This window comes from Methylobacterium sp. AC433, assembly GCF_979253015.1.
Window position 1 is genome coordinate 1 of the sequence record NZ_CEEDBN010000014.1, and the last position, 55,096, is coordinate 55,096.

A 55,096-nucleotide genomic window follows, 5' to 3' on the forward strand; every position below is an offset into this window, starting at 1 on the left:
GGTCCGCTCCATCCCTCGTGTGAGCCACACTGCAAACCTAGCAGTGAAGCCCAGTGAGGGGCGGGCCATCCATAAAGGGGGGCCTGCCACCGGCCCGAACCCGACGGACCGGGGCAAGCCGGGCACGAAGCGCCACCTCGTCACCGATGCGCGGGGCACGCCACTCGGCTTCTGCCTGAACGGGGCCAACCGGCACGACAGTGTCATGATGGCGGAGGCACTCGATGCCATCCCGCCCCTGCGCAACGGTCGGCGCGGGCGACCGCGACGCCGTCCAGACAAGCTGCATGCCGACAAGGCCTACGATGCCAGACCCCGCCGTCAGGAGTGCCGGACACGGGGGATCGTCCCGCGCATCGCGCGTTGGGGCATCGAGAACAGCGAGACACTCGGTCGTCACCGTTGGGTCGTGGAGCGCACCCACGCCTGGTTCAACCAAGTCCGGCGATTGCCCATCCGCTACGAACGACGCACCGACATCTACGAGGCCTTCACAAGCCTCGCGGCCAGCCTCATCACACTCAACCAGATCAAACGGTTCTGTTAGGCGCTCTAAGTACCCAAAGGTAGGCGCTCTTACCCTGTGCCTGCGAGAACTCTTAATCAGCGGGTCCAAGGTTCGAGCCTTTGTGCACCCACCAAACATCTCAATGACTTAGAAGCCTTCGTGGCTCGATCGTCTGGCGCTCGAGCCGCATGTGAGCGGCTTGCCACAATGCCCTCTACTCGCTGCATTCATCTGCTCCGATGTATTTGTCTGATTCTCTGCAATTCACGATCCCGTCCTGAAGGTCGCTGATATCCCTGTGATTGGATCGCTGGGCAGTCCGTGACGAGTATGACCGTGATCCAACAATCCGGATCGCCGATTGACCTTCCGGCCAAGCCGGGCACACGCCCTTCGCGAAAGAACCCCGCCCTTGCGGGCGGGGCCGGGTTCGATCTCGGCTCCGGAGCGGGATCAGGCGGCGCGGACCGTGGCGAGGAAGCGGTCGACCTCGGTGGACAGGTGCTCGGATTGGCGCGACAACGCGGAGGCTGAGGCCAGGACCTGACTGGCCGCCGCGCCCGTTTCCTCCGCTGCGCTCGCAACGCCCGCGATGTTGGCCGTCACTTCACCGGTCCCGACCGCTGCCTGCCCGACATTGCGCACGATCTCCTGCGTGGCGGCGCCCTGCTCTTCCACCGCCGCGGCGATGGAGGCGGCCATCGTGCTGATTTCGCGGATGCGCACGCTGATCGTGCCGATCGCGGTGACCGCCTGACCGGTCGCCCCCTGAACCTGGCCGATCTGCCGGCCGATCTCTTCCGTGGCCCGGGCCGTCTGCGAGGCCAGCTCCTTCACCTCGGCTGCCACCACCGCAAAGCCACGCCCCACTTCGCCCGCTCGCGCCGCCTCGATGGTGGCGTTGAGGGCCAGCAGGTTCGTCTGTGAGGCGATCCCCGAGATCATCACCACCACTTCGCCGATCTTCGAGACCGTGGTGGTGAGTTCATGGACGAGTGCTGCGGTCTGGTCGGCTTCGCCGACCGCGATCCGGGCCAGATCGGCCGATCCCGAGACCTGCCGCCCGATCTCGAGAACGGACGCCCCCAGCTGTTCGGCCGCGGCCGCCACCGTGTTGACGTTCGATGCCGCCTCTTCCGCTGCCGCTGCAACGGCCGTGGACTGACCCGCCGTCTGGCTGGCCGTCGCCGTCATCGTCTGTGCCGTGCCCTGCAGCTCGCCCGCGGACGACGACACCTCGCCGACGATTCCGCCGATCGCCGCCTCGAACGCGTTCGCCAACTGACGCATGCCCGCCTTGCGCTGCTCCTCGGCCGCCAACCGCGCCTGAGCGGTCTCGATCTCCAGAGCCTGCATCCGGATCATGCCGTCCTTGAAGACCTGAACCGCGTCGGCGATCTTGCCAAACTCCGTCGGACGCCCGCGTTCCGCCACCTCGGTCGAGAGGTTGCCGCCGGCCAGAGCCTGCATCGGGCCGATGATCGCTGCGCAGCTGCGCCCGACGCTCCACACAATCAGGCTGCCGACGAGAATCGATGCGAGCAACGCGACGATGGAGGCGCCGATGGCGACGTTGCGGGTACGATCGTAGGTTGCGGCCGCCACCTCGGCGGAGTTTGTCGCCGCCACCTTGGCGAAATTGCTGAGCTGCTTGGCGTCGTCCAAGGCACGCTTGCGATGCGGGGTCACGTCCGTGTCGATCATCTTGCGGGCGACGTCGATGTCGCCCGTGCGTGCCACTGCCAGAAGCGGTGGCATCGACCCGACATAACTAGCCCAATTCTTCTTGAAACTTTCGAAGACCTTGGCTTCTTCGGGGGATTTCTCGAATTGCTCGTAGCGTGCAGCCAGTTTCCCGACTTCTCCGATCCGCGCGGTGATCTCGCCATCGACGTCCTTGACCGTCTTCGCATCAGTTCCATTCAGGGTGTAGCGGAAGAGGCTGATCGTCAGGCGTCCGGCCCAATCGTTGAGCTCTCCGATCGTCTGTGTCTTCGGAAGATCCTTCGACTCTGTCTCCAGCAGAAGGTCGTTGATCGTTGCCGCGCTTCGCGCCCCCAGAAAGCCGAGGATGAGCACAAAGCATGTGAGAAAGCCGAATGCTGCAATGAGCTTGGCGCGGAGGGTGATGTCGCGTAGCACGAGATGGCTCCTGAGGGAGGTTCCAAGACTTAGCATTTGAAGATTAACAAATATCTAGGACAAGAGATTGTCAGGATAAATTCTCTGCAAAGCTGGTTAGATGCGTACAACGCTGAGCGATGCAAGTGCGGGCATCGGCGGAGATTGAGGTTCGCGCGCCCAGACATTGTGCGCTGTAGGAAGCCGAGGCGCGCGATCCGCCTTCCGGCCCGTCCGCTCTCGAGGGCGGCGTCAGGGCAGGCCGCGCGGCAACTCCGTCCTGACTCATATCGGCAGCAAGGCTCTGAGCCCTGCGGACGAGGCGGCTTCCTGCTTCCGCTCGGCCCCCCATCCGCGCCCACTCGCTTTCCCCGTGGAACACGCTCGGCCACCTGCGGGAGACCATGGCCGGGATCGAGGCCGGCCTGAACGTGCTTAACCTCGCGCCAGGCACGGCCCGCGCGAGCGCGGTGACCGGTGCCATCGCTTGTGGGCCGAACTCCGCCGAAGGGACGGGTCCTGCGGCCAGCGAGGTGCTCGGGGCACCCTCCGAGCTATCTCCCCAGTCCGCGCCCCTCAACGCCGAGCTCACCGACTGTCTCGCGATATCAAGCGCCGCTCAACAACGGCGATCCTTTGATGCGGACCCGGCTGCATCGTCGAAGGTATTTCATAGATCTTCTTCGGAAGATCGAACCGCCATGCGGAAATTCGATCTTACTTCCTGGGAATGACGGTCTCGCAGTGGACCCCTTTGAGCTGCGTCGCGTTTTCCTCGGGCGTACCGGGCGTGGCACCGCACAGGCGAATGACTGAGCCGAATTTTCTATTGGCTCAATAACCATCGCAAAGAGAGAAGTTAACCCTTTTCGATGGACATTTTCAAATTCTGATTTGTTTAATGTATCTGGGTTAGCCTGACTGAGTGAATAATGCCGATCAGCGACACCCCTCATGACCAAAAGTCCGGCCATGTCCGCTCTCTTCGAACAGCAGACCGCTCTCCTGCAGCAGCATCTGGTCTCGATCTCGGAGGCGATCGTGAAGACGCGCCGGGAGATCGCCGACCTGCGTCAGGAGCAGGAGGCCGGCCGCACCCGCGACGAGCTTCACGCGGTCGTCCAGAGCACTGAGCGGGCCACCGACACCATCCTGACCGCAGCGGAGACCGTCGACACCCTCGCCCGCGGCATCGCCGGCCGAACGGAGGACGCGGCGACCCGGGCGGATGCCGAGGCGATCCAGGCGCAGATGCAGACCGTCTTCGAGGCCTGCAACTTCCAGGACCTGACCGGCCAGCGCATCTCCAAGGTGGTGCGCACCGTGGTCCTGGTCGAGGAGCGCGTGGCCGAGATGCTGCGCCTATGGGCCGGTTCGGGCGAGGCGCCCGCGGTCGCCAAGCCCGTCGCGACGCCCGTCGCGAAGCGGCCGGCCGCGCCTGGGGCCGAGACGCATCGGCGCGGCGAGGAGGACGGGCTCCTGAACGGACCCGCCCTTCCGGGTACGGCGGCTGTCTCACAGGATGCCGTCGACGCGATGTTCGGCTGAGGCTGCGCAGGTGGTCATGCAGAGGGGCTGCATGCTCGTGATCACGGACGACACCGGACGCAGTGCCGGTCTGGCGCAGGACCTGGCCGCCGGTGCGCCGTTCGCGCTGCTCGACCTCTACGACCCGTCGATCCCGGCCGAACCCGCCTCCACCCTCCTCGTGGATGTCCTCGATCTGCGCCCGGACACGGCTGCCCGCCTCCGGCATGTTCTCACGCAGACGCCACGCGGCGCGCCCCTGGTCGTCCTGCTGCACAAGGACGATCCGCGCGGGCGCATGCTGGCCCTGGCGCTCGGGGCGACCCGGACTCTGTGCCCGCCCTTCGACATTCCCCGCCTGCGCGCGTCCCTGGCACGGCCGGCGCTCGCCCCGGACGCCGACCCCGTACCCTGGTGCGCCCTCCAGGTGGCCTACCAGGCGCGCAACTTCCTCACGACCGTGTTCGTGCCGGACCGACCGCTCACCCCGGCCGTCGTCGACACCGGCAGCGCCTTCATCGAGCAGGCGATCCAAGACACCGGCATCCGCGATTGGATCCGGGCTGTGCGCCGCTTCGACGACATCACCCACCAGCACTGCCTGCTGGTCGCCGGCCTCGCCGCCGCATTCGGACAGGCAATCGGTCTCGGCGAACAGGAATGCCACCGCCTGACCAGGGCCGCCCTCCTCCACGATGTCGGCAAGATCCACGTCCCCACCGCGATCCTGAACAAGCCGTGCAAGCTCGACGCCAACGAGATGGCGGTGATGAAGCGTCATCCGGAGATGGGCCACGCCATGCTGGCCGGCCAGAGCTTCCAGCCGGAGATGCTGCAGGTCGTGCGCTCCCATCACGAGATGCTCGACGGCTCCGGCTACCCCGACAAGCTCAAGGCGGCCGAGATCCCCGACCTCGTGCGGGTGCTGACCGTCTGCGACATCTATGCAGCGCTGATCGAGCGGCGGCCCTACAAGGCGCCGATGGCGAGCGGGAAGGCCTTCGCGATCCTGGAGAGCATGACGGGGCGGCTCGACGCCACCATCGTCGATGCCTTCCGGCCGGTCGCCGCCGCCTTCGTCCCGCACTTCCCGCAGGATGCATGAGCGTGTTCGCGGGTCATTTTCATCGCTGGATCCGCTCGCCCCGCACCTGGATCGGGCTCGGCATTCTCGTACCGGTCGGCATGGTCGCGGCCTGCTCGGTGATGCTGCTGCAACTGCGCCAGGATGCCTGGGACAAGGCCGAGCAGACCGCGAAGAACCTGCTCACGGTGATCGAGCGCGACATCGACCGCAACATCGAGATCATCGACCGGGCCCTGGAGAGCCTCGTCGAGAACCTCAAGATGTACGATCTCGAAGAACTCAGCCCGAAGTTCCGCCAGCGCATCCTGTTCGACGGCGCCATCAATGCCAGGGATCTCAACGCGTTGCTGGTCCTCGACCAGTACGGCAATTGCATCTACGACGCGGCCGGCTGGCCGGCGCGATCGTTCAACAACGCCGATCGTGCCTACTTCAAGGCGCATCAGGCCGATCCCGATCTCGGGCTTGGCATCAGTCAACCCATGATGTCCCGGTCCGTGGGAAAGCCGGTCATCGTCCTCAGCCGCCGCACGGGCCTGCCCGGGGGCTCGTTCAGCGGGATCGTCCTCGGCAGCCTGTCCCTGTCCTACTTCGATCGGCTGTTCGCGCATCTCGAGCTTGGGCAAGCCGGCACGATCAACCTCTTCCTCGGCGACGGCACCCGGATCGTGCGCTATCCCGAGCCCGATCCTGGACAAGCGCCCAACTTCGCGAACGCGCCGAACTTCCTGCGCTTCCAGCGCGAGGGCCGCGGCAGCTTCGTCGCCGCAACCCAGTCCGACGGCATCGAGCGCCTCTACAGCTTCACCCGGGTCGGCAATCTGCCGCTCATCCTCAACGTCGCGCTCTCGACCCGCGAAATCGAGGCGGAGTGGCGGTTCAGGGCCTTGGTGATCGGCACACTCGTGCTGGCTCTGTGCGGAATCACGGTCGGGCTCTCGCTCCTCGTCGCCTGGGAGCTCAAGCGGCGCAATGCGGCCGAGGCCGAACTGGCGGGCCAGTCGCGCACCGATGCCCTGACCGGCCTGCCCAACCGGCGCGCCTTCGAGGAGGCGTTCGAGCGTGCCTGGGCCGACGCACGCCGGCGTAGCGCACCGCTCGCCCTCCTCGTCATCGATGCCGACCACTTCAAGAGCTACAACGACCGGCACGGTCATGCCGGCGGCGACCGCGTGCTTCAGGCGCTCGCCGGCGCGTTCTCCACGTGCGTCCAACGGCCGGGCGACCTCGTCGCCCGTGTCGGCGGCGAGGAGTTCATCCACCTCCTCGCCGACATCGACCCCGAGGACGCGGCTCACCTCGCCGAGCAGGTACACGCGGCCGTCGCCCGCCTGATCGTCGCGGCGAACGGCACCGATGTCGGCCGGATCACGGTCAGCATCGGGCTCGCCTTCGCCCTGCCTCGCCTGGGCGGGGGCCCGGCCGATCTCTTCCAGCTGGCCGACGCCGCCCTCTACTCAGCCAAGGCGATGGGCCGGAACCGGACCTGCTATGCGGTGATGGGCGTGGACGGGGCCGAGGTCTTACGGCCAAGTCCGCCGCTCGAGATCGAACCTGTCCCGACCAGCGTGCCCCCGGCCGTCATGCCCCTCGTCGCCTGAAGGGTTCACCGGCACGCCGCCCCGATCGGTCCGAGCCGCCCCGTCCTGGGTCACCATCCTGGTGGTGTCTTCAGCGTGCGACGAGCGGCGACTCGCCGAGGTCTTCCGCGTGAGCGGGTCGTGGAGGCCGCCGGGGCGACTTCGCGTCTGCGAGCGGCCGCGCGCTTTGGGCAGGGCTCGCCGCGCCGATCCACCGAAAGGCCGCCCTCATGACGAGCGGGACGGTGGCCCCTCTACTTCGGGGCGCGGCACGACTGCACGGTGCGGCCGGACATCCTGTGGAGCTTCCACGACGCACGATCTCGGTTTTCAAGAAGACGGTCCATGCGAGGGAGCGGAACCGCCCGGACGTGAAGGTGACCCGCGAGGGCCGGTTGCGTGGGTACTCTCCCCGCGGCGAGCGGTTGCGCTCATCCGTGCTGTCTGGCCACTGGAAGAGTTCTTCTTATTGAAGGCCTGTGATCGGATGTATACCACCGGTGGCTTCGGCGCCTGAGGGCGCCGCGCTTCCCCGTCCGAGGCCGTGATCGACAAGCTGGATCTACTCCTCGCCCTGTCGCGCGAGCAGCACTTCGGACGCGCCGCGGAGGCGTGCGGGGTGACGCAGCAGACCCTGTCGGCCGGCGTGAAGAGTCTGGAGAACCAGCTTGGGATCAGGCTGGTGCAGCGCGGCTCTCGATTTCAAGGCTTCACCCCCGAGGGAGAGCGGGTGCTGACCTGGGCACGGCGGATCGTCGCCGACACCCGCGCGATGCGCGAGGACGTCGCGACCCTGCGGCGGGGGCCGGCGGGGCATCTGCGGATCGCCGCGATCCCGACCGTCCTGCCGATGGTCGCGGCGCTAACCACGCCCTATCACCTCCGCTACCCGGATGTCCGCCTCAGCGTCCTGTCGGCGACTTCGGCGAGCCTCCTCGACCTCATCGAGAACCTGGAGGCGGATGCGGGCCTCACCTATCTCGACAACGAGCCCCTCAGCCGGGTCACCGCGATTCCGCTGTTCCAGGAGCGCTACCAGCTGCTGACGGCGATCGGCGGTCGCCACGATGACCGCGCCAGCATCACCTGGGCCGAGGTGAGCCGGACGCCGCTCTGCCTGCTCACGCCCGACATGCAGAACCGGCGCATCATCGACCAGCAGCTCCGGGCCTCGGGAAGCGAACCCGCGCCGACCCTCGAGTCGAACTCGATGATCGTGCTGATGAGCCATGTCCGCACCCTGCACTGGGCCAGCATCATGCCGGCCGTCCTGGCCGACGCCCTGGGGCCGATGCCGGGCTTGCGGGCCATCCCCATCGTCGAGCCCGACATCCGGCACACGATCGGCCTCGTGGTGCCGCAGCGCGAGCCCGCGACCCCGATGGTGGCCGCCCTGGTGGGCATCGGCCGCCAGGTGGCCCGGACCCTCGGGGGCGACGAAACCGCGCCGATGGCGAGCGCCTGCGCGGTCGAGGCCCGCCGGGCGGGCGTCCCATGAGGCCGCGCGGACAGCCTGTCGGGCGCGGCGCCTCGCGCCGTCCCACGCGATCCACGTCGCATCGTCTCCGTCACGACCAAACCCTGACGGCACACCCTTCGGAACCCCGCGAGTTCTGAGCATGATCAAGTCCGGACTGATCGCCCGCGTCTCGGAGCTGCATCCCCGTCTAGACGTCGCTGAGGTGGACGCCGTGGTGAACGCCATCCTGACGCGGATCGGCGACGCCCTGGCGGTGAACGACCGGGTCGAGCTTCGGGGGCTCGGGGTGTTCTCGGCCGTGTCCCGAGCGCCGCGCCCCGGGCGGAACCTGTCGTCGGGGGAGGTGGTGCAGGTCGGCGAGAAGCGCATCGTCTCGTTCAAGGCGGACCGGACGATCAAGGCGCAGCTCGGTCGGCCTGGCGCCCCGGAGCCAGTCCGGCGGTCGGTGCCCGCGGTGACCCTCGGCCACCGGCCGCGCCGCATTCCGGAAACCGTGTCCGCGACCCGGAGCGCGTCGCCATGACCGCGCCGACGCGGTCGCTCGGACCCACCACTCCATAGGCGCGCTGGGCCGGACCGTTTAGACTGGCCTCGCGTGGCGCGCGCGCCGGGGCCGGCTCGGCTGGGGATCGCTCTTTGACTGTGAACACGGCATCGTTCCCGCGCCGCGGCCTTCGGCTCCGATCCATCCTCCGCCGCGTCGCCGTGGTCCTGCCCTTGGGGCTTGCGCTCGCCCTGCCCGTCGCGGCACGGCCCTTCACCGACGCCGCCGGCCGCACCGTCGAGGTGCCCGAGCGCCCGACCCGCATCCTGGCCGCCGGGCCGCCGGCCTCCGTCCTGCTCTACACCCTGGCGCCGGACCGGATGATCGGCTGGATCCGCAGCCCGACTCCGGCGGAGAAGCCCTATCTCGCCCCCGCGGCCCGGGACCTGCCCGCCACGGGACGTCTCACGGGGCGCGGCGGGACCGCCAATGTCGAGGCGGTCCTCGGCCTCAGGCCGGACCTGATCATCGATGTCGGCAGCACCGCAGCGACCTACGTCTCGCTGGCCGACCGGGTCCAGGCCCAGACCGGCATTCCCTACGTGCTCCTCGACGGGCATTTCGAGCGGACGACGGAGACCTACCGGCGCCTCGGCGCTCTCCTCGGCCTGGAGGCGGCGGCCGCAGACCTCGCGGGCGCGGCCGAGGCCGCGGTGGCGGACGTGGCGCGGGTGGTCGCGACCGTGCCGGACGAGCGGCGCCCGCGCGTCTACTATGCCCGCGGGCCGAAGGGGCTCGAGACCGGCCTCGGCGGGTCGATCAACGTCGAGCTCCTCGGCGTGGTCGGGGCCCGCAACGTCGCGGCCGCGGCCGGCCCCGGTGGGATCGCCACCGTCTCGCCGGAGCAGGTGCTGGCCTGGGACCCGGACGTGATCCTCACCCAGGACGCCGGCTTCCGACAGGGGATCGGCCAGGATCCGCTCTGGTCCGGCCTCCGGGCCGTGCGGGCGGGACGGGTCTACCAGGTGCCGGCGCTGCCCTTCGGCTGGTTCGATGCCCCGCCCGGCGCCAATCGCCTGATCGGCGTCCGCTGGCTGGCGCAGGTGCTCTACCCGGACCTGTTCCCGACCGCCCTGGAGGCGGCGACGCGGGACTTCTACCGGCGCTTCTACCATGTCGAGCTCGATGACGGGCAGGTGGCGACGCTCCTCTCCGGCGCGGCGGCCGGTCCGAAGCCTTGACCCCCGAGACCGAGGCCCTCGCCCCGCCGCAGGCCGTACGCCGCCGGCCCTGGGCGCGGATCTGGCCCGTCCTCCTGCCGGGGCTGGGGCTCCTCGCCCTGGTGGTGCTGGCGCTGGCCACCGGGCGCTTCGCCGTTCCCCTCGGCGACGTGGTCGAGATCCTCGGCGCCCGGCTCCTCGGCCTGCCCGCGCGGGCCGACCCGGCGATGCAGACCGTCATCCTCCAGGTCCGCCTGCCGCGCGTCCTCGCCGCCCTGGTGGTGGGGGCGAGCCTCGCGGCGGCCGGGGCGACCTACCAGGGCCTCTTCCGCAATCCCCTGGTCTCGCCGGACATCCTCGGGGTCTCCGCCGGGGCGAGCCTCGGCGCCGTGCTCGGCATCTTCCTGTCCCTGCCGGTGGCGGCGATCCAGGGGCTGGCCTTCGCCGGCGGCCTCGGCGCGGTCGCGGCCGTCTTTGCCGTCGGCGCGGCGGTGCGCCGGCACGATCCGGTCCTGACCCTGGTGCTGGCCGGGGTCGCCATCGGGGCGGTGCTCGGCTCGGCGATCTCGCTCCTGAAGGTGCTGGCGGACCCCTACAATCAGCTGCCCGCCATCACCTACTGGCTCCTCGGCAGCCTCGCCTCGACGACCCTGGCGGATCTCGGCGCGATCCTGCCGGCGATCGGCCTCGGCCTCGTGCCCCTGGTGCTCCTGCGCTGGCGCATGAACCTGATGAGCCTCGGCGAGGAGGAGGCCCGCGCCCTTGGGGTGGAGACCCGCCTCCTGCGCCCGGTCCTCATCGCCGCCGCGACCCTGGTCACCGCCGCCTCGGTCTCGGTGACGGGGGTGATCGGTTGGATCGGCCTCCTGGTGCCGCACGTGGCCCGGCTCCTCGTGGGCCCGGATTTCCGGCGCCTGCTGCCGGCCTCCCTCGTTCTGGGCGCCGGCTACCTCCTCGCCGTCGACCTCGTGGCCCGCACCATCGCCCCCATCGAGGTGCCGCTGGGCATCCTGACCGCGCTCATCGGCGCGCCGTTCTTCCTCTGGCTCCTCGCCAGCGGCCGGCGAGGCTGGGCCTGATGCTCAGCGTCGAGAACCTCGCCTTCGGCTACGGACGCCGCCCCGTCGGCTCCGGCCTCGACTTCACGGTGGAGCCCGGCGAGGTGCTGTGCCTGCTGGGGCCGAATGGCGGCGGCAAGACCACGCTGTTCAAGACGCTGCTGGGTCTGCTGCCGCCCCTGGGTGGACGCATTCGCCTCGACGGCGCCGAGATCGCGCGCTGGCCCCGTCGCCGGCTCGCCGCCAGCCTCGGCTACGTGCCCCAGGCGCAAGGCGCGTACTTCCCGTTCCGGGTGCGCGACGTGGTGCTGATGGGGCGCGCGAGCCGGCTCGGCACCTTCGCGAGCCCTGGCCCGGCCGACCACGCCGTGGCGGAGCGGGTGCTCGCGACCCTGGAGATCGGGCACCTGGCGGAGCGGACCTATACCGAGATCAGCGGCGGCGAGCGCCAGATGGTGCTCATCGCCCGGGCGCTGGCCGGCGAGCCCCGGATCGTCGTGATGGACGAACCGACCGCGAGCCTCGATTTCGGCAATCAGGCCCGCGTGCTCGGCCAGATCCGGCGCCTGTCGCGGGCCGGCATCGCGGTCATCCTCTCGACCCACGACCCGGACCACGCCTTCCTCTGCGCCGACCGCGTGGCCCTGCTGCACGAGTGCAGCCTGATCGCCCTCGGCACGCCCGCCGCCACGATCACCTCGGCGACCCTGGCGCGGATCTACGGCGTCGCCGTCGCGGTGGTGCCGCTGCCGGGCCACGCCCACGCGGTCTGTGCGCCGATCCTGCCGGATCAGCCCGCGTCCTTCGGGGCGGCGGGCCGGTAGCCCGGGGTCCGGCCCGCGCGCTCGGCCAGGGCCTCGGCGAGGGCATCGAAGGCCGCGTCTGCGAGCGAACTGGACGTGGCGAGGTAGTAGCGCTCCCAGCCCACGGAGAGAAAATCGAGGCCGAAGCGGTCGGCCGCTGCCCGTGCGCCGAGGCCGGCATCGGCGGCCCCGTAGGCGATCACGGCGGCGACGGCCTGATGGGTGAACTCCTCGGTGGCGTAGCCGCGGATGCGTTCGGCCGGGATCTCGTGCTCGGCCAGGAGACGGTCGAACCAGACCCGGGTGCCCGACCCCTTCTGCCGGTTGACGTAGCGGGCGTCGCGCGCGGCGAGGTCGGCCACATCCGTGATCGCACGGGGATTGCCGGCCGCGAGCATCAGCCCCTGTTCACGCTCGAACAGTGGCGTGACGCGGAAGCCCGGATCGGCCGCGAGCGCCGCGACGGCTGGGCCGGCGGCGGCCCAGTCGAGGGCACCGCAGTGGAACCCCGCCCCATCGGCGCGGGCCTCGGTCAGGCGCGCCACCGCGTCCTCGCTGCCCGCGACCGTCAGGGTGATGCCGGGCCAGGCCGCGGCGACTTCCATGAGGAGGAGGTCGTGGCTCGCGACCAGCGTGAGGGGGCGCTGGTCCTCGGACAGGACCGGCCCCAGGCGCGCGCGGAGGGCGCGCGCCTCGCGGGCCATCGGCTCGGCGAGGCTGCCGGCGGCAGCCCTCAGGGCCTTCCGCAGGAGCTGGCCCGTCGGCGTCAACGCGCTGCCGTGCCCGCGCGTCTTCTGGACGAGCTGATGTCCGAGCCCGGCCTCGAGGGCACGAAGCCGCTCCCAGGCGGCCCGGTAGGACAGCCCGAGCGCGGTGGCGATGCCCTGTACCGACCCGGTTGCGGCGATCGCCTCGAGAACGATCACCGCCTCGGAGACCGAGATTCGGTGCGACCCGACGGTGATCGTGCCGCCGAGGCCGAGGTCGATGTGCAGGGACGATGTATCGGATGCTTGCGTCATATTGATGGGGTCATAACATCTTTCTACGAGTTTGCGTCACGCGGGCGTCGCGACCGGCCGGACGGGTGGCACGAACCAGGGACTCGACCCGATGAGACGCGACCATAACGCCCGGCGGGCCGCCGGACCGGGGTGCGGCGCCGCGCCTCCCCTCCAACTGCCCTTCCCGCCCTCGGAGATCGCGCGTCTCGCGTCGGGCTACCGCCTCGACGCGAAGGAACGGGCGGCCTTCGCGGCCGGTGCCCGCATCCGGAACGGAGACTGCACCCGCGAAAACCTCGCCCCGATCCTGACGTGGAAGGTGAGCGATCGCGGCCGGAGCCGCCCGCAACGCAACAGCGACGAGGAGGTCGCCGACGCCCTGCGCATCGCGCTCCTGGCCGCGACCCCGCGCGTGGCCGTCTCGGTCCTGACCGGTCTCTCCGGCGTCGCGGTGCCCGTCGCCTCGGCGATCCTCGCGGCGATCCGGCCCGAGCACTACACCGTCATCGATCCCCGCGGCCTCAAGGCCCTCGGCTGCGGCCCCCTGCAGATCGGCGCGAAGGCGTCCCTGCCCCTCGACCTCTACCTTCACTACCTCGGATTCTGCCGCGACATCGCTCTCCGCTGCGGCGTCACCCTGCAGATCCTGGAGCGCGCGCTGTGGGAATGGGCGCGGCTGAGCGACGACGGCTGGATGCCCCCACCCCGTCCCGAGGCTCGGGTTCCCGGCAGGCACCCGGCCGCTGGCGCGATCGATGGGGTTCGCGTTCCCATCCTGCCTTCTCGTCAAGACTTGCCGTTGCCGGCGATTTGACCGGGCCGAGTGGGAGGCTGCCGCGTGGCGGTGACCATGGGATAGCCGGAACGCCAGATCCGAGATGGGATCGGGCGCGGAATGCCCGAAGCCGCGAAGAACCGGATTAGGATACGCGATCGTGACCCGCACGGCATGGAGGGTGGGCAGGGCCAGGTTTCGAGACGCGCTTCGGGCAGGCCTATGCCAGGGACTGTCTCAGATTGCCGAGACGCACCGAAGCAGGTCGGAGGCGCGAGCCTCAACATCATGCGATCAGCGCGGAAGACTAGGCGGCCAGCCAAGTCCCGGTGAAGGAGACGACCGCGGAGTAAATGGCCCGGCCCGTCTCGTCACGCACCGTCAAACTGAACTGTTGGATATCGCCGCCCCCGGGCGCTTCCTCCGAGGCGACGAGGGGCAGGAACTTCTTGGCCTCTTCCACGGCCTCTGATGGCCCGGGAAAGTCCATTCCTTCTTCATCACGCATCGAGATGGTATCAGTGATGTCAAAGAAAAATCGAGGCATTCAACTCTGCGGACCCATGAAGCTTAAATTTTTACATTTAAAGATGTGTTCAAATCACCGTTTGGACCCTGCCATGAATCAGGATTGCGCGGATTTGTCAAATCAGATTTTCTTGTACGATATATATTTATATTGCAAAGAGATCTTCTGGTCTTACGGGCATAAATCACGCTCGTGAATATGAAATATTCAAGTAATTAGAATTGAAGCCGGCATAGTTTTGTAGAGCCTGCGGATCTGGGATCGATACTCGCTTGCTCCTGATTTCGATCAAGCCGGTCCCGCGAAGTTTCTGAAGTGTGCGATTTACATGGACTCCCGACAGGCCAAGTGTATCCGCAAAATCCGCTTGCGTGATTGGCCAGTCGAAACTGTTTCTCGATGTTAGTCCGACCAAGCCGAGACGAGCCAGTAACTCACAGAAGAGATGAGCAGCCTGCTTCTCTGCTGAGGGGCGACGCTTGCGTACGACCCATTCACGTAGGATCGCTTCGTCGAGGGACTCAGCCCAGCGTAAGGCGCGACCCAGGGTCGGATGGGTCGCGATGCAATCGTCGAGGACTTCCCGGCGAACGATCGCGACCTCGCAGGCTCCGAACGTGCTGATGGAATGATCGATGCCGCCGAACACCGGCATGCCGAGGTCGCAGATGTCGCCCGGGATCAGATAGGCGAAGATCGCCCGCGTGCCGTCGGGGAGGATCTTATAGCGGCAGGCGATGCCTCTCTGAATGATGTGAACGTTTTCCGAAACAGACGCTTCGAGGATCAGTGTCGCGCGCGGTTCGATGGTGCGTGTGTTGGATGTGAGGCTGACGAGCGCAGTCTTATCGCTGTCGGCGAGCGCAAAACGGCTTTCGATCTTTTGGATGAGATGATTTGCCATATCCGTCGGACTGCTGACGCCACACAGATTTCGAATCTTAACGTAAGTTACCAAGTTCTATCAATTTATCATCTTTTTTTTCAAGATAAATATTCAAATGTTATAAAAATAGCATTCATAGCTGTGGATTTCTTCGAAAAGTAGGAAAACTACCTCATGTTGTGACCATGGAATCCGAGATTCGACTTTTGAACACTACGTACTCGGCCGCACGAATCTTTGTGGCGGCTGGCTTCGACCCGCAAAATCGCATTCCATGATCCGATAGGAGGCGAGCGCCGGGACGACGGTGTGAGAGCGGTCGACCTCGGCGACGTGACGGCCGGCAGGAGGCATCCCGTGTCCAGCCCGAACCATCGGTCGGGCGTCTCCGTCGTCGCGATGAGGAGCAAACGAGAGGGGATCGCCGATCGCGGCGGCATTCATCATCCTATGAGACTGCGCCGATTCACGGCGCCGCCGCAGCGCTGCAGGGAGGCGGCGTGCGAGGAGCGCGTTCGGCGCAGCCGGGGGGGCGAGAGCCTGGACGCCCCACTGCCGCTCGCGCCCGCCGCCGTCTCGGATCTCGCCTCCGGCGACCGATGGCTGCCCAGGCGCGGGAGCCTCTCGATCGGCCCCGTCCGTGATCTCGGTCCCGTCACTCACGTCGGACGCGATGCGCCCGCAGCCGATGACGGCGACTGTTCCGGCCTGAACATCCTCCTGATTCCGGTCTTCATGACGGATGCCATTCTGTAGGACCACCCTGTCGCCGATCTGCGGGAATTGGGTGAAGGCGCGCATGGTGACCTCACCTGGAAGGCGAGCATCGAGTACAAGGCAGACCCCGTCGTTCGCGCGGTTCGCTCAGGGCGGGTTTTCGATGGAATACGACGTCACCCGCGAGCTCGCGTGCCTTGCGCCGGCGCGGGTATGAGCTCTGGTGCTCGTGGCGATGTCGGCCCGCGCCGACGCCCCGGCCCTGTCGCGACGGAAGGCGTTCGCTGCACGGAACCTCGACCCCGACCGGCTCCACGTCCTGAGCCGCGGCGCGTGCCGAGCGTGCTCCATCCGGATCGCGCGAACGTTGCGGACATGATCGAGCGCGTGTGGGCGATGAACGAGCGTGATCGCCTTACTTGCTCTTGCCGCCCTTCTTGCCGAGCTCTGCCTGGGCGGACGAGGAGGTGCGCGGGTTCGACTTGCCTTCGTGACTGGCCTTCGCATTCGCCTTCCTGGCGGTCTCGCTGCCGTGACCCTTCTTCTCGGTCATGATCCTCTCCAGTGTGACGCGCCGAGGACTTCGTGCCTGAGGGTGCAACGGTTAAGCCTGCGCCGACGTTCCTGGTCGCGGCCCGCAACTTCCGAGGGCCATGGGAGCAGATCATGCTGGTACGTTTTGGGTTGAGCTTCGTCCTCGCGGCCGCTGCGGCCAGCGCTGCCATGGCGGCACCGATGAGCGACGAGGACAAGGCCGCCCTGCAGCAGCAATGCGCCGGCGACTTCACGACCTTCTGCGCCGGCCTGCCGCCCGAGGATGGCCCCGAGACGCAGGCTTGCTTCCAGAAGAACATGTCGAAGCTCTCGCCGGGCTGCCAGAACGCGATCCAGGCCTACAAGAAGAAGGGCTGACGCCAGACGGGGCGGTGTTCGCGGGCTTCCAAGCCCGGAGAGGCCGGGCCTTGGAACTCGCATGTCGGACGGTTGGATCCGGCCGATGGTCGTCTTGCCGGAACCGATCCGCTTAAGGTGTTGGCGATCGTCTCGGGGATTTCGATCGATCGTTCCGTCATGACGACATCGCAGATGGCCGATGCCGTCCTTCTCGACCAGCCGCCACCACAGGGGGCGCGTTGCTCGTCTCGGTGCTGGTCTGGATGGCGGGGTGCCCCGCCATCCAAGTCGATCACCTCGCGTCCGGTCGTCTTGGCGGACCTCGGTCTCCTCATGCTCCTGATGGGGCGGTCTCGCGTGAGGTCGTGACCGGCCGTCGGTGACGCGCCACCCCGACATGGCCGGTCGGGAAGCGGCAGGAGCGACCGCAGATCCCCGCTTTCCCAGACCTCCCGGACAGCCAGCCGTTACTTGCCGCGACGGCGGCGGAGCCAGCGCCGGAGGCCGATCGTCAGGGCGGCGGCGAGGACGAAGAGGCCGAGGCCGGGATGCAGGAGGGCGGCTGCCTGGAACAGGACGAACACGCCGACGACGACCATCCAGGGCCGCATCCCGGCCGCGTCGGCGTCGTCCGTCGCCTGCCCGGAGACCGGTTGCGGCGCCGGGGGCTGGCGACCGATGGGCGGGACCACGCGCCTGTCGGCCGCGCCCTCCGCACGGCGAGCGGCTTCGGCCTGGGCCGCTTCCGCCTCGACCAGCCGCGGATCGGGGTGCGGGACGGGCGGCTCCGCCGGAACCCACCAGCCCTCGCGTGGCGGCACGCCCTGCGCGGAGCGCTCGCGGAACGCGGTGACCCGGGGCCGTGCCTGCTCCGGCTGCGTCCCGTGCCGTTCGGCGAGCCTTCGGGCTTGTGCCACTAGGGGCGTGCCGACCTCGGGTGTGACCATCCGGACGAAGCGCGCGAAGCCGAGGACGGCGCCGAGGACCGAGCCATCCGCGCTCCGGCCCCAGCGCCGGCCGATGGGTCCATGCCGCTCGATTCCGTGCAGCAGCGCACGAAAGCGGCGCAGGGTCTCGCGTGGCACCGCGACCCGCTCGTTGACCGTCAGTCCGGTGACCTCCTGGTGGCGGCCCCGCCGCATCACCCGGGTCTTGTCGGGATGCACAGTGAAGCCTTCCTTCGTGACGATCTCGTGCACGTATTTCAGTAGGGGGCCGACCTTGGCCGCCGCCTCGCCCGAGGCCGAGAAGGTCATGTCGTCGGCGTAGCGGGTGTAGGCGAAGCCCAGCGAGCGGGCGAGGCCCGAGAGCCGCGCGTCGAGACGGGTGCAGACGAGGTTCGTCAGGGCCGGGCTGGTCGGTGCCCCCTGCGGCAGCCGCCGCGGGCCGCGGGCCGCGTAGAGTCGCTGCCCGTCGATCTCGACCGCGTCCACGTCCGGCTCGGTGCAGAGGAGCGCGAGCACGGTGGCGACCGGCTCGGCATAGCCGAGACCGCGGAACTTGCCCTTGATCCGGCGGTAGTCGAGGCTCGGAAAGAAGTCCTTCAGGTCGAGGTTGACCACCACGTCGCGACCCACATGGGCGGCGGCATTGGTCAGGATCGAGCGGCCGGGCACGAAGCCGTGGGCCGCCTCGTGCACCGGCACCCGGGCGAGCACCGCGTCGAGCACCCAGTACTGCGCGCGCTTCAGGCGCGGCATCGGCGCCGAGATGGCCCGCACGCCGCCCGTCTTCTTCGGGATCGTGAAGCGCTGGTAGTGGCTCACCGACGTCAGCGCCCGGTCATAGGCGAGGAAGCGCAACTCGCCGAGGCTGATCCCGATCGCCCGCGCCAGCGCCGCGGGGCTGACGAGCGGCGGCAGGCCGTTCGCCGGGGATACGGGGGCTGCCTCCTGCGCGGAGAGGCCGGCCGAGACGCCCTCGCCCAGGTAGAGGATCTCGGACTTCCGCCGCTCGTGCCAGGCGAGCGCCCGGTCGTGCCGGTCGCGGGCGCCGCGCAGGCGGGTCTCCGCCCGCCGCTCCAGGGCCGCCTTCTTGCGGCGCTTGTGCATCGCCTTGAGGGCCGCCTCCGGATCGCGCCAGAGGGCCTCGCGCCGGTGCAGGTCGCCGATCTCGCGCGTGATCTCGCCCCGACGGCGGATCAGGTCGTCGGGCAGATTCGGCTGGTCGACCCCGTCCGGCCAGTAGCCGAGGCGGATCATCTCCTCGAGGACGACCTCGTCCTTCGAGCTCTCGCGGATGCGGTCGTAGAGCTGTTGGCGTGTCAGCGAGCCGGGCCGGACCGTCATGGGCGTGCGGCCGGCTGAGCGAGGGACGCCGGCCGGAAAGCCTTCGTCAAGTCTCGGGACTGGCCCGGTCCACTCGATGCCGGCACGACCTCCCCCGCGCGCTTGGGTTCAAGGAACCCAAACCGAAAGCGCGCGGGGGAGGTCAGTGCCGGCCCAGTGAAGAGCGGGCCAGTGACGCTTTGCCGGGCAGGGTGCAGGGACGGCGAAGCGCCGCCCAGGGTGCAAGGTCCGCTCCGGCCGGCGCCCCTCTGGGCGGAAACTGTAGGATATCCGACCACGGGCGGCAATCGTTTCCGGCCGCTCATGCCTGCCTCCCCATGGGCTTGCCCTCGACCTGCATGTGGAAGGACCGGCGCAGCGCCAGCATGTGCTCGCAGGGGCCGCGCGCCAGCCTGTTGCGGATGAAGAAGCCGCAGGTGCAGCGGCCGTCGACCATGCGGTCGTCCGCGTCGATCGCGACCGCGGGGGCGAGCGACCGGCCGTCGTCCATCACCGTCCCGGTGAGGCTGCGCCGGCCGTCGGCACGCCCGATGGGACCCAGGGTCACGAGCCCGGCGGCGAGGAAGCGGTCGGCCTTGGCCTCCTGCTCGGAGGCGAAGCGCAGGGCGCCGGCATCCAGCGGCTCGCGGGTCAGTTCGCGCAGGCGGTACACCCGCTTGTCGAGGTCGAACATGGCGCGGCCGGCCTGCACGTAGCCTCCCAGCGCCGATTCCACGATCCCCCGGTCGAGCCCCGTCTCGGCGGCGAGACGGCCGGCATCGGCGAAGTGGTGGCGGCCCAGTGCGGAGAAGACTCCCGCGGCGGTTGCCGCATCCACATCGGTGCGGGGGGCGAGGAGGTCGAACTGCCCCGCGCGCGACCAGTCGTTGGCGGTCCATCCGGAGAGGCCGAGGGTGAAGCGCAGGCCCCCGAAATCCACCACCGCGAACGCGGGCAAGCCGGTGCCGAGGAGGTGAAGGCGCACGGACCGGGCCAGCGGCAGGGCGCGTCCGAGGATCGCCAGCCGGCGCCGGCCCCAGAGCCGGATCTCGGCCCCCGTCGCGCCGCGATAGATCGAGCGGCGGAAGATCAGGCGCTCGTTCCAGGGCTCGATCAGCACGCTCACCGGCTGGCCGGGTTCGAGCAGGAAGCGCAGGGAGCGTGGACCGTGCCGCTCTCGACGTGCGGCGAGGCGCGTGAGGATCGCGTGCATGTCGACCGGGTGCAGGTCGACGATGTGCGCCGGCTGGGCCATCGCGCTCGAGACCTGGAGGAAGCCCCGCACCCAGGAATCGGGCAGATCGATCTTGTCCTCGCGGAACTCCGCTTCTCCGGAGGTCGCGACGGTGAAGCCCTCCGGATCGATCGACAGGTCGGTGTCCCGGTCGCTGCGGATCTTCTGGAACTCGTCGTAGAGGGCGTGACTGTAGTCGATGTTGGTGGTGCCGAACGCCATCGCGCCCATGCGCTCGAACACGTCGTGGTCACAGGACAGGCGCCCGTAGGTCGATTCGTCGAGGCTGAAGCACTCGAAGAAGATCTCGTCGGGATGCACGGTGATCACCGGGTCGAGCACGATCCAGGCGTCGAGGTCCTCCTTGTAGAGGCGGTCGAAGTAGCGCTGGCGCGCGCCGTAGAAGGTGCCCATCACCGCCCCGAAGCGGGTGTCGATGTCCCTCAACTCGCCGCGCAGGGCCTCGATCTCGGCGCGGATCGTGTCCCTCTCGGTCAGCGCCTCCGCGAGGAGCTGCTGCTCGTTGGCCTGCAGCCAGGCGAGGTAGGCGGTGCGGTCCTTCGGCTTGAAGCGCAGGTCCGACACCACGACGTGGTGCAGGGCCGAGATTGCCTCCCGGAAGGGCAGGTGGCGCGCGACCCGTCCGGTGAAGTAGGTCGGCTCGCGCAGGGTATCGGGGACGAAGCCGAGGCGGGTCGCCCCCGCCTCCGTGACGGCGCGGCTCTCGCCGAGATAGCGGTGAACGACGTTCATTGGGCGCCCTCCGTGCGGGGTTCGGGCGTCCGCCGCGCCGCCGGCGCCCGGCGCACGAGCGGCGTGTCGAGGTCCGGATAGGCGGCGGCGAGGTCGCGCAGAGTCAGGATGGCAGCGCTGCGGTCCCGGGCTGTTCCGCTCAGCGACAGGTCGGCGAAGAGCGGCAGGAGCCGCTCGGCCCGCGCGCGGCTCCGCAGGGCCTGCGCCTTCAGGAAAGCGGCCATCCGGTCCTTGGCGGTCCGCCCCGTCAGCACCTGCAACATCACGATGCGGGCGAGCGGTACCAGCCGGGCGAAGGCGTCCTCGCCCGCCACCGCCTGCTCGCTCAGGAGCTCGGTGAGCAGGAGATGCATGGACGGCGAGGGATGCTCCAGGAGGCGCAGGACCTGCGCATCCGCGTCCCCGGGCCGGAGCCGGGTGCGCAGGAGGTGGCGGGCGAAGGCGAGCACCTCCGGCTTGACGCTGTCGGTGACGGCGGCGAGGGCCGCCGGCGTCCAGGCCTCGTCCGGCCAGGTCGCGAAGTGAGCCCGAGCGAAAGCGAGGGTGTCGGGCCAGTCGCCGTCCACGAGGAGCACCGCGTCGGCCGCCTCGGCCTGAAAACGGGCGGGCGCCGCCTCGTAAGCCCCCATCGCCCATTGCCGGACCGACAGGTGTGGATGGCCGCCGAGCCGCGCGATCTGGCGCACGCTGAAGAGATCGGGGGTCCGCTCGGCGAGCAGGGCCGCCCCGAGGCGCTGCGCTCCCTTGGCCCGCGCCTGCAGAAGACGCCACAGGGTGCCGGCATCCAGGGCCGCGAGCTCGCCCGGCACCGCCTCCCGGAGCAGCGCGATCATGTCGGCGGCGAAGTCATCGTCGGGCGCGGTCCGGAACAGGGCCGCGATGACGGCCTGGGCCAGATCGCCGACACTGCCCGGATCGGCCTCGACGAGCCGTCGCACCAGGGGCCGTGCCGCCCTGCGCAGGGGCGGCGACGATCCGATCGCCAGCGCACGGACGCGCTCGGCGTGCCGGGCGAGGCCCGCATCGTCGAGCCTGGCCATAAGGCCGAGCGCCGCCTCGCGAACGTCCACCGAGTCCGATCCGATCAGGGCGTCCCAGCGTTCGGCCGGGAAACCGTCGGCATCGACTCCCGATTGCGCCAGGAGCGCGATGCCCGCCGCGGCGACCTCGGGCACCGGGTGCGCCACCAGGGCGGCCGCGTCCACCTCGGAAACCGGCATGTCGCCGCCTGGCCAGAGGAGCGGGATTCCGGCCCGCATGGCCCGGATCGCCGCGGCGGCGTCGGCATCGAGGTCCGTCGGCATCGCCCGCAGCCAGGCGATCAGCCGGTCGGTGAGCGGGGCCGAACTGGCCGGCGGGAGTGGCCGCGCGCGGGCATGGACCGCCACGGCCTCCACGACCTCCGGCTCCGGGCTCGTCAGCAGCAGGAAGGCCAGGGACGGGCTCGACCACGGCAGCTCCGGCTCGGCCTCGATCCGCCGCAGGGCGAGCGTCTGCGCCTCCGGGACGGGCGCGCGAACCAGGACGCCCAGGAGGTGCGGGTCGGCCTCGCCCTCGGAGAGCCGCGCGCGCGCGATCTCCAGGGCCAGCCGCGGCACCGCCGGCCAGGCCGCCCCGAGCAGGTGGCCGAGATCGGCGGCGCTCAGGGATGCGCGGGCCGCTGGATCGGCCCGCAGCACCCGCAGGCCCAGCATCGATACGGGCTCGATCAGCCCCTCGGCCGCGAGCCGCAGGGCCAGGTCCGGTCGCGCGCTCCACAAGTCCGGGAAGGCCTCGTCGCGGCTCTCCGGATCGGGCTCGTCCGCGAGGTAGAACGTCAGGGTGCCGGGCCGCGGACGGGCCTGCGCGGCGTGCCGGTAGAGAAGTTGGCTGGCGGTCCAGTTGGTCGAGAGCGGTCCGCGCAGGCGCCGGTCGCGGCCCCAGCTGCCGTTGGGCTGGCGCGTCCAGGTATAGACATGGGTCCGCGGCCCCATTTCCCCGGGGTGCAGACCCAGCAGGAAGGCGGCGGCCATCTCGGCGAAATGCGGATCGCCGACCTCGCCGCGCTTGCGCAGGCCCCGCCAGATTCGGCGCTTCAGGTAGAGCCGGGTCGCCGAGGACAGGCCGATCCGCGACTGCGGCGTGCCGCGCTCCTCGCGGATCGGAATCATCCGCTTGGCCCAGTACACGTGGCTGTCTCCGGACCGGTACATCGCCGTCGCGGTCTCGAAGCGGCGGCCTGCCGCCGCGAAGAGGCCGGCATCGTCGGCCATCTCGGCGTGTTTCAGGAGGCGGCGCAGGCCGATGAGGAAGGGCGGCCGCGCGGGCAGGACGGGGAGGGCGGCGCAGAGGCCGCCATGCAGCACGGAATCGCCCTGCGCGCAGCGGCCCAGCGCCACCAGCGCCGGCCCGACCTCGGCCGGACGCTGTGCGGCGAGGGCGGTCAGCGCGGCGGCGAGCCCGGCTCCGTCCCCGGCACCGGCGACTCGGGCGATCTCGGCGGGTAGACCGGCCGCCTCGTCCGCCGGCTGCCGCTGGTCCCCCATGAGCGGAGAGGCGAGGGCGAACCGGGCCAGATCCCGGACCACGACGCTGGGCGTGCCCGCGGCCACGGCCTCGAGCAAGGCCGCCGCCGGAGCGCCGACGGCGCGGGCGAGGGCCCAGACCAGGGCGTAGCTCGCCGCGGCCGGGCCGCGCTCCTCCGCCAGGGCGACGAGGTCGGGCCCCGCCGCAGCGAGCCGGAGCTGACCGACGCGCCAGAGCAGGCGCTCCCGGTCCGCCTCCGGCCAGGCCCATCGCCGGCAGCCGGCGAGGCGCGCCAGGAGGATTCCGGCGCGGCCCTCGGCAGGTTCTCCATCGGCCGCCACCCCCGACCGTGCCGCGAACTGGTCGCCTCGGCTGTAGCCGCCGTTGAGCTTCGAGACGACGACGCTGTCGAAGACCCGCTCTGCCGCCTCGCGCGCGACGGGCTGCGCCGTCTTCGATCCTTCCCGCAGGGACGCGCCCCGGCGCCCGTAACGGAAATTGACCAGGAAGCGCTCGGGCGCCGGGACCGCGTCGTTCTCGACGAGATCCACCTCGTAGACCTTGTCGGAGGTACCCGCCCGCAGGTGGAGGCGCGTCGAACGGACAACCTTCATGCTGGCATTCCGGGCCGGACGGCGCTGCGATCGGGGGATCTGGGCATCGTGGCTCCTCGCGGCGACGAGACGGGTTCCGGACACCCGCACGTCTCCGCGGGCTTTCGATCGGCAGGAATTTCTACCCGCCCTGGGAGCGGGGGAGCAACCCTCGACCGCATCAGCGGCGCATATCTTCGATGGTTCCGCACTAAGCCAAATCCCGAGACCGCGATGGCGAGACTGCGTCTGGCCGTGCCACTGTCGCCTCGGGCGACGCCACGGCCGGGACGATCGGACGGCGGTCCGCCCTAGGATTCATAGCCGACACGAAGGGAATACGCGCATGATCATCTGGTCCGGTTGGGGTATGCTCTCGGCGCTGATCGGCGGCGCCGCGCTGGTGATCAGCGTCCTCCTCGATCCCGCTCTGGCGCGGCTGGGGGTGCCGACACCGACGGGCGTCGTCCTCGTCTGGCTGGCCGCGGCCTTCGCGAACTGGACCCTCGGCAAGCGGTTGAACGGGCGGCCCGGTCGTGAGTTGATCGATCCGCGCACCGGAGAGCGCGTCGTCCTGCGCGCGCGGCACACGCTGTTCTGGATCCCCATGCAGTATTACTCGTTGCTGATGCTGCTGCTCGGGGCCCTCGCCGCCTTCGCGGCGCTGATGGCCCACGGCCCCGGGCGCGCGGTGTGACGGGCGCCTCGTACCGGCGCGGGCCGGACCTGGCGGCGATGGACTTCCAGGTGGGAGAGTTCAAGCCTTTGGACTCCAAGAATGCGGCCTCGTCCCGTTCGGGCTCGCCCCTCGCCCTGCGCCGTCAGGTGCGGCCTGACCGCGCCGGCGCGCTGCCGTAGCCGCTCGACCGTCCGCCTCGACGGCTCCGATGGCGGCTGGATAGCCCGCCAGGGCGTGCGCGGCGATGTCGCCGCCATCCGCGAAGCGATCGCACGCTGCGCGAGCCCTCGAAGCCCGGATCCTGTGAACTCCGTTCGAGTCCCTCGGGTGGCCCGAGTTCGGCTTCGCTCACGCGCCGGATCAGTCCGGCCGCGAAAACACGCTGCCGCCGATGAAGGCCATCGCGCGGGCGGGCCGGGGCGGAGTCTTCTGCGAGCCGAAGGCGAAGAAGAGCCGGCGGCTGCGCCCGTCATCGCCGATCAGGGTCAGGGTGTGGCGGTCGAGGCTATAGCGTCCGCCCTCGGGAGCGTGGCGGCGGCTCACCGTCGCGCCGGCCCCGGAGGTCGCTCCCGAATTCATCGCCCCCACCGAGCCGCCCCGGCCGTAGGTGCCATCCGCGCGAAACTCGTAGCGATTCGAGACCGCCACCGTCACGTCGCCGCCCATCGCGCTGGTGCCGCCGCCGGACAGCCGCCGGTAGGCGCCCACGATCGTCCGCTCGCCGGCCTCGGCCGGGAAGGCCAGGAAGAACGAGCCGCCCTGGAGGGTCTCGTCCTGCGGCTTGCCTCCGCCCCGCGTCAGGACGAACCGGTCGCCCGAGCGGGTCCAGCGCCCGAACCGGCGCGGCTCGGCGATCCGCTCGGCGGCCAGATCGACATCCTCCAACGCCGCTTCGTCGATCTCGTAGCTGGTGCCGTCGCGCAGGAGGATCACCGGCTCGTAGTCGATGGTGACCATGCCGCCGACCCCGACGCCCGTGGCGGCCCGGAAGTAGACGCCCTCGACCTCAGACCAGTTGGCGGCGTGGCGCGGTTCTCCGAGGGGCTGAGGCGGGCTGGCGGGCGGGTCGACGTCCCGCCCGGGCGACGCCACCCTGGCATCGGCCGGTGCCGGGTCCGGGCGGATCGAGTTCGGCGCTGCCGCGGTCCGCTGGCCTTTCGGAACAAGCCCGTCGTCGGTCAGCGCGACGGCGCGTAGCGACGTCACCGGGATGAAGTCCTTGGACAGCCCGGCCAGGAAGTCAGGCATCATCCCGAGGCGCCGGGCGGCCTGCCAGCCCGCATGATGCAGGACCGTGCGCAGCTTCACCTGTTCGGCGAAGGCGGCGCGGGTGGCCGGCCGCGACAGCGGCGGCTTACCGGCCATCGGCTCGACCATCTTCCGCCGGATCGCCCGCAGGGCCGCCGGACCCGGCTCGGCCTGGATGTCGTTGGCGACCATCCATTGCAGGGTGATGAAGGCGGTGAGCACGTCGCCGGCATCGTCCGTCCGCAGTCCGGTGTCGGCGACGAGGCTGCGGAAGATCGCGTCGTAATCGTACTTGGCCATCTCCCGCGCCACCTCCATCGCCGCGATGGGGTTGGTGGTGCGCAGTTCGCGGATATGGCGGGCGACGGTGGCGGCGCGCAGGTCCGCGCTGGTGGCGAAGGACAGGGTGGACGCCCCCGCCGGCCGAGCGGCATTCCCTGGCGGCGGCCGGGCGGTATCCTTCACCGACTGGGCGCCGATCGTCGCGTCGAGGGTCTGGAATTGCTGCTGCTGGAGGCCCTGGAGGATGCTCGTGCCGATATCCTGGGCCGGCGCCGCGATCGGAAGCAGCGGGAGAAGGGCGCAGACGAGGCGGATCGTGGGCATCATGGCGTACTCCGTGTTCGGTCATGCGGCTCGCTGGCGTCTCCGGCCACGTCGTGGGAGGCCGGATGGATCGCCCCGGGGACGATCGCGGGGTCCCGGAGCACCGTCCGCGCGGACCTCGCCCTGCTGGGGACGGTCCGCTTCACGACGACCAAGCCCGGAGGAGTGCCCGCACACCGCTGACCATCCCGCCGAATCCGGTCAGCGCGAACAGGGGCAGGAGCGGGACGGTGAGCCATCCCACGGTGACCAGGAAGCGGAGCAGTCGGAGCAGGCTCCCGATCCGACGGGGACGTCCGGCGGGCGCCTGTCCCCGTGCGTCATGGGACCACCTCTGCATCGTCACGGCGCATCGCTCCGGCCTGGGTTACCGCGTGCCGCGCGGGCCGTCCGCGCAGCGGCGCCAGACCCGCTGGTAGCCGGCATCGCCCGGTCGCCCGTAGCACCAGCCTCCCGCGACGAGCCTTCGGTCGAGGGCGTCGCGCCGCTCGCAGGCCTCCTGCGTACGCGGATCGTCGCCGCGCCCGCCCCGGCAGGCGGAATTGAGGACCGCCCAGTCCTGCAGGAGCGCAGGCGGTGCATCGGCGGTCTGCCAGGCCTGGGCGTCCGGAGCGGCGAAGGCGACAAGGCAGAAGAAGAGGAGCGCCGGGGCTGATCGCGTGACGCACCGGAAGGCACCCGGCGCGGCGAGCGGCAAGGGTCCGCGGCGCGATCCGGTCATCGGTCCGGGTCCGCGATGTCCCGGAACTCCGCGCCCCGGCGTGGCGGTGGTCGGGAGGAGAACCAGGCGCTTCATGGTGCGCCCGCCTGCCCGCCGCGCGGCGCCACCGAGGCGGCGATACGCTCGGCCCGCGCGAGAATGTCCGGCCGGTCGGCGCGCGCAAGGCCAATGACGCGCAGGTAGCCAGCCTCCGCGAACCGGATCGTCTGGATCACGCCGACCTCCCGGCCCGAGCGCACGTCCTTGCCGGTCCCACGCAGGCGGACGACGACCGCTCCGTCGCGGGTCGCGCGGTCCTCGTCGGCGACTACGATGTCCCGAACCTCGCGGATGGTGCCCAGCGCCTTACGGGCGAAGGCGCTCTCCTGTCCGGGTGCGACCGGAACCTGCCCCAGGGCCGGTGCGACGATGACCAGGGCTTGGGTTCCCTCGGGATCGACGTCCTTGGGGCCATCGGTGAGGAGGAGGGCATTGCCCATCAGCATGCGGACGGGACGGAAGCCCGCGCGGTCGCCGACCGTATAGGGCAAGGCCGCGATCTGGTCGTCGACGCTGCCGGGCGAGCGAAACGCGATCGTCTCCAGGGCCGCCTCGACCGCCCGGTCCGGCACCTGCCGGCGGGCCGATTCCGGAACCTGCACGGTGACGAGGCCTGTGCCGGCCTCACCGCGGACCACCGCGACCCACTTGGCGTAGGTGACCCCGTTGGCCGCCTGGCTGCCGCGCAGGACCCGGCCCTCGCCCCCCGCCACGGGCAGCCCTTCGCTGCCGCCCTTGGCGCGAAAGCCCGTAGCGCGGAGGGCGTCCGGCGTGAACTTGGCCACGAGTTGTCCGTAGGCCTCTGCCGGCATCTCGACGATGACGATCGACGCGCCTGAGCGATGCTCGAAGCCCGCGAAGGTCTTGGCGGGCGCCATGCCGGGGGGCGGTACGAGGCCGACCGCCCCGGCGGGCGGGAAGATCGGCTCGGCGGCCTGGGCTGGGACTGCGAGGAAGCCCAGGAGGGTCAACAGGCGCAGGGCAGCGCGGCGGGAGCGTATCAAGATCATGGGACGGTCCTCCGAGCGCATCAGCGCGTCGCGACGCGGTTGATCACGAAGGTGTTGCCGGAGAATTGGACCTGGCCGGGCGCGCTCATGTGGTCGAGCATCAGGCGCAGGTTGCGGCCGAGCCGGGCCGAGTCCGCGCGGGTCTCGTACCAGTACTCGGCGCTGGCGCTTCCGGCCCGGACCGGGCGGTGATGCTCGTAGCAGCGGAAGGCCGCCATGTACTCCTCGGCCGCCTGGACCTCCTGCGCCGAGAAACCGGTGAGCTTGACCGTGTAGGCCGTCGGCAGGCCGCTGCAGGCCTCTCCGGTGGGGCCAGCCGCGACGGCGCCGCCCGCCGGGGACGCGACGCCCGGCAGGGCCGCGCCCGCATCGGCACCGCGGCGCGTGGCGATGACCCCGTCGAGCTTCGCCGTCAGCGCCGAGGCGACGTCGGCGGCGATCACCTTCGCCTCGGCGCCAACCCGCTCCAGCAGGCATTCGCGGTCGCAGCCCTGGGGCAGGGGCGGCAACTGGACCCCGGCCACCTCGAAAGCACCGAGCGACTGGCCGGTGCGCACGTTGAGGAGCCGGCCGGGGATGCGTACCTCGGGCCGCACGATGTCGGAATAGGCCGATTTCGCGGCCGAGGCGTAGATCTGAAACACCGCTACCACGTCGAGCGGCGGGTTCTGCACGGCGCGGGCGACCTCGATCAGCTCTGCGTCGCGGCGGCGTACGCGGTTGGGCTGCGTGAACCCCATCGCCACGGCGGTCTCGTCGTAGACGTTGTAGCCGCGCAGGTTCATCGTCTCGGAGAGCTCGGTGATCACCCGCTGGAAGATGCGGTTGCCGCGCGGCACCGAATCCTCGTCGGCATCCTCGCCCATCACCACGACATTGGGCCTCGGCTGAGCCTGCGCAGGGACGACGAGGCCGGACAGGAACGCCGCGGCGAGGGCGGTACAGAGCACCGTGGCACGGAAGGGCATCGTCTCTCTCCTGAAACGCGAGGGTCTGGAACCGGGCGAGCCGGATTGCGGATGGCGGGTCACGGGGCGCAGCGCAGCCCGGTCGGCGCGGCCTCGAAGTCATCGAGGTCGAGGGCGACCCGCAGGCGCGGATCGGGGAGGGGACCGCCGCACGCCGTCTCCGCCACCGGCACGACGAAGCGCAGCGCGCCGGTGCGGGCCGGTGCGATCAGGCTCACCTCGACGCGGCGGTTCACCCGCGACAGGGGGGCGGCCGGGTTCCTCGGCCGGCTCGGGCCCCAGCCATGGACCCGCAGGCGCTCCGGCGCGATGCCGTAGGTCTCGACGAGGTGTGCCTTCACCGCGCGGGCCCGGGCCAGGGAGAGGCGGCGATTGTGCAGGGGGGCGCCCGCCGCGTCGGTATGGCCGGCGATGAGGAAGCCGTGGCCGGCGAGATCGGGGGCGCGGAGCGCCTGCCCCAGGGGTTCGAGCTGGATGCGGGCCTCGGGCGTCAGCCGGGCGCTGTCGTAGGCGAAGAAGACGGTGAGATCGACGGAGCGCGCCGCGACGACGCGCAGAGCCGGTCCGTCGTCATCGGGCGCCAGGGTCTGGGCCGGGGCGCCGGGATTGCCGTCGGCGAAGGGGGCCAGGGAGCGGATGATCGCGGTCGCATCGGGATTGCGCGCCTGCCCTTCCGACCGCTCGGTGGCCTCGTCGCGCGAGGCCGGCACCTCCGGCCTGACGCCCGGCACCTCCGTCAGGGGGTTGGCGCGCGCCGCCTGGGCCAGCATGGCGGCGAGGCCAAGGGCGAGGATGAGGCCGGAGCGACCGATGCGGGTTTGGGCGGCACGCCCCAGGGCGACGGTCCCGGTACTCCGCGCGATGTCTGACGGCGCGGGGCCGCGCGCGCACGCTTGGTCAATCCGCATGGGTCGGTTCTCCTCGACGTTCCGGGCCTTGCTCCGGCCCCCACACCCTGTCCCTGGACGGTCCAGAGCGAGTTTCGTCGCCCGGCCCAGCCTGTTGCATCGATTTTCTCGGATCGCGTCAGCGGCCGCGCAGGATCGCGTTCATCCGGCCGGGATCGAGGGGGCCGTCCACGGCGGTAGCGGGCGCCGGAGTTGAGGCCGCCGGGCGCGGCGAGTCTGCGGCAGCCGCGGCGGCGGTCGGACGTCCCTGCGCGGCGGCGATCTCAGCCAGGATGCGGCTCTTGGCCAGGATCGCCGAGAGGCGCGTGGCGCTGTTGAAGCTCGACGGGTCCTTCGGATCGAGGCCGCCCTCCTTGTGCAGGGCGACGCCCGCCACGGAGGCGTCGAACATCAGCGAGCCGGAGGAGCCTCCGAGGGTGTCGCAGCGGTGGCGCAGGTCGGGGCCCTCGCCCTGCTCCTTCACGGCGAAGCAGCGGAAGCGGCTCATCACCTTGGGCCGGCCCAGGGGATGATGGATCACGAGCATGGAACGGTTGCCCGGAACCGCTTCACCCGAGAGCCGGGCGCTGCCGTAGGCGGCGGTCGGGTTGCCGGCGGCGCGGGCGAGGGCGAAATCGAGGGGTGCGTCGAACTCCACCGGCTTCGGATCGATCTCGAAGCGCCGCGAGCCCTGGCCGTCGAGGGTCAGGTAATCCATCAGGATCGACGCCTTGACCGGAGTCAGGTCACCCGATTGCGGCAGGCAGTGGTGGTTCGTCAGCACGTAATCGCCGGGCAGGAGCGTGCCCGTGCAGGAGGCCCCGACCTGCTGGCCGCTGCGATTGTTGCGCAGGACGATGTCCACCCGGCCGATGGGTCGGGCCAGGGCCGCGAGCCCGTCCTTCGGGTCCAGCTCCGCGATCGGCTCGAAGGCGCCCTTGTTGCGGTCGACGTAGGCGGCGGCATCGCCGGTGGTCTGGCGCAGGGGCAACTGGGCCCGGCCGTAATCGGCGGGGTCGAACCCGACGCTCTGCGCCCACGCGCCGTCGGCGGCACACAGGGCGATCACGAGGGAGGCTCCCCGCAGGCGGATTTCCCCCAGGTTCGAGCGGCGTATCCGGTGGCGTGCGGCCATCGCTGTCCTCCTCTCGGCGCCGGGGTTATGCCCGGCGCTCGGCGCTGCGTCAAAAAGCAGCCGTTCCAACCGGAGACCAAAGCTCACCGCACCAGGGCGTGCTCATATCGTTCCGACGACCCGGCGGCGCCCGCATCTGGAATGACCTGGACCGCGTAGACGAGGTTCTGGCGCGCGCCCTCGCGCAGAAAGTAGGCCTGGGCTCCATCGGGCAGCCGGATCGGTGGCAGCGTGGCGGCGGCCAGGGCAGGGTCGACCGCGAGGCGCGCACCGGTGCGCCCGGGGCGGAAGGCGAGGCCGCACAGGTCCGGCGCGAGGCGGCTCGCGCGCAGCTTTCCGGGCGCTTCGGCCGGAATGGTGCGCCGCTCCGGCGGATCCGCTCCGAAGGCGACCCGCCGGCAGGAGGAGCCCGCCGGCGCGACGAGTTCCTCCGCCAGGATGGCGGGCGGGGCCATGTCGGCGCTCATGGTGACGGCCGACGACGTCTCCGCCCCGCGCGGAACAGCCAGGGGCGAGAGGGCGAGCCCGACGGCGACGAGGGCGGCAAGCCCCGCGAGGCCGGCGGCGAGTGCCCGGCGGGGAACGCGTCGTCCGACCGGGGCCGGCACCGCCGGGTGCGCGAGGGCGGCGAGGGCCGCGATCACGGACCCGGAAGGCAGGATCACGGGCGGGCGTGAGCGCCCGAGTTCGCGCAGGGTCCGCTCGGCCTCCGCCGCCTCCGCGCCGGCCGGGAGCAGGACGACGAGCTCGGCCCGCCCCGCCCGCGCCAGGAGATCGCGGGAGCGCTCGATCTTGTCGACGAGGGCGTAGGCGCCGGGAAGGATGGCGAGGTCGAGATCGACCGCGCCGGTCGCCCAGACCACGATCTCGGCCTCGGCGGGGTCGGGGGTCAGCGCGTGCCCCCGTGCCAGGAGCCCGTGTGCGAGGCAGACCGGCGCCTCCCAGGAGCGTCCGGCATCGAAGGAACCGCTGAGCCGCAGTTCGTAGGGGCCGGAATCCAGCCCGGCCAGACGCGACAGCGGTCCGCCCTCGGCCGAGAGTCGCGCGTAGTCGCCCGACCAGGGCAAGGGTCGGTAATCGCCCGCCGCGAAGGCCGCGGACATCGGCAAGCCGGGCCGGGCCTTCAGGGTTTGTAGGATCAGCGGACCGCCCGTCGTCGGGACCACCACCAGGATCGAGGCCGGTCTCATGCCGGGCGCACCGTCACAGCAGGAAGACCGCGCAGGCCGGATCGTGGAGCATGTCCCCGAGGCGGGCCGCCTCCGGCACGGCCGGATCGAAGGCGAGAAGGATCACGCCGTCGACGGGGGACGGCAGCGCCAGGCGCAGGCTCTCGTCGCCGAGGATCGCCTCAATGAGGCGCGGCGGCCGGGTGCCGACGGTCTGCAGGATCAGTAGCGGCGGCGCATCCTCCGTCTCGGCGAGGATCTGCAGGGCGAAGGGCCCGATGCGGCGCGACGAGACCGGTCCGTGCGCGGCGGCGATCGCGAGGGGGGCGTGCGCCAAAGCCTGGCCGGCCAGCAGGGCGCGATAGCGCCGCGCCGTCTCCGGATCGGTCCGGATCGCCCGGACCAACGCCAGATCGACCGGGGCGCCCGGCTCGCGCAGGACATGGGTCCAGAGGATGGCGGCACTCGGGCGGACGCAAGCCGGAGCCGTGCGCAGCAAGCCGCGCGCTGCGTGGATCTCGGCGAGGAGCCGGGCCGCCTCGTCGCTCATGGGCTCACCTTCGGGGCTCATGCGGCGGCCTCCGGCGCATAGGCGCGGGCAAAGGTGTGCGCGAAGACGTCCCGGTCAGCCGCGAAGGCCGGTGCCAGCGGACGCTGCCGGGCGAGCGCCGCCACGGCTCGCTGCAGGCGTCCGACCTCCTCGGCGAGGCGCAGGAGCGCGGCGTCCGCGCGGGCGAAACCCGCCGTCAGCAGATCCGGATCGTCGAAGCCGGCGCGCCGCACTCTGCGGATATCGGCCACGGCAGCGGCGAGGGCATCGCGCACCTCCGGGCCGAGGCCTTCAGCATCCGCCGGCACCCGCAGGGCCGCCGCGATGCGCAGCATCCGGTCGAGATGGGCCGCGAGTGATCCGACCCTCTCGGCCAGGGCCGGATAGGTCTCGGCCTCGGCGCAGGCGACCCGCTCGGCGATGTCGGGGCCGCCGCCGCCCCGGCGAAGGCGGTTGGCGAGACCGGACTGGACCCGCCCGAAGCTGGTCGCCCGGAGGGTCGTGAGAGGCCGGCTGCGGTGGAAGGGTTCGAGGCGCAGGAAATCTCCGAGATCTTCGCGCTCGGCACCGGTCAGGATCTTGGGGCCGTCCGCCAATCCAGCGAGGAGGTCGACCAGGGCCTCGGCGGGCTCGTCCGCCACGAAGTCGGCGAGCGAAGCGTCGAGGCGCTCCTCCCAGCCCGCATGCGCCTCCAGGGAATCGGCCCCAGTGAGGCCGTCGAGGCCTCCGCGCAGGCTCGCGGCAGCTTCGAAGGTGACGAAGTGCTCGGCGATCGTACGGAAGCCCGGCCGCTCGCCCCCCTCCATCTCGGCGCACCAGAAGGCCAGGATGTCGTCGTCCTCGAAATCGGTGCGCCCGCGCAGGTGGCCGAACAGGGCGCGGAAGCGCCGCTCCAGCGTTGCCAGGGGCAGGTGTTCGTTGCGGTAGGCGGCGAGGTGGCGCGCGAGGCGCTTGCCCAGGAAGGCCGCCGCCTCGCCGTCGGGCGCGGCGGCCAGGTCCCCGAACCAGCCGGAGACGGTGGCGAACTGGCCGAGATCCTCGGCCGTCAGCAGGAACTCGGCGAGCGCCAGCAGGCGCGAGAGCCCGGCCCAGGTAGTGCGCCAGCCGGCATCGCCCGTCAGCACCAGGCCGCGCGTATCGAGGGCCGCTCCCTCTGCCCGCGCCTCGCCGAGGCGCGCCGCGATCAGTGCCGGCCTCGCCAGGCCGGGATCGAGCGCCAGGGAGACGAGGTCGCGCCCCTCCGTCGCGGCGGTGAGACGGGCGAGGGCCGCCAGCGCGTGGGCGAGGTCCCAGAGCGGCTTGTCGCGGTTCGGCCGCACCGCGCCGGTGACGACCCGCGCGAGCCAGGCTCGGTCCTCCCGGGACAGGTCGCGTCCCTCGCAGACGGCGGCGAGATCGGCCGCGCAGCGCTCGTCGTATCCGCCGGTCATGTGTCCGCCCGATCCTCTCCGCGCTGTTCCCGACGGGGTTATGGTTAGCGCCTGCCGGGACAAGCGTCACCCCGGACCGATCCGACCGGGATTGCCGCGCGCAACTCGGCTTGGATGCTTGTTCGTGCGTCATTTTCTCTGCCGAACCGGTACCCGCTTCGGCGAACTATGCTCAGCGGCCGATGATGCCCGGTGCGACCGCTCGGACCAGTGCCGCGACATGGCCTGTGGCCACCGCGCCGCTGCCCGCCAGGGCGCGGATCGTCAGGAGGTCGCCGTCGCGCAGGATCACGGCAGTGGCTCCCGCGCCGGATCCCACGGGATAGCTGGTGACCCAGCCGAGGGCCGGTGCCAGGGACAGGCCGGACAGGCGGCAGGCCGGGTTTCTCGCCCGGCACAGGTCTTCGAGTTGGTCGAGGGACGTCTGCCCCGAGCGCACCCGTTCCTCCGTCCCGTCGGTCTGGCGGCCGAGTTGCAGGTCGATCATCGGTGCGCCGTTGCAGTCCGGGCAGGACAGGATGAGCCGCCGGGGTTCGGCCCGCGCCAGGAAGCCGGTGCCGAGCGCCGCCTTGGCCTCGTCGGCGACGGTGGTGAGGTCGCGGACCACGAAACCCTCGGCCTGGGCCTTCACGGCTACCAGGCACAGGAGGGCGAAGACGAGGATACGCATGGGAAAACTCCAGTCTGTGTCGCCCGCGACGACGGCGTCGCGCCTCACCGCACCACGATCCGGGCTGCGGCCTCCGTCACGCCGGGGGTGGCCCGGATCCGCTCCACGAGGTCGAGCACGTCGGTGGGCGACAGCAGCGTCGCGTCGGATTCCGCACCCGGTGCGGCTGCGAGCCAGCGCGCGGCGAGTTCCGGCGGCAGGCCCCCCTCGACTCCGAAGCAGGTGAAGAGATTCTCGAAAGGCTCGCTCGCGACGACCTCGTCGAGGCCGTAGCCGCGCGGGTAGCGCCGGACGTCACCCGCGGTCAGCGGAGCGGCGGAAGCGGCGTTGCCGCGCACCGGCAGGACGACGTAGGCCGTCTCGTCCGGGGCGACGACCCAGCAATACAGGCTCTGCCGCGCCTTCGAGTCGATGCGCATCTCCAAGCGCTGTCCGGCCGTATAGGGCGTGGCGGTCGCCGAGACCGCGAGGCGCCCCCCGTCCGTGCGGGCGGTCGCCGCCAGGTGGTCGAGGAAGGGACGCGGGGTCGGATCGCAGCCGAGTCCCTCGACGCCGATGCGCCGGCGCCCGGTGGGCGCCAGGACCGCGCCGTCGCGCCGGAACTCCAGCTCCATCCAGGCCCGGGGGGCGCCCCCCGCGTCGCGGTCCTGCAGGAAGCGCCCCCGGGCCGTCACCGGCCCTTCGCAGGCGGTTCCCGGGGGCCTTCGGCGGATATCGAGGCGCGCCCCCTTCAGCACGCGGTTGGCGCTGCGTGCCTCGGCGTCCAGCGCGATCGCGAGCCGGTCGGTGAGCACGCCCGCGCAGGTCGAGTGGCCGCCCTCGGCCACGAAGGGGCAGATCTCGACGGCGCCGGCCTGCGGCGCGGCCTGGGCGAAGGCGCGCACCGCCTGCTCCATGACCGCGTCGACATCGGCGACGCCCGGGCCGATCCGGACCGGAACGATGACGGGTTCGCTCGTCGCCTTGCAGGCGGCGCTCCGAGTGATCGCCTGGAGGCGGAACGCCACGGTCCCGCCGGCCCGCCGGGGCTCCACCAGGAACACGCTGGCATCGCCCGCGAAGGCATCGCGGATCTGGGCCTCGGCCTCTGCGCCGGAGAGACCGGTCGTGCCTTCGCGCAGTGCCTTGATCCGGACCACGTCGGCGGCCGCCGCGAGACGCACCCGTCCCGTGGCCTGGAGCCGGGTCTCGGCCGCGAGGCGAACCTCCTCGGCCTGTTCCCGCGACAGGGCGGTCTGGCCGGGCTCGACGCCGACCACCGCCAGGGTGAGGCCGGACCGGCCGGCGCAGGCCGCCACGGCGTCGAGGAAGGGCGCCAGGGCAGCGGTGCCGGGGTCGGCACGGGCGGGGGTCGAGAGAAGCAGGAAGGCGCCCAGAAGTGCGAGCGGGCGGCCGAACCGCGCGGCCTTCCCTTTCCCCTCCGCGGGGCGGAGAAGATTGTGTGACGCCGCTCGCGCAAAGGGCGCAGGCAGGGCCGCGCGCTCGAACCGATCCAGGCTCATTCCGTCTCGTTCGCCTTGGCGTAGAGGTCGAGGGCGCGCACGAAGACCGGGTTGAAGCGACCGTCGAGGGCGCCCGAATAGTAATCGGCCTCCTTGATGGCGCGCTGGACGGCGCGGATCGTCTCTGGCTTCAGTTTCTGAGCGCCGGTATCGGTCGCCGAGACCGAGGCCGCGCCGAGTTCGCCGCGCTTCAGGGCCCGCAGCACCATGCCGGGGGCGCTGACCCCCGGGAAGTAGCGGCCGAAGCCATTGTCGATCAGGGCCGCCATCGTGGCCATGGCGACGGGGTCGCCCTTGTCGGCGGCCTGCCGGAACAGGTCGAGGCCCTGGCGCAGGTCTTTCGGGAAGCCGTAGGCGCCGGTGGTGTAATGCGGCACGAGCTTCGAGATCGAAGCGACGTCGCCCCCCTCGACGGCGCGCTTGTAGAGCGCCACGGCCGCAGCCTCGTTCTTCGGGATGCCGTTGCCGTATTCCAGCATGCGAGCGGCGTTGGCGAGGGCGATCATGTTGCCCCCCTCGCCGGCCTGCCGATAGAGGCGGAACGCCTCGGCCTGCGACCGCTTCACGCCCTGTCCGTTCTCGTAGAGGGTGGCGAGGTTGTTCATCGCCGAGATGCTGCCCGCCTTGGCCGCGCGCTCATAGGCGGCGAAGGCGTCTTTGTAGCGGTCGGCGCGATCGTGGGTGCGGCCGAGCTGATAGGCGAGGCGGCGCAGGTCGGGATGGGCCGCGCTGGCCGCCCGGCACGCCTCGGTGGCGGTCGAGGCTTCGATCCGGCCGAGCTTCACCCCCGTCACGCCCGGCGGCCGGTCGGGATCGTCGGTGCCGGCGGCGAGTTCGTCGCAGCGGCGCACGTTCGGGTCTCCCGAAGCCTCACCGGCTCCGGTGCCCCCGAGATATCCTTCCGCGAGGCCGCGATAGGCACAGACCTCACCGCAGGTCTCGAGGTAGTCGCGGTAGCGCTTGGCTGGGCCGAGGCGGGCCCAGTTCTCCTGGTCCCGGGCCGCCGCATCCCGGCGACGGTCGGTGAACAGCCGTTCCATCGCCCGTTCGCGATAGGCGCAGACCTCGCCGCAGGTGCCGACATAGCCCTCGAAGGCCTCGCGGGTGCCGAGGCCTTCGGCCCGGCGCCAAGCCGCCTCGTCACGGACCAAGGCCACTCCCTTGGCGATCGCTTCCACGGGCAGCGCCGCCTTCAGGACGATCGGGGCGTCGTCGATCTCCGGGACCTGCTCGCGCCCGGAGGTGCGCCGTGCGGCCTCCTCCACCTCGCGCCGCAGGTAGCGCTTCAGTTCGGGCCACGCGACCTGTCCGTCGCCGCCTCCCTGCTGGTCCGTCCCGTCGGCGAGGCCGGACACGCCCATCAGGAAGCGGCTGGTGAGGAGGCCGAGCCGGTTCGTCGCGTCCCAGTTGGCCGGCGTCGCGCCGGAGGTGGCCACCAGGCGCACGATCCCGCTCTCGGCCTTGGGACGGGCGGGCGCGAAGCCGGGCGCGGAAACCGCCAGCAGGCTCTCGCCCTTGCGGCCGGTCTCGCCGGTGAAGCAGGCATCCACCATCACGACGAGCTGTCGCTCGGATCCGATCTTGCGCTTCACGAGGTCGAGGTTGCGGTAGAGGGTCTCCAGGCTGTAGCCGCTCTCGCCCTGGTTGGGGTTGCCGTCCTCCGGAAGCAGGAACGGCTGGCGGGTGGCCAGATCCGGCACCCCGTGCCCCGAGTAATAGACGAAGACGTTCGAGCGACCCTCGCGGACGCTGCGCCAGAGGCGGCCCGATTGCGGGTTCCGCTCGGTCCCGAAGACCTGATTGAACTCGTTGAGGGTGGCGTCCTTCAGGACGAAGACGTTGCTCTCGCGATAGCCGAGCCGCTGGACGAGGTAGGCGCGCATGGCCTCGGCATCGTTGTGGGCGTAATCCACCGGCACCGTCTGCTTGTAGCTGCGGTTGCCGATCACCACCGCGACGGAATCAGCGTTGTCGGAGAAGACGGCCGGGTCGGACGCGGCCCGGACCGGGCCGGAGGCGACGAGCCAGGGAGCGACCTGCGCCAGGATGGCGATGAGTAGGCGGCGGAAGTGCCGCTGTCTCGCCGGTACGGGGGCTTCTGGCCTCATGCGCTCGTCTCCCTGCGTCATGATGGGGGCGTAGGCCGGGGCTCTACCCGGCCGGACCTTGCGAAGGAATCCGGCCGGACCATGGCGTGCCGGGCGCTCACCCGACAAGCAGCCCGACGACGAGGCTGAGCACGGCGAGGTGGATCGGCGAGAGGACCGTCAGCATCGCGCCGGCCCTACGGCAGGTAGAGACCGCGGCCGCAGCGGCGCACACGGCGCGCCTCGACGTAGCCGGTGTACCGGTTGAACACGTCGACGGTGCGATAGAGGCAGTACCGTCCGGAGTTGCGGCCGTTGTAGTAGACTCCGCCGTTGTCGAGATCGACGCCGAGGAATTCGGGGTTGCCCCCCGTGGCCCGGCCCGGCTCCTGTGCCTGCACGGAGCAGACGCTGCCCAGCAGGCCGGCAAGGGTGAGAATCGCGATCATGCGCATCTGACGTCTCCATCATCGAGCGGCTTCGGCCGCCCTCACGGCTCTCATGGGTCGGTCAGAGCCGTTTTCGCGGGCCATCGAGCGGACACCTGCAAATTTCTCGTCGCGCCTCTTCGGAACGGACGCTCGGGGATCGCAACGTCACGACCGAGCATGAGACCACTTGACTTATATCTGATCTGCATCTTAGTTATGTGCATAACGGATATATGGTGCTGTCGTGACCGAAGAGGCCTTTCTCGAAGCCTATGACCCCGCCGCCTTCGCGCGACCGGCACTGACCGTCGATCTCGTGTTGATGGGGCTGCGCGAGGGCCGTCCGGCGGTACTCCTGATCGAGCGCAAGGAGCACCCGCATGCCGGTCGCTGGGCGCTGCCCGGCAGCTTCGTAGGCCTCGACGAGACCCTGGACGGTGCGGCCGGTCGCGTCCTGCGCGAGAAGGCCGGCTTCTCCCCGGCCGAAGCGGCCCGCACGCGCCTGGAGCAGCTCTACACCTTCGGTGCAGTGGACCGGGACCCGCGCATGCGCATCGTCACTGTCGCCTATCTCGCGCTCATGCCGGAGGCCGCCTTCATGGAGGCCCTGGAGAGCGACGCGCGGCTCTCGGCGGCGATCCTCGACGTGCCCTGGGACGGCACGACGGGCGGTATCGTCGAGGCCTTCTCGCTCGGTGACCGCGACAGGGCGACACCGCTCAGCCTCGCCTTCGACCATGCCGAGATTCTCGCCGTGGCGATCCTGCGCCTGCGGGGAAAGCTCGACTATTCCGACGTCGCCTTCGCCCTTCTGCCGGAGGTCTTCACCCTCCGGCAGCTGCAGGACGTGCATCAGGCGATCCTGGGCACGTCCCTGAACAAGCCCGCCTTCCGCCGCCGGATGCTCGACCGGGGCTGGCTCGCACCGACGGGCTCGCGGGAGGGCGGCACCTCGTTCCGTCCCGCCGAGCTCTACCGTTTCCAGGAAATGCCCTGATCCCAGCGTACCCCAGAAGGAGGGTTCCATGGCTACGATCCGCACCATCGGCCCGGTCGCTCAGCTCAGGAGCGAGGCGAGCAGCCACGTCATCCGCTACCGCAACGGTCGGATCCGGCAGAGCGGGCGCGGCCTCGTCTTCTGGTTCCGGCCGGAAACCGCGAGCATCAGCGAACTGCCCATGGACGATCGCGAGATGACGCTGTTCGTGCGCGGCCGCAGCCGGGATTTCCAGATCGTGGTGGTGCAGGGGACGATCGGCTGGCGCGTCGTCGATCCGGAACTGCTGGCGAGCCGGGTCGACTTCTCCCTCGGGCCTCGCACCGGCAAGCCACAGGGCCAGCCGATCGAGCGGATCGAAGCGCGTCTCGGCGGCATCGCCGGTCAGGCGGTCCTGCAGGCGATCGGCGACGATCCGGTGGGCGCGCTCCTCGATGCAGGACCCGAGCCCCTGCGCCTGGCCCTCGAAGCCGTTCTCGGCGCGGCCCCGGCGCTGGCGGAGATCGGCATCGCGGTGGTCTCGGTCCGGCTCACCAACCTCGCGCCGTCGAGCGAGTTGGAACGCGCCCTCCAGACGCCGACCTTCGAGGCCCTGCAGCAGAAGGCCGATGCCGCGACCTTCGCGCGACGCGCCCTGGCCGTGGAGAAGGAGCGGGCCATCGCGGAGAACGAGCTGGAGACGCGGACGGAACTCGCACGGCGCGAAGCGGTGCTCATCGCGCGGGAAGCGGAGAACGCCCGCGACCGTGCCGCGGGGCTCGCCGAGGCGCAGGGTTTGGAGGCGGCGGCGGAAGCGGAGCGCATCCGCCTCGTCGAGGGCGCCCGGGCCGAGGCCGAGCAGCGGCGCGCCGCCATCTACCGCGACCTGCCGCCGGCCGTCCTCCTCGGCTTGGCCGCCCGTGAACTCGCGGGCAAGCTCGAGACCATCGAACACGTCAACGTCACGCCGGATCTTCTGGCGAGTGCCCTCGGCGCTTTCCGCGGGGCTGCCCCGCCGGTCGCGGCACCCTCGATGCCGCGCTGAGGACACCCCCCCATGTCGGTCATCACCCCGCGCGCTGTGTTCGTCGTCCGCGAGACCGATTACGAGGTCCTGCTCGCCCGGCACGCCACCCGCGGCCAGGCCCGCTTCTTCCTGGAGAGTCGAGGCCAGAGTCTCGCCGACGTCGAGGACCGCCACGCCCGCTTCCAGGCCGTGCTCGGGCTGGCGCGGGCCGCAGTGCCGGCGGACTGGCGGCAGGCTCTGGCACGGCGCGCCGACCTCGACCGCTTCCTGTTCGCCCCCGAGGACATCGTCGTCACGGTGGGCCAGGACGGCCTCGTCGCCAACGTGGCGAAGTATTTGCGCGATCAGCCCGTGATCGGCGTCAATCCAGCCCCCGACCTCTACGACGGCGCGCTGGCGCGAATCGCGGTGGAGCGCTTGAGTGCACTGTTCCCGGCCAGCCTCGCCGGGGCGGCTCAGCTGGAACGGCGCACCATGGTGCAGGCCGTTCTCGACACCGGCGAGCAGCTGCTGGCGCTCAACGAGATCTTCGTCGGCCACCGCAGCCATCAATCCGCGCGCTACCGGATCGAGGCGGACGGTGACGCGGAGGACCACTCGTCGAGCGGCCTCATCGTCGCGACGGGGACCGGCCTCACCGGCTGGGCCCGCTCGATCGCGGAGGCGACGCATCTCACCCTCGGCATCGGGACCGAGGAGCCCGCCGTCGGCTACTGGGTGCGAGAGCCGTTCCCGAGCGTCGCCACCGGCACGGCCCTTCGGGCAGGCAAGCTCGCCGGGACGGTCCTCGCGGTCACCTCACGCATGAACGAGGGCGGCGTGGTCTTCGCCGATGGGATCGAGCAGGACTTCATCGCCTTCGACTGGGGCCGCCGGGTCGAACTCGGGCCGGCCGACCGCGCGCTGAACCTGGTGGTTGCGTAAGCCAGCGGGAGGAGCGCAGACCGATGTCCAGCCGGATCGAGGCGCCGTGTCATTCGCTCTCGTCCGGAAGGCGATCCGGCCAGCGAGCCCCTAAGCAACTCGGCCTCCTGGTGCCGACGATACCCGGCGACCCTGCCTGCCCGCGCACGTCGTGCCGTGTCGGCCGGGAGGTTCGGCGTCTGCCGTTCATCGGTCCCAGGCGAAGTAGCGCCGGGCGGCGTCTTGGCCTTCCTCCAATAGCCTCGCCAGCCGCCCGCGCCGGTCGATCAGCCCCCAACGGCCGCCGACCATGGAGGCTGGCTGGCGCCCATCCGAGCGGCAGCCACGGCAGACCAGGGCCTCGCCGCGGGCGTTGAACGGAAACGACCAGTCGAAATCCGTGGCGAGGACCCGGCGCAGGCGCTGGTCGTGGAAAGCGACTTTGCCGGCGTGCCAGCTTCGCACCAATCCCTGCGCGAAGGGGTCCGGCCCATTGTCGAGGGGGAACACCGGCAGCGCCAGCCCATCGCGGCGCGACCAGAGCGCGCCGACCCCGTCGACGACGATCTCCGTCACCCCGCCCCGGAACGGCATGCGCGCGAGGCGGGCGGGGTCGATGCGGACGAATTCTCCCACGCGCCGGGCGCAGTGCTCCAACCGGGCGAAATCCGCGTGGACGTTGCGGCAGGGGAGCGGGTAGGCGCCCGCGTCGCCCGCCAGCACGGCCTGCGGCACGAGGCCGGCCGCCAGGCCGAGGAGAACGAGCACACCGAGCGCACGTCCCCGTGTCCCCCAACTCACCGGAGGCCCCAGCGCCCGGCCGGGCCGGGCTCGCCGGTGGCGTCGTCAACGCATACGCGCCAGCCGCCGCCGTAGGCGACCTCGCAGACGTCCCAGACGAGGCCGGTGTCCGTCCGGGTCGGCACGGCCACGCCCGTGGCGGCAGCGCTCGTTCCCGCCGCGGCGCGTGCGGCGATCACCGCCGCCTGCTCGGGCGTGAGCCGGCTCGTCGCGGGCGCCGGCGCAGCGGATCGGGAGACCGAGCGCCCCAGGATCGTCAGCACGGTTCGGATTCTTCGCATCGTCGGGTGAGCATGGGCGTCCGGCGCGGAGATGTCACCCACCCCGGCGCCGGTAACGAGGGCGAGCCCAGCCGCCACGTTCGGAGGACGAGCCTCGCGCAGGCGCCCCCAGTCGACCGGGTCGCGGTGGACGAGGTGGCTGCAGCTGGAGACCTCGCGCCGGTCAGGCCCTCCTCCACCCCGGCGGCGGGCAGCATCCGCCAGAGCGAGTCTTCAGACCCTCCGGCCGGACCCCGGCAGCGCATCGAGCCCGGGCAGGTGGACGTCTCGGGAAAACTCGTAGGCGTGGGGCACGGCGTCGTCGGTCCCGGCGAGGCGGTACCGCGTGGTGCCGAACCGGCCCTCCGCCGCGAAGGCCGCGCGCACGGGTGACAGGCCGAGGAGCGCGGCGAGACGCGAGGGACGCATGTGGGACGTCCCTATTCCGTGGGTCCTGCGCGGAGCCCGGCCGCTTCCGTCGCGAGGTTGGCGCGGGCGGCCGCCTCCAAAAGGTCGTGGAAGAGCTCGGTCTGGTAGAGGTGCGGCCGGGCAAGGAAGCGGTCGATGACCTGGGCGCGCCCGAGCCGCCATGCCGTTTCGGGAACGGCGGCGTATTCCCGACGGATCGCCGCCGCATAGGCCGCGTAGGCGGCGGGTGGCGCACCGAGCACGGCGAGATCGAGGTCGAGGAGGAGCCGGGTCGCCGGGTCCGCGCTCGGGCCGTGCGCAGCCGTCGCCCGGATCATCGCGGCCGCCGATTGGACGCACGCATCCCCGGAGGCCGGTCCCGCCTCTGCAAGGAGCAGGTCGGCACTGCGGGCCTCGTTGTCGGGGCGGGCGGTGTCGTAGACGGCGTCGTGGAAGACGATGGCGAGGTCGATGGCGTCGCCGTCGAGACCCGCGAAATCGGGATGCGCCCGGACGGAATCGTGCCCCGCGAGCAGTGCCGCGACGTGGGGCCAGCCGTGATAGTGCCGGTCCGCCGCGCCGTATCCCGTGTCGAGGGCACGCCACGCCGCCGCGCCGGGCTTGGCGATGGCGCGTGTCCACAGGGCGTCGAACCGCGCCTGGAGGGATGCGTCCCCGGCTTCCATCCCGCCGGCCTCAGTTCACGCGGTGGCAGGTCGAGGTGGTCTCGGCCGTGCCGCGCATCCCGCCCGCCGCTCTCACCTCGCAGACCACGTACTTGCCGCCCCGCTCCAGGGTGAAGCTCGGACCGGAGGCGGAGACGATGCGGTGGCCGCCGTTGAGGAGCGCGCTCATCGGCTCCTCCACCGGCACCCAGGTCGTGGCCGGGCGCGGCGGCGCGGCGGGCGCCTCGGCGAAGGCGGGTCCGGCCGCGAGGACCGGCACAGAGAGGAAGGCGTTGAGAAACAGGGATCGGCGCATCGGGTATCCTCCTGATCGGGGCCTGGCCTCCGGTCCGTTCGAGCGATCCTGGGGGTCAGGGCGTCACCACGGCGAGGTCGGCCACCGGCAGCCAGCCGATGACCGGGGCCTTCTCACCCCGGTAGCGCACCCGGACCCAGGCGTCCCGCGTCTCCAGCACCGCGACGGGATCGAACCGGACGAGGTAGGGCGCCCGCGCCGGAGCCGGGCCGGGTTCCGGCCGGAAGGCCGTGCGCCTGGCCGTCACCAGGCCGACGCCGATCCAGTCGGCCGGGGGACCCCCCGTGCTCCGGGACAGGGCGTAGGGCGTGCCCACCATGGTGCCCGTGGTCATCGCGCACCCGCCGTGATCCTCCGCGAGGGTCAGGCTGGCGCCGTCAGGGGTGAAGACGAGGTCCCCCGGGATGCGCTCCGGCTCGCCCGGAAACCACGTTTCGACCTTGGCGCGGCCACCCGCGACGGTCCCGCGCAGGAGGAAGAGGCAGCTGAATTGCGGCGCGCCGGCATCGGCCGCTCCCCGCTGCTCGGCGAAGACCCCCGCCACCGCGTCCCCGGAGACCGCCAGGGCCAGACTGTCGTAGGTGCCGGACCGCGCCACCGGTTCGCCCGTCGCCCCGCCCGCGGCCAGCAGGACGGCGAAGCCGAGGGCCGTCCCCCGCACCGTCAGAGGCCCTTCTCCAGCACCTTAACCACGGCCTCGACCCGGTCCTTGAAGTCGGCGACGTTGGAGAACGGCCGCCAGTTCACGTCGAGGATCCCGCCGGTGAACGTGAGGCCGTTGGGGTAGTTCGAGGCGGGAGCGGTCTTCTCGTCGAAGCGGACGCGGATGGTCTTGAGCTTCTGGGCCAGGGCCTCGCGGCCCATGGTGTCCTTGGCCACCTCCTTCAGACCGGCGGCAATGGGCTCGAAGATCGTCTTCTCGAAAAAGCCCGGGTCTGAATAATACTTCGCGTCGCCCGGAATCGTGAGCTGGTCCCACGCCACCTCCACCGGCACGGGAAAGCCCGCCGCCTCCTGGATCGCCTTCTCGAGGGCGGGGTAGCGGTCCTGGCGGTAGGCCGCGATCGCCCGGCGCTCGGCGAGGCCGATGGTCGGCTCGGCCCGCGCGGCGGGCACGGACAGCACCATCAGGGCGGCGGCGAGGGCGTGGCGGCGTGAGATCATGCGGTGGTTCCTCGGATGCGATGGTCCCGAATGCGGGCTCGGCGTGACGATTCGATGACGATGCGGGGTGCGCTCACGGGTTGGGGGCGCAGCGCAAGGGGCCACCGGCCGCGACGGTGGGCGGGGTGGTCCCCGAGGGGCGAACGGGAAGCGAGACAAGGAAGCGAGACAGGTATGCGTCGGTGCCTTTCCGGCCCGACAGCTCTCGGCGCAGATCTTCACAGGCGCCGGCAGGGCCGCGACGGCGAACGGAAGCGTCCCGTCTCAGGCGATCCGCGCCCAGCACGCGGCGTCGTACTTCGGGATCGAGCAGGCCCCCAGCGGGCCGCCAGGAAACCCGAGCCGCAGGGTCCCGTCCGCATTCGCGACGGTGTCGATGCCGACCTCGGCGCTCACGTCCCGGACCAGCGTGCGGCTCGTGTCCGCGTCGAGCACCGCGAACGGGACGGTGCCATCGGTGCTCGCCTGCTCGAAGACGAGGAACCCGCCCGTGCGGCCGGCCAAGCCGCGCCAGGGAGGCGCAGGGCCTCGACGATCCTGTCCCAGAACCGTGTCTCGGGGTAGCCGAACCAGAGGTCGAGGCACCAGCCGAGTTCCGGGAGATTCACACCAGGTGGGCGTCGCAGGTCGGCCACCCGTTGCGGTGGAGGAGAATCATGTTCTGCTGGTGGCTCTCCACGGCGCGTTCAGCACCGTGTGGGGTGCAAGGGTCCGAACCGTGGACCTGCGGCGGCGGGGCGCATCCGAGCCTGGAGAGCGGTCCGACGACGGTGAGCCCTTCCTTTCTGCGTCCAACAAAAACGGCGCGCCTCGCGGCGCGCCGTCATGCTGGGGCTCGCAGTTCGTCGGAGACGGACCGCCCTGTCTTACCTCAGTCGGTCCGTCGCCTCAGACGGCGCGGGCCTGGTGCAGTTGCTCGATCTGCTGCTGGGTGTAGCCGAGGTCGAGCAGGACTTCGTCGGTGTGCTCACCGAGCAGCGGCGAGGCCTTCACCTCGACCTGCATGTCGGAGAACTTGATCGGGCTGCCGACGGTCAGGTACGAGCCGAGCTTCGGGTGCGGCACCTCGACCACGGTGCCGCTGGCGCGCAGCGACGGGTCGTTGGCGATCTCCTTCATCGACAGCACCGGCGAGCACGGGATGTCGAACTTGCGCAGGATGTCCACGGCCTCGAACTTGGTCTTGTCGGCGAGCCAAGCCTCGATCGTGCCGAAGATGTCCATGATCTTGTCCTGGCGCGCACGGGCGGTGCTGTAGGCCGGATCGTTCTCCCATTCCGGCTTGCCGATCGCCTTGCAGATCGGAGCCCAGGCATGGCCCTGGATCGTGAAGTAGATGTAGGCGTTCGGGTCGGTCTCCCAACCCTTGCACTTCAGCACCCAGCCCGGCTGGCCGCCGCCGCCCGCGTTGCCGCCGCGCGGCACCACGTCCGAGAACTCGCCGTGCGGATACTGCGGGTATTCCTCGAGGTAGCCGAGAGCATCGAGGCGCTGCTGATCGCGGAGCTTGACGCGGCAGAGATTGAGCACCGAATCCTGCATCGAGACGGCGACCTTCTGGCCCTTGCCGGTCTTGTTCTTCTGGTGAAGCGCCGTGAGGATGCCGATGGCGAGATGCATGCCGGTGTTCGAGTCGCCGAGCGCGGCGGCGCTGACGGTGGGCGGGCCGTCCCAGAAGCCGGTGGTCGAGGCCGCACCGCCCGCGCACTGCGCGACGTTCTCGTAGACCTTCAGGTCCTCGTAGTGGTGGCCGTCCGAGAAGCCCTTCACCGAGGCGAGGATCATGCCCGGATTGAGTTCCTGGATGCGCGACCAAGAGAAGCCCATACGGTCGAGGGCGCCGGGGCCGAAATTCTCGACCATGACGTCGGACTGCTTGATCAGGTTCTCGAGGACTTCCTTGCCCTCGGGAGTTTTGGTGTCGAGCGTCAGGGAGCGCTTATTGGAATTGAGCATGGTGAAGTAGAGCGCGTCGGCGCCCTCGACGTGGCGAAGCTGCGTACGCGTCACGTCGCCGGCCCCAGGGCGCTCCACCTTGATCACGTCAGCGCCGAACCAGGCCAGGAGCTGCGTGCAGGCCGGGCCCGCCTGGACGTGGGTGAAATCGATGATCTTGATACCCTCGAGCGGCTTGCTCATCGTGGCGTTCTCCCTGTTGGCTTAGACGATTGTCGAAGTTCGAGACTTGCCCGGTCGGTCCGGGTTCTGGGTTGGCCGAGGTCCCGTCGAGCGAGAGTCCGGCGGCGTGTCGCGCGTCGCCCTCAGGCGACGCGGGATTCGAGGTCCGCCAGACGGCGGCGCATGTCGCGCTCGTCGTTCCAGCGCTGGGTTTCGTCGCGGATGATCGCGGCGATGCCCGTGACGGCGTCGTCGGGGCCGTGGATCAGCCCGACCGTGAAAGCGATGGAGAGCGTGTGGCCGTCCTTGTGGATGGCCGGCACCCGCAGGACGTCGGCGCCGTACTTGGTCACTCCCGTCTGCATGGTCTTGGCATAACCATCCCAGTGGCGCCGGCGCTGCCGCTCCGGCGTGATGAGGTCGAGAGACTGGCCGATCGCCTCCGCCGCCGTGTAGCCGAAGATCCGCGTCGCGGCGGGATTCCACACGGTGATCGCACCGCTCGGGTCCGACACCACGACGGCATCGCCGGCCGCCGCCACGAGGGCGGCAAAATCGATCGGGCTCGTCATGCGCTGACCCTTAATCTCCCTGCCCGTGCCGCGGATGTCGTCTCCGCTGCCCGCTTCATCGACCGGGCGGGCTCGAAGCTGGAGTCGGATGATGCTCATCCACCGGCATGGAACATTCCTCTCCTTGTCGGTCAGGCTGGAGCCTGGTCGGTGGCGTCGCGAGGACTTGGTTTTTTCGGTGTCACAGTCGTTGGTATTTGGTATGCCAACGTCGCTGAGGTGTCAACTCGCGGTGCCATCATCAACCGGCGAAGGGAGCTTGAGCCCGGGTGACGGCGTTCTCGAACCAGACCGGCACGTCGCGGATAAACGAGAACCGGCAGGGGGAGGCACAATGGGTCCAGGCCCGAGCATCACGATCACGCAGATCGAAGGCTACAAGTTCGCGATCGATTTTGGCGGGATCCTCCCTCATCTGGTCGTCGACGAGGCCGTTCCGATCGGCAAAGGCGAAGGCCCGTTTCCCGAACAGCTTCTCGTCTCGGCGGTGACGAACTGCCTGTGCGCCAGTCTCGTCTTCGCCCTCGGCAAGTACAAGCAGGAGGCCGGCGGCATCCGGGCCGAGGCGCATTGCGAGGTCACGCGCAACGCCGAGAACCGGCTGCGCATCACGGGCATCGCAATCTCCATCAGCCTCGGGGCGACCGCCGACGCCGTGCCACGCATCGACCGGGTGCTGGAGCAGTTCCAGCGCTTCTGTACCGTCTCCGAGAGTGTGCAGGCCGGCATTCCCATCGCGGTCTCGGTCCGCGACGGCGCCGGCACGCTGCTGACCTGAGCCTCCCATCTCGTTCAAGGAAGGATCTGCCATGACGACAACGCCCGAAGCGTCCGGCCACCACGCACCCCTCGCCCACGAGCCGGAAGACCTTGCCCGCCTCTTCAACGAACGCGCCAACGCAGGGGATGTGGAGGGGTTGGTTGCCCTCTACGAACGTGACGCGGTGCTGGCCGCCGGCAAGGTCGTGGCCACGGGGCACGCCGAGATCCGGCAATTCTATGCGGATCTCCTGGCGCGCAAATCCGATTTTCCGGCCGCCGAGACTCTTCCGGCGATCCGGAGCGGCGATCTCGCCATGACCTTCGCACGATTGCCGAACGGGACGATCTCGGCGGAGACCGCACGGCGCCAGGCCGACGGCGGATGGCGCTGGCTGATCGACCAGCTGAAGATCAAGCCGCTTCAGGCGGACAAGGCCGACTGACGGCCGGTCACCCTTTTAAAATTCCCAATAAGCAGAATTCCGCATGATCGATCCCCGACTCGCCGGCCGGCTCGCCTTCGCGCACCGGCTCCCCACGCGGGAACCCCTGTCCCCAGGCCGACACGCCCTCGGCCTGTTCGCTCAGCGCGACGCGATCCTCGTGGTGCCGGAGGGGATCGAGCCGCGCCGGCCGACACCCCTCGTGGTACTGTTTCACGGCGGAGGCGGTAGCGCGGAGAAGATCCTGCCGATGCTGGAGGCGCATGCCCGGGCGCGGGGCTTCCTGCTGCTCGCACCCCAATCGTTGTTTCCGACCTGGGACCTCGTGATCGGCGGGCACGGGCCCGACCGGGAGCGTGTCGACGCAGCGCTGGCCGAGGTCAGCACCCGCTACCTCCTCGATCCGACGCGGCTGGTCTTCGCGGGCCATTCCGATGGCGGCAGCTACACGCTCTCCCTCGGCCTCGCCAACGGACACGTGGTCACCCATCTCCTCGTCTCCTCGGCCGGATTCCTGTCCGTTCATCTGCAATCGGGCGCGCCGCGCATCTTCCTCTCCCACGGTACCCGCGACGAGCAGATCCCGATCGACCGAAGCGCGCGGGTCCACGTCGCCCAGTTGCGGGAGGCCGGCTACGCGGTCACCGCAGTCGAGTACGACGGCCCGCACGCCTACGATCCGGCGGTCGTGGCACGGGGTGTGGACTTCGTCCTGGCCGAGACCGACACACCGGACTCGGCCGACTGAGTAACGAACCACCGAAGGCGGAAGGCAGCCCCAAACCACCTCGCCGGGACGCTCCGCGGCGGTCCGAGGCCCCGGACACGGGCATCGACACCGAAGATTCTTAACGGTCCCGACCTACGCTGATCCCTCTTACGGGGCGTGTGGATCGACCTTCACGCCCCGCTTCGTTGCGCGATCGGTGGAGGTTCGAGCTTGGTACGGCGTGGCAGCTCGGCTCGGTGGATCATTGCGAGGCGGATGTCGGCCGCACTGGTCCTCGCGAACTTCGCGGTGATCGATGCCGGTGAAGCCTCCGCCAATTCGAAACGTCCGGACAGTTCCAGCGACCGTCGCAACCCATCGGGGCCGATCCTCGCCGGCGGGCCGGCCTTCGCTCCGTTCGCCTATCTCCGCTTCTGCCAAAGGGCGCCGCTGGACTGCGCCCCGGATGGACGGGACGAACCGCTCGAACTCACGCCGACGCGGCTGAAGGAGCTCGCCTTCGTCAACGAGACTGTGAATCGGCGCATCGCTCCCAGAGCCGGCCTGCCGGAGGCCGGCGCGTGGTCCCTGACCGCCAGACAAGGGAACTGCAACACCTACGCCCTGCAGAAGAGGCACGAACTCCTCGCGCGCGGCTGGCCGATCGGGGCGTTGTCCCTGGCCGTGGTCGTGACGCCGGAGGGGGTCGGACACCTCGTCCTCGTCGTCCGGCAGGCATCCGCAGACCTCGTCCTCGACAACCTGCACCCGGACATCCGCGCCTGGACGCAGACGAACTATCATTGGAGCAAGATCCAGGCGGCTGGAAACCCGGATCTCTGGCTCGACATCCCGGCGTCGGCCCGGCGGATGGCTCTCGGGCCGGCGCGCGGGCGGGTCGCCGATGCGCGCGCCGAGTGACGGCGGCTCCCGGGTCGGCCGCGTGAGGATGCATCTCCGGGTTCCCGGCCGTCCCTCAATGCTCCTTCAGAGCCAGGGTCGATCGGGCTTCTCGGCGATGCCCGGCATGCGGACCTCGATGCCGAACCGCTTCAACGTCTGCTGAAACTTCGTCTGCCACAGAACCGACACCCCCTTCGTCCGGCCGATGAGCTCGGCCTGCAGCGCCGGCTTCACCGACAGGAACGTGGCCACGGTTTCGTCGATGAAGCGCCCCTCCATGAGATCGGCGAATTCGACGAGGGCGCGGTCGCGAAGATCGGGGGGCATCAGGCTGAAACGTTGGAGGACGAGACGGTTGCGCTGTGCAGCGAGCCATCCTTCCCGAGGTGCGAACGCATAGGAATTGCGCAGCTTCTGGTACGTGTCCTCGCTGATGCCGGTGCGATTGAGCTCGACCCAGGCCAGGGTCAGCCAGCCGAGCCCGTCGCGCGGATAGCAGGCCAGCAGGTTCCGACTGCGCAGGTCGAGTTCGTCCATCGCCGCATCCATCGCTTCGAGGTCCGCCCGCTGCATGAGCGCACTCGCCAGTTGGGAGCGGACGATCAGCCAATGCCGCATCCGCCGCCGCGCGCAGGACGGCGAGGCCTTGTCACGCCGGTTCGCCTGCGCCCTGAGCGCCTCGACGTCGAAATGATGCCCGCGCACGATCGACATCGCCGCCGAGGCGGCGTTGTCCGGGGCGATCGAGATGGCTCGAAGCTGAAACAGGGCCGCCGCGACCGCGATGAGGCTGAGGCAGCGGATGAGGGCAGCGAGTTTGGTACCGGAGATCACGATTCGACGGTGCGTCCGATCCATCATGCAATCGGTAGTCGACCGGGCGAAGGGCATCAAGCTGATCGCACTTCGACACGATCGGGCGAGATATTCACGGTTCCGGGCGACCGGACAGACAATGTTCCGTTCGTCCGGCCGCATCCGAGGGGCGACCGGAGGCCGGATCGCCATGAATTCGCTTCGGTCTCGAGAGCCTGCCGGGGCAGGCTGGAACAATCTCCGCAAACGGCTGATCTCTTGCCCTTTAATCAGATCTTTACGGCACATCGTTTCTATGAAGGCAGTCTAGCCCGGTCCTACATGGGGTGCATGCGTGATGGAAGCCGCCGAAAAGCCTGTTCCGATGGACTCGCTCGACAAGGAGGCGGATCGGATCCGAAGCATTTTCAGCACCTCGTTTCCGCATTCGAGCGAAGATCTGAACCGTCTGATCCCCGAGAACTTCACCGATACCCTGGCTCGACGGGGGGAGCCCACTGCCAAGGCGGAAACCGATGAGTTCGATTGGTCGATCACGCTGGCCAATATCGAGGCGATCGTCGATGCCAGTAACGCCAGCAAGGCCCTCGTGGCAGACGCCGAGCGGCGGGCGGAGATCGCGGAGGCCAAGGCCAAGGAGGCCATTCACTGGCTCAGAATCCTGCACGAAGCCGTGCTGAGAGGAATGCCAAGCCCGTCGGCTTGAGGCAGGACACCGCTCGAACCCCGGGACGGCTGGCTGTGGAGCGGTAAATCGATCGCCCGTGGAAGCCCGCATCAGGCGACCGGCCTCGCCCCTCGAGCCGGGAGCGTCGAGGCCTGAGGCAAGGTTTCGAGCGATCGGGCACCCTTTGGTCGTGCCAGCGGACGGCAACCGATCTCATCCGAGAGTTTGGGCGCCGTCGCCGGAGCCGCCCGCGTCGTGCGCTCCGTCCCCCGCACCTCATCAAATCTAAGCGTGCCGGGGCCGTCACGCCTAGGAGTCGCCACCCTTCCCGCGGCGCCCGGTACCGGGATTGCGGCCAACCTGCGGATCGGACCGACGAGAGACGGCGCATCGGGTCCGCGCGCGTTTGCTGCGGATCAGGCCGGGGGGTGCGACCATCGGGTGGATCGATCGCGCGACGTTCCCGGCCACTATTCCGCGTGGCTCGACGGAGCCTGCCACTCGACACCGGCATGCTCGCGGATGTCGCCCGGCAGGCTCCCGGTGTCGGCGTCGCTCGCCCAGTCGCTCGGCTCCGCGACCTCGACGATCTCGTCCTCCGGATAGGCGGCCTCGAGGAAGAGCCGCGCCTCGCCCTCTGCCGCGGCCCGCACGGTCACCAGTGGCTTCGTCCCTGCGGCGGACCTGATCTTGGCAATGAACAGCTTCGTCATCGTGTTCTCCCGGAGCGATCCTGCCTCCTCACAGAGGGCAATCCCGGCAAAGAGCAAGGGAGCGGATCCGCAGCCGTGAAGTCGGTCTCGGCTGGCTCGACAGCCTGCCCAGGTCGGGGTCGCCCATACAGGCCGTCAACCGGGCGACGGGCGTGCTGGTCCTTCGGCCACGGCGCGGCCGCTGCCCGGTCTTGAGCTGCGCCAGCCGAGAAGACTCCGGCCGCTTCGCAACGAGTCCGAAACCTCCTCGGCGCCAAGCTGCCCGGCGGAAGATCGGCCCGGGGCGAGCGATCGGGCAGCGAGGGACATGGCTCAGACGTCGAAACGCCGCCTGTTCCTGGAACGGGTTTCATGCCGGGCGTCCGGGGCGCCTCTCGGAGCCCTGGCCCTCGAGGCCGAGTTTACCCGTGAGAATGTCGAGACCGCCTGCCAGGCCCTGTCCTTGAAGCTCGTATCCCTCGTGGAGGTGGACGACGACGGCAATTACGCGTTCCGCATCACGCGGCCCGGTCTCCTCCTCCTCGATGGACAGGTCGAGGAAGCGGCGGCCCTGATCGACCGTGGCCTCGGGATCCGGAGGCTCGTGGTTCCTCCACCCTGGGGCCTCCTCGGCAGCAAGCTTCGTCCGGGCGGACCCGGGATGTCGTTGAAGGGAAGCGGTCCACGCGCCTATGCGACCCAGCTGATTCTGGCCGTGGCGTCTGGGCACGCGATCGTCCAAGGGGACATCGTGCGCGGCAACGCCAACGCGCCGCGCCCCGGATCCACCGGCGAACCGCGCCGATCCGAACGGTTCGGGACCTCGGCGCCGCTCCGGGACTGGGGCCGAACCAAGGACCGCGACCGCCCGGTATGATCCCGGACGGCAGGCTGAACCCGCTGCCTGGAGGCGCGTGCTCGCTCTTCGCCAAGGTCTCTCACGGAACGGTCGCCCGCCCGATCGGTTCGGCCCCCATGGTGCGTCATGCCGTCGGGGCCATCGTCCCGATCGCGACCTCCCCGTGCGAGCGACTGCCTCGCATCACCGAGAGCCCGGCACGGGAGCCGCAACGCCTTCGAACCCGTCCGGCGTCAGGGCCCTTCGTGCATCCCCATCCGGTCGCGGTGCCGTGAGCAGCCTGGAACGTCCCAGCCCGCAACCGACCAGGGCGGCGAAAACCACCGCGTAGCCCGGGATCTGGAGGGAGAAATCGACGATCGAATGCAGGGTGCCGAGGCCTCCGACGGCGAGTGCCGCAACGACGACGGACCGATCGCGACCCCTGATGCGGCCGGCGCGCCAGATCGTGAGGGCGGCCCAGATCCAGAGCGCGCCGAGGACGGCCAGGACCGGCACACCCCACTCGACGGCAATCTCCAGGGGCGTGCTGTGGGCGATGTCCCAGACGCCGAACAGACCCAGGACATCGCTGCGATAGGCGGGAAACGCCGCCTCGAACGACCCGGCTCCATGGCCGAGCCAGGGCCGTTCCCGCACCATCTCGAGAGCGATCCGATACATCTCCAACCGGCCCGGATCGGCGAAGCCATGGGCCTGGATGCGAAGACCGACCTGGCCGCCCCAGATCTCGACCAGGGCAAGACAGGCGGCCACGCCGGCGAGCGCGGCGCGCTTGCGATAGCGCCGGAGGGTGACGTAGCTCGGAAGGAGACGAAAGAGGGTAAACAGCAGGGCGGCGACGGTGAGCAGGAGGCCGGCGCGCGAGCCTGTGAGCG

Annotated in this window: 57 protein-coding genes (1 of these 57 cut by a window edge); 23 read left to right on the plus strand and 34 right to left on the minus strand. The window is 70.4% G+C overall.

Annotated features, from left to right (window positions below; translation table 11 throughout):
* On the plus strand, window positions 1–547 hold a 547-nt coding region (locus AC0IWM_RS17810), incomplete at its 5' end, for an IS5 family transposase (RefSeq protein WP_471757124.1).
* A 414-nt stretch (window positions 548–961) separates the two neighbouring features.
* On the opposite strand, the gene AC0IWM_RS17815 is transcribed toward AC0IWM_RS17810, so the two are convergent.
* Window positions 962–2,686: a methyl-accepting chemotaxis protein gene (locus AC0IWM_RS17815; protein WP_471757126.1), complete on the minus strand. Its 1,725-nt coding sequence runs from the start codon at window positions 2,684–2,686 to the stop codon at window positions 962–964.
* 347 nt (window positions 2,687–3,033) lie between these two features.
* On the opposite strand from AC0IWM_RS17815, the gene AC0IWM_RS17820 reads away from it, so the two are divergent.
* The 9 genes from AC0IWM_RS17820 to AC0IWM_RS17860 all read left to right on the plus strand — a co-directional run bounded on the left by AC0IWM_RS17820 (window position 3,034) and on the right by AC0IWM_RS17860 (window position 11,889).
* On the plus strand, window positions 3,034–3,363 hold the full coding sequence (locus tag AC0IWM_RS17820; protein ID WP_471757128.1) for a hypothetical protein: 330 nt from the start codon (window positions 3,034–3,036) through the stop codon (window positions 3,361–3,363).
* 238 nt (window positions 3,364–3,601) lie between these two features.
* Window positions 3,602–4,177 carry a protein phosphatase CheZ gene (locus AC0IWM_RS17825; RefSeq protein ID WP_471757130.1) on the plus strand — a complete coding sequence of 192 codons (576 nt, stop codon included), beginning with the start codon at window positions 3,602–3,604 and terminating at the stop codon, window positions 4,175–4,177.
* 31 nt (window positions 4,178–4,208) lie between these two features.
* Window positions 4,209–5,261 carry an HD-GYP domain-containing protein gene (locus AC0IWM_RS17830; protein ID WP_471757132.1) on the plus strand — a complete coding sequence of 351 codons (1,053 nt, stop codon included), beginning with the start codon at window positions 4,209–4,211 and terminating at the stop codon, window positions 5,259–5,261.
* Window positions 5,258–6,844 (plus strand): sensor domain-containing diguanylate cyclase, encoded by a 1,587-nt coding sequence (locus AC0IWM_RS17835; RefSeq protein ID WP_471757134.1) that lies wholly within the window; start codon window positions 5,258–5,260, stop codon window positions 6,842–6,844. The genes AC0IWM_RS17830 and AC0IWM_RS17835 overlap by 4 nt, the downstream gene beginning before the upstream one ends.
* 523 nt (window positions 6,845–7,367) lie before the next feature.
* Window positions 7,368–8,321 (plus strand): LysR family transcriptional regulator, encoded by a 954-nt coding sequence (locus AC0IWM_RS17840; protein ID WP_471757136.1) that lies wholly within the window; start codon window positions 7,368–7,370, stop codon window positions 8,319–8,321.
* A 121-nt stretch (window positions 8,322–8,442) separates the two neighbouring features.
* Window positions 8,443–8,826 (plus strand): HU family DNA-binding protein, encoded by a 384-nt coding sequence (locus tag AC0IWM_RS17845; RefSeq protein WP_471757138.1) that lies wholly within the window; start codon window positions 8,443–8,445, stop codon window positions 8,824–8,826.
* A 188-nt stretch (window positions 8,827–9,014) separates the two neighbouring features.
* Entirely contained in the window at window positions 9,015–10,028 is a 1,014-nt protein-coding gene (locus AC0IWM_RS17850) for an ABC transporter substrate-binding protein (RefSeq protein WP_471757317.1), read from the plus strand.
* 59 nt (window positions 10,029–10,087) lie between these two features.
* Window positions 10,088–11,086, plus strand: a complete 999-nt coding sequence (locus AC0IWM_RS17855) for a FecCD family ABC transporter permease (RefSeq protein WP_471757319.1) — start codon at window positions 10,088–10,090, stop codon at window positions 11,084–11,086.
* Window positions 11,083–11,889 carry an ABC transporter ATP-binding protein gene (locus AC0IWM_RS17860; RefSeq protein WP_471757321.1) on the plus strand — a complete coding sequence of 269 codons (807 nt, stop codon included), beginning with the start codon at window positions 11,083–11,085 and terminating at the stop codon, window positions 11,887–11,889. Before AC0IWM_RS17855 ends, AC0IWM_RS17860 begins: the two co-directional genes overlap by 4 nt.
* Here AC0IWM_RS17860 and AC0IWM_RS17865 read toward each other — a convergent pair.
* Entirely contained in the window at window positions 11,856–12,890 is a 1,035-nt protein-coding gene (locus AC0IWM_RS17865; RefSeq protein WP_471757140.1) for a substrate-binding domain-containing protein, read from the minus strand. The two genes, AC0IWM_RS17860 and AC0IWM_RS17865, sit on opposite strands and share 34 nt — an antisense overlap.
* Window positions 12,891–12,981: 91 nt before the next feature.
* Here AC0IWM_RS17865 and AC0IWM_RS17870 point away from each other — a divergent pair, with 91 nt between their 5' ends.
* Window positions 12,982–13,686: a hypothetical protein gene (locus tag AC0IWM_RS17870; protein ID WP_471757142.1), complete on the plus strand. Its 705-nt coding sequence runs from the start codon at window positions 12,982–12,984 to the stop codon at window positions 13,684–13,686.
* Window positions 13,687–13,954: 268 nt separating this feature from the next.
* Here AC0IWM_RS17870 and AC0IWM_RS17875 read toward each other — a convergent pair whose 3' ends face one another.
* Both AC0IWM_RS17875 and AC0IWM_RS17880 read right to left on the minus strand, forming a co-directional pair.
* A complete protein-coding gene (locus AC0IWM_RS17875) occupies window positions 13,955–14,194 on the minus strand; it encodes a DUF6894 family protein (protein WP_471757144.1) in 240 nt (79 codons plus the stop codon).
* Between the two features lie 166 nt (window positions 14,195–14,360).
* Window positions 14,361–15,080, minus strand: a complete 720-nt coding sequence (locus tag AC0IWM_RS17880) for a Crp/Fnr family transcriptional regulator (protein WP_471757146.1) — start codon at window positions 15,078–15,080, stop codon at window positions 14,361–14,363.
* Between the two features lie 339 nt (window positions 15,081–15,419).
* On the opposite strand from AC0IWM_RS17880, the gene AC0IWM_RS17885 reads away from it, so the two are divergent.
* Window positions 15,420–15,818, plus strand: coding sequence for a hypothetical protein (locus AC0IWM_RS17885; RefSeq protein ID WP_471757148.1), 399 nt, complete (start codon window positions 15,420–15,422; stop codon window positions 15,816–15,818).
* Window positions 15,819–16,194: 376 nt separating this feature from the next.
* Here AC0IWM_RS17885 and AC0IWM_RS17890 read toward each other — a convergent pair whose 3' ends face one another.
* Window positions 16,195–16,332, minus strand: coding sequence for a hypothetical protein (locus AC0IWM_RS17890; protein ID WP_471757149.1), 138 nt, complete (start codon window positions 16,330–16,332; stop codon window positions 16,195–16,197).
* A gap of 113 nt (window positions 16,333–16,445) precedes the next feature.
* Between AC0IWM_RS17890 and AC0IWM_RS17895 the strand changes: the two genes are divergently transcribed.
* Window positions 16,446–16,691, plus strand: a complete 246-nt coding sequence (locus AC0IWM_RS17895; RefSeq protein WP_056470843.1) for a hypothetical protein — start codon at window positions 16,446–16,448, stop codon at window positions 16,689–16,691.
* A 449-nt stretch (window positions 16,692–17,140) separates the two neighbouring features.
* Here AC0IWM_RS17895 and AC0IWM_RS17900 read toward each other — a convergent pair whose 3' ends face one another.
* The 3 genes from AC0IWM_RS17900 to AC0IWM_RS17910 form a co-directional block, all read right to left on the minus strand.
* On the minus strand, window positions 17,141–18,961 hold the full coding sequence (locus tag AC0IWM_RS17900; protein WP_471757151.1) for a reverse transcriptase family protein: 1,821 nt from the start codon (window positions 18,959–18,961) through the stop codon (window positions 17,141–17,143).
* A gap of 301 nt (window positions 18,962–19,262) precedes the next feature.
* Complete coding sequence (locus tag AC0IWM_RS17905; protein WP_471757153.1) at window positions 19,263–20,927, minus strand: SWIM zinc finger family protein; 1,665 nt, start codon at window positions 20,925–20,927, stop codon at window positions 19,263–19,265.
* On the minus strand, window positions 20,924–24,046 hold the full coding sequence (locus tag AC0IWM_RS17910) for a hypothetical protein (RefSeq protein WP_471757155.1): 3,123 nt from the start codon (window positions 24,044–24,046) through the stop codon (window positions 20,924–20,926). The genes AC0IWM_RS17905 and AC0IWM_RS17910 overlap by 4 nt, the downstream gene beginning before the upstream one ends.
* 325 nt (window positions 24,047–24,371) lie before the next feature.
* Here AC0IWM_RS17910 and AC0IWM_RS17915 point away from each other — a divergent pair, with 325 nt between their 5' ends.
* Entirely contained in the window at window positions 24,372–24,722 is a 351-nt protein-coding gene (locus AC0IWM_RS17915; RefSeq protein ID WP_471757157.1) for a hypothetical protein, read from the plus strand.
* Window positions 24,723–25,064: 342 nt separating this feature from the next.
* Here the strand turns inward: AC0IWM_RS17915 and AC0IWM_RS17920 are convergent, their stop codons facing one another.
* The 13 genes from AC0IWM_RS17920 to AC0IWM_RS17980 all read right to left on the minus strand — a co-directional run bounded on the left by AC0IWM_RS17920 (window position 25,065) and on the right by AC0IWM_RS17980 (window position 39,175).
* On the minus strand, window positions 25,065–26,561 hold the full coding sequence (locus AC0IWM_RS17920; protein ID WP_471757159.1) for a hypothetical protein: 1,497 nt from the start codon (window positions 26,559–26,561) through the stop codon (window positions 25,065–25,067).
* Between the two features lie 364 nt (window positions 26,562–26,925).
* A complete protein-coding gene (locus tag AC0IWM_RS17925) occupies window positions 26,926–27,279 on the minus strand; it encodes a hypothetical protein (RefSeq protein WP_471757161.1) in 354 nt (117 codons plus the stop codon).
* Between the two features lie 71 nt (window positions 27,280–27,350).
* The gene (locus AC0IWM_RS17930; protein ID WP_471757163.1) at window positions 27,351–28,328 is read right to left on the minus strand and encodes a hypothetical protein; all 978 of its coding nucleotides are present in this window, start codon (window positions 28,326–28,328) and stop codon (window positions 27,351–27,353) included.
* A gap of 20 nt (window positions 28,329–28,348) precedes the next feature.
* Entirely contained in the window at window positions 28,349–29,296 is a 948-nt protein-coding gene (locus AC0IWM_RS17935) for a hypothetical protein (RefSeq protein ID WP_471757165.1), read from the minus strand.
* A gap of 59 nt (window positions 29,297–29,355) precedes the next feature.
* Complete coding sequence (locus AC0IWM_RS17940; RefSeq protein ID WP_471757167.1) at window positions 29,356–30,204, minus strand: OmpA family protein; 849 nt, start codon at window positions 30,202–30,204, stop codon at window positions 29,356–29,358.
* Window positions 30,205–30,322: 118 nt separating this feature from the next.
* On the minus strand, window positions 30,323–31,318 hold the full coding sequence (locus AC0IWM_RS17945; RefSeq protein WP_471757169.1) for a trypsin-like serine peptidase: 996 nt from the start codon (window positions 31,316–31,318) through the stop codon (window positions 30,323–30,325).
* Window positions 31,319–31,401: 83 nt separating this feature from the next.
* Entirely contained in the window at window positions 31,402–32,508 is a 1,107-nt protein-coding gene (locus AC0IWM_RS17950; RefSeq protein WP_471757170.1) for a hypothetical protein, read from the minus strand.
* Between the two features lie 13 nt (window positions 32,509–32,521).
* The gene (locus tag AC0IWM_RS17955) at window positions 32,522–33,058 is read right to left on the minus strand and encodes a hypothetical protein (RefSeq protein ID WP_471757172.1); all 537 of its coding nucleotides are present in this window, start codon (window positions 33,056–33,058) and stop codon (window positions 32,522–32,524) included.
* Entirely contained in the window at window positions 33,055–34,467 is a 1,413-nt protein-coding gene (locus tag AC0IWM_RS17960) for a hypothetical protein (protein WP_471757174.1), read from the minus strand. The genes AC0IWM_RS17955 and AC0IWM_RS17960 overlap by 4 nt, the downstream gene beginning before the upstream one ends.
* A 172-nt stretch (window positions 34,468–34,639) precedes the next feature.
* Window positions 34,640–35,137 carry a hypothetical protein gene (locus AC0IWM_RS17965; protein WP_471757176.1) on the minus strand — a complete coding sequence of 166 codons (498 nt, stop codon included), beginning with the start codon at window positions 35,135–35,137 and terminating at the stop codon, window positions 34,640–34,642.
* A 44-nt stretch (window positions 35,138–35,181) separates the two neighbouring features.
* Window positions 35,182–36,639 (minus strand): hypothetical protein, encoded by a 1,458-nt coding sequence (locus tag AC0IWM_RS17970; protein ID WP_471757178.1) that lies wholly within the window; start codon window positions 36,637–36,639, stop codon window positions 35,182–35,184.
* Window positions 36,636–38,747 (minus strand): caspase family protein, encoded by a 2,112-nt coding sequence (locus AC0IWM_RS17975; protein ID WP_471757180.1) that lies wholly within the window; start codon window positions 38,745–38,747, stop codon window positions 36,636–36,638. Before AC0IWM_RS17975 ends, AC0IWM_RS17970 begins: the two co-directional genes overlap by 4 nt.
* 176 nt (window positions 38,748–38,923) lie before the next feature.
* Window positions 38,924–39,175, minus strand: coding sequence for a hypothetical protein (locus AC0IWM_RS17980; RefSeq protein WP_471757182.1), 252 nt, complete (start codon window positions 39,173–39,175; stop codon window positions 38,924–38,926).
* A gap of 226 nt (window positions 39,176–39,401) precedes the next feature.
* Here AC0IWM_RS17980 and AC0IWM_RS17985 point away from each other — a divergent pair, with 226 nt between their 5' ends.
* The 3 genes from AC0IWM_RS17985 to AC0IWM_RS17995 are packed head-to-tail and all read left to right on the plus strand — an operon-like array spanning window position 39,402 to window position 42,084.
* Window positions 39,402–40,154: an NUDIX hydrolase gene (locus AC0IWM_RS17985; RefSeq protein ID WP_471757184.1), complete on the plus strand. Its 753-nt coding sequence runs from the start codon at window positions 39,402–39,404 to the stop codon at window positions 40,152–40,154.
* Between the two features lie 28 nt (window positions 40,155–40,182).
* Complete coding sequence (locus AC0IWM_RS17990) at window positions 40,183–41,178, plus strand: SPFH domain-containing protein (protein WP_471757186.1); 996 nt, start codon at window positions 40,183–40,185, stop codon at window positions 41,176–41,178.
* A gap of 12 nt (window positions 41,179–41,190) precedes the next feature.
* A complete protein-coding gene (locus AC0IWM_RS17995; RefSeq protein WP_471757188.1) occupies window positions 41,191–42,084 on the plus strand; it encodes an NAD(+)/NADH kinase in 894 nt (297 codons plus the stop codon).
* 186 nt (window positions 42,085–42,270) lie between these two features.
* Here AC0IWM_RS17995 and AC0IWM_RS18000 read toward each other — a convergent pair whose 3' ends face one another.
* The 10 genes from AC0IWM_RS18000 to AC0IWM_RS18045 all read right to left on the minus strand — a co-directional run bounded on the left by AC0IWM_RS18000 (window position 42,271) and on the right by AC0IWM_RS18045 (window position 48,367).
* Window positions 42,271–42,831 (minus strand): hypothetical protein, encoded by a 561-nt coding sequence (locus tag AC0IWM_RS18000; protein ID WP_471757190.1) that lies wholly within the window; start codon window positions 42,829–42,831, stop codon window positions 42,271–42,273.
* Window positions 42,832–42,860: 29 nt separating this feature from the next.
* A complete protein-coding gene (locus AC0IWM_RS18005) occupies window positions 42,861–43,127 on the minus strand; it encodes a hypothetical protein (protein ID WP_471757192.1) in 267 nt (88 codons plus the stop codon).
* Between the two features lie 231 nt (window positions 43,128–43,358).
* A complete protein-coding gene (locus AC0IWM_RS18010; protein WP_471757194.1) occupies window positions 43,359–43,553 on the minus strand; it encodes a hypothetical protein in 195 nt (64 codons plus the stop codon).
* Between the two features lie 11 nt (window positions 43,554–43,564).
* Window positions 43,565–44,218 (minus strand): HD domain-containing protein, encoded by a 654-nt coding sequence (locus AC0IWM_RS18015; protein WP_471757196.1) that lies wholly within the window; start codon window positions 44,216–44,218, stop codon window positions 43,565–43,567.
* A 10-nt stretch (window positions 44,219–44,228) separates the two neighbouring features.
* A complete protein-coding gene (locus AC0IWM_RS18020; RefSeq protein ID WP_471757198.1) occupies window positions 44,229–44,513 on the minus strand; it encodes a hypothetical protein in 285 nt (94 codons plus the stop codon).
* 55 nt (window positions 44,514–44,568) lie between these two features.
* Window positions 44,569–45,174 carry a hypothetical protein gene (locus AC0IWM_RS18025; RefSeq protein ID WP_471757200.1) on the minus strand — a complete coding sequence of 202 codons (606 nt, stop codon included), beginning with the start codon at window positions 45,172–45,174 and terminating at the stop codon, window positions 44,569–44,571.
* A 2-nt stretch (window positions 45,175–45,176) separates the two neighbouring features.
* Window positions 45,177–45,677, minus strand: a complete 501-nt coding sequence (locus tag AC0IWM_RS18030) for a hypothetical protein (protein ID WP_471757202.1) — start codon at window positions 45,675–45,677, stop codon at window positions 45,177–45,179.
* Between the two features lie 264 nt (window positions 45,678–45,941).
* The gene (locus AC0IWM_RS18035) at window positions 45,942–46,181 is read right to left on the minus strand and encodes a hypothetical protein (protein WP_471757204.1); all 240 of its coding nucleotides are present in this window, start codon (window positions 46,179–46,181) and stop codon (window positions 45,942–45,944) included.
* Between the two features lie 384 nt (window positions 46,182–46,565).
* On the minus strand, window positions 46,566–47,816 hold the full coding sequence (frc, locus tag AC0IWM_RS18040) for a formyl-CoA transferase (RefSeq protein WP_103711749.1): 1,251 nt from the start codon (window positions 47,814–47,816) through the stop codon (window positions 46,566–46,568).
* 122 nt (window positions 47,817–47,938) lie between these two features.
* Window positions 47,939–48,367 carry a PAS domain-containing protein gene (locus AC0IWM_RS18045; RefSeq protein WP_471757206.1) on the minus strand — a complete coding sequence of 143 codons (429 nt, stop codon included), beginning with the start codon at window positions 48,365–48,367 and terminating at the stop codon, window positions 47,939–47,941.
* 334 nt (window positions 48,368–48,701) lie between these two features.
* Here AC0IWM_RS18045 and AC0IWM_RS18050 point away from each other — a divergent pair, with 334 nt between their 5' ends.
* The 4 genes from AC0IWM_RS18050 to AC0IWM_RS18065 all read left to right on the plus strand — a co-directional run bounded on the left by AC0IWM_RS18050 (window position 48,702) and on the right by AC0IWM_RS18065 (window position 51,202).
* Complete coding sequence (locus tag AC0IWM_RS18050; protein ID WP_056477487.1) at window positions 48,702–49,145, plus strand: OsmC family protein; 444 nt, start codon at window positions 48,702–48,704, stop codon at window positions 49,143–49,145.
* A 31-nt stretch (window positions 49,146–49,176) separates the two neighbouring features.
* Window positions 49,177–49,572: a YybH family protein gene (locus AC0IWM_RS18055; RefSeq protein ID WP_471757208.1), complete on the plus strand. Its 396-nt coding sequence runs from the start codon at window positions 49,177–49,179 to the stop codon at window positions 49,570–49,572.
* Between the two features lie 43 nt (window positions 49,573–49,615).
* On the plus strand, window positions 49,616–50,320 hold the full coding sequence (locus AC0IWM_RS18060) for an alpha/beta hydrolase (protein ID WP_471757210.1): 705 nt from the start codon (window positions 49,616–49,618) through the stop codon (window positions 50,318–50,320).
* A gap of 237 nt (window positions 50,321–50,557) precedes the next feature.
* A complete protein-coding gene (locus AC0IWM_RS18065) occupies window positions 50,558–51,202 on the plus strand; it encodes a transglutaminase-like cysteine peptidase (RefSeq protein ID WP_471757212.1) in 645 nt (214 codons plus the stop codon).
* Between the two features lie 66 nt (window positions 51,203–51,268).
* Here AC0IWM_RS18065 and AC0IWM_RS18070 read toward each other — a convergent pair whose 3' ends face one another.
* Window positions 51,269–52,162, minus strand: a complete 894-nt coding sequence (locus AC0IWM_RS18070; RefSeq protein ID WP_471757214.1) for a hypothetical protein — start codon at window positions 52,160–52,162, stop codon at window positions 51,269–51,271.
* Between the two features lie 175 nt (window positions 52,163–52,337).
* Here AC0IWM_RS18070 and AC0IWM_RS18075 point away from each other — a divergent pair, with 175 nt between their 5' ends.
* On the plus strand, window positions 52,338–52,706 hold the full coding sequence (locus AC0IWM_RS18075; protein ID WP_471757216.1) for a hypothetical protein: 369 nt from the start codon (window positions 52,338–52,340) through the stop codon (window positions 52,704–52,706).
* Window positions 52,707–53,137: 431 nt separating this feature from the next.
* Here AC0IWM_RS18075 and AC0IWM_RS18080 read toward each other — a convergent pair whose 3' ends face one another.
* Window positions 53,138–53,380, minus strand: coding sequence for a hypothetical protein (locus AC0IWM_RS18080; RefSeq protein WP_056477498.1), 243 nt, complete (start codon window positions 53,378–53,380; stop codon window positions 53,138–53,140).
* A gap of 307 nt (window positions 53,381–53,687) precedes the next feature.
* Between AC0IWM_RS18080 and AC0IWM_RS18085 the strand changes: the two genes are divergently transcribed.
* Complete coding sequence (locus tag AC0IWM_RS18085; RefSeq protein WP_471757218.1) at window positions 53,688–54,236, plus strand: hypothetical protein; 549 nt, start codon at window positions 53,688–53,690, stop codon at window positions 54,234–54,236.
* Window positions 54,237–54,401: 165 nt separating this feature from the next.
* Here the strand turns inward: AC0IWM_RS18085 and AC0IWM_RS18090 are convergent, their stop codons facing one another.
* Window positions 54,402–55,096 carry the final stretch of an O-antigen ligase family protein gene (locus tag AC0IWM_RS18090; RefSeq protein ID WP_471757220.1) on the minus strand. 706 nt of this gene lie beyond the right edge of the window, so the window shows 695 of its 1,401 coding nt (coding positions 707–1,401); its start codon lies beyond the right edge, outside the window; the stop codon is at window positions 54,402–54,404.

Coding starts and splice junctions, on each gene's coding strand:
- AC0IWM_RS18080 (WP_056477498.1), bottom strand. CDS start 53,380: ATGACGAAGCTGTTCATTGCCAAGATCAGGTCCGCCGCAGGGACGAAG.
- AC0IWM_RS18010 (WP_471757194.1), bottom strand. CDS start 43,553: ATGCGTCCCTCGCGTCTCGCCGCGCTCCTCGGCCTGTCACCCGTGCGC.
- AC0IWM_RS17820 (WP_471757128.1), top strand. CDS start 3,034: ATGGCCGGGATCGAGGCCGGCCTGAACGTGCTTAACCTCGCGCCAGGC.
- AC0IWM_RS17895 (WP_056470843.1), top strand. CDS start 16,446: ATGCTGGTACGTTTTGGGTTGAGCTTCGTCCTCGCGGCCGCTGCGGCC.
- AC0IWM_RS17970 (WP_471757178.1), bottom strand. CDS start 36,639: ATGAGCCTGGATCGGTTCGAGCGCGCGGCCCTGCCTGCGCCCTTTGCG.
- AC0IWM_RS17945 (WP_471757169.1), bottom strand. CDS start 31,318: ATGGCCGCACGCCACCGGATACGCCGCTCGAACCTGGGGGAAATCCGC.
- AC0IWM_RS18020 (WP_471757198.1), bottom strand. CDS start 44,513: ATGCGCCGATCCCTGTTTCTCAACGCCTTCCTCTCTGTGCCGGTCCTC.
- AC0IWM_RS17920 (WP_471757159.1), bottom strand. CDS start 26,561: ATGATGCCCACGATCCGCCTCGTCTGCGCCCTTCTCCCGCTGCTTCCG.
- AC0IWM_RS18065 (WP_471757212.1), top strand. CDS start 50,558: ATGTCGGCCGCACTGGTCCTCGCGAACTTCGCGGTGATCGATGCCGGT.
- AC0IWM_RS17890 (WP_471757149.1), bottom strand. CDS start 16,332: ATGACCGAGAAGAAGGGTCACGGCAGCGAGACCGCCAGGAAGGCGAAT.
- AC0IWM_RS17905 (WP_471757153.1), bottom strand. CDS start 20,927: ATGAACGTCGTTCACCGCTATCTCGGCGAGAGCCGCGCCGTCACGGAG.
- AC0IWM_RS17845 (WP_471757138.1), top strand. CDS start 8,443: ATGATCAAGTCCGGACTGATCGCCCGCGTCTCGGAGCTGCATCCCCGT.
- AC0IWM_RS17900 (WP_471757151.1), bottom strand. CDS start 18,961: ATGACGGTCCGGCCCGGCTCGCTGACACGCCAACAGCTCTACGACCGC.
- AC0IWM_RS17830 (WP_471757132.1), top strand. CDS start 4,209: ATGCTCGTGATCACGGACGACACCGGACGCAGTGCCGGTCTGGCGCAG.
- AC0IWM_RS17865 (WP_471757140.1), bottom strand. CDS start 12,890: ATGACGCAAGCATCCGATACATCGTCCCTGCACATCGACCTCGGCCTC.
- AC0IWM_RS17915 (WP_471757157.1), top strand. CDS start 24,372: ATGATCATCTGGTCCGGTTGGGGTATGCTCTCGGCGCTGATCGGCGGC.
- AC0IWM_RS17870 (WP_471757142.1), top strand. CDS start 12,982: ATGAGACGCGACCATAACGCCCGGCGGGCCGCCGGACCGGGGTGCGGC.
- AC0IWM_RS17980 (WP_471757182.1), bottom strand. CDS start 39,175: ATGATCGCGATTCTCACCCTTGCCGGCCTGCTGGGCAGCGTCTGCTCC.
- AC0IWM_RS17995 (WP_471757188.1), top strand. CDS start 41,191: ATGTCGGTCATCACCCCGCGCGCTGTGTTCGTCGTCCGCGAGACCGAT.
- AC0IWM_RS17990 (WP_471757186.1), top strand. CDS start 40,183: ATGGCTACGATCCGCACCATCGGCCCGGTCGCTCAGCTCAGGAGCGAG.
- frc (WP_103711749.1), bottom strand. CDS start 47,816: ATGAGCAAGCCGCTCGAGGGTATCAAGATCATCGATTTCACCCACGTC.
- AC0IWM_RS18050 (WP_056477487.1), top strand. CDS start 48,702: ATGGGTCCAGGCCCGAGCATCACGATCACGCAGATCGAAGGCTACAAG.
- AC0IWM_RS17965 (WP_471757176.1), bottom strand. CDS start 35,137: ATGCGTATCCTCGTCTTCGCCCTCCTGTGCCTGGTAGCCGTGAAGGCC.
- AC0IWM_RS17950 (WP_471757170.1), bottom strand. CDS start 32,508: ATGAGACCGGCCTCGATCCTGGTGGTGGTCCCGACGACGGGCGGTCCG.
- AC0IWM_RS17815 (WP_471757126.1), bottom strand. CDS start 2,686: ATGCTAAGTCTTGGAACCTCCCTCAGGAGCCATCTCGTGCTACGCGAC.
- AC0IWM_RS18060 (WP_471757210.1), top strand. CDS start 49,616: ATGATCGATCCCCGACTCGCCGGCCGGCTCGCCTTCGCGCACCGGCTC.
- AC0IWM_RS17930 (WP_471757163.1), bottom strand. CDS start 28,328: ATGATCTTGATACGCTCCCGCCGCGCTGCCCTGCGCCTGTTGACCCTC.
- AC0IWM_RS17875 (WP_471757144.1), bottom strand. CDS start 14,194: ATGCCTCGATTTTTCTTTGACATCACTGATACCATCTCGATGCGTGAT.
- AC0IWM_RS18075 (WP_471757216.1), top strand. CDS start 52,338: ATGGAAGCCGCCGAAAAGCCTGTTCCGATGGACTCGCTCGACAAGGAG.
- AC0IWM_RS18030 (WP_471757202.1), bottom strand. CDS start 45,677: ATGATCTCACGCCGCCACGCCCTCGCCGCCGCCCTGATGGTGCTGTCC.
- AC0IWM_RS17940 (WP_471757167.1), bottom strand. CDS start 30,204: ATGCGGATTGACCAAGCGTGCGCGCGCGGCCCCGCGCCGTCAGACATC.
- AC0IWM_RS18015 (WP_471757196.1), bottom strand. CDS start 44,218: ATGGAAGCCGGGGACGCATCCCTCCAGGCGCGGTTCGACGCCCTGTGG.
- AC0IWM_RS18085 (WP_471757218.1), top strand. CDS start 53,688: ATGGCTCAGACGTCGAAACGCCGCCTGTTCCTGGAACGGGTTTCATGC.
- AC0IWM_RS18070 (WP_471757214.1), bottom strand. CDS start 52,162: ATGCGGCCGGACGAACGGAACATTGTCTGTCCGGTCGCCCGGAACCGT.
- AC0IWM_RS17925 (WP_471757161.1), bottom strand. CDS start 27,279: ATGACCGGATCGCGCCGCGGACCCTTGCCGCTCGCCGCGCCGGGTGCC.
- AC0IWM_RS17835 (WP_471757134.1), top strand. CDS start 5,258: ATGAGCGTGTTCGCGGGTCATTTTCATCGCTGGATCCGCTCGCCCCGC.
- AC0IWM_RS17960 (WP_471757174.1), bottom strand. CDS start 34,467: ATGACCGGCGGATACGACGAGCGCTGCGCGGCCGATCTCGCCGCCGTC.
- AC0IWM_RS17825 (WP_471757130.1), top strand. CDS start 3,602: ATGTCCGCTCTCTTCGAACAGCAGACCGCTCTCCTGCAGCAGCATCTG.
- AC0IWM_RS17955 (WP_471757172.1), bottom strand. CDS start 33,058: ATGAGCCCCGAAGGTGAGCCCATGAGCGACGAGGCGGCCCGGCTCCTC.
- AC0IWM_RS18045 (WP_471757206.1), bottom strand. CDS start 48,367: ATGACGAGCCCGATCGATTTTGCCGCCCTCGTGGCGGCGGCCGGCGAT.
- AC0IWM_RS17880 (WP_471757146.1), bottom strand. CDS start 15,080: ATGGCAAATCATCTCATCCAAAAGATCGAAAGCCGTTTTGCGCTCGCC.
- AC0IWM_RS17975 (WP_471757180.1), bottom strand. CDS start 38,747: ATGAGGCCAGAAGCCCCCGTACCGGCGAGACAGCGGCACTTCCGCCGC.
- AC0IWM_RS17935 (WP_471757165.1), bottom strand. CDS start 29,296: ATGCCCTTCCGTGCCACGGTGCTCTGTACCGCCCTCGCCGCGGCGTTC.
- AC0IWM_RS18055 (WP_471757208.1), top strand. CDS start 49,177: ATGACGACAACGCCCGAAGCGTCCGGCCACCACGCACCCCTCGCCCAC.
- AC0IWM_RS17910 (WP_471757155.1), bottom strand. CDS start 24,046: ATGAAGGTTGTCCGTTCGACGCGCCTCCACCTGCGGGCGGGTACCTCC.